The organism is Stenotrophomonas sp. SMYL89, from assembly GCF_036319985.1.
Classification (GTDB): domain Bacteria; phylum Pseudomonadota; class Gammaproteobacteria; order Xanthomonadales; family Xanthomonadaceae; genus Stenotrophomonas; species Stenotrophomonas maltophilia_Q.
The window spans coordinates 1-57,671 of the sequence record NZ_JAWIRW010000016.1 but is presented as its reverse complement, the minus strand read 5'-3'; the positions used below and the strand labels follow the sequence as shown (position 1 = coordinate 57,671).

At 66.2% G+C, this 57,671-nt stretch carries 47 protein-coding genes (1 of these 47 running past the window's edge); 23 read left to right on the top strand and 24 right to left on the bottom strand.

The window, feature by feature from the left end; translation table 11 throughout:
• Together V3B41_RS16840 and V3B41_RS16835 are read right to left on the bottom strand one after the other, a co-directional pair.
• Positions 1–553: the 5' portion of a prolyl oligopeptidase family serine peptidase gene (locus V3B41_RS16840; RefSeq protein WP_100443799.1), read on the bottom strand. 1,910 nt of this gene lie to the left of the window's left edge; the window shows 553 of its 2,463 coding nt (coding positions 1–553); its start codon is at positions 551–553; its stop codon lies beyond the left edge, outside the window.
• 156 nt (positions 554–709) lie between these two features.
• Positions 710–1,039 (bottom strand): hypothetical protein, encoded by a 330-nt coding sequence (locus tag V3B41_RS16835; protein WP_049430086.1) that lies wholly within the window; start codon positions 1,037–1,039, stop codon positions 710–712.
• 569 nt (positions 1,040–1,608) lie between these two features.
• Between V3B41_RS16835 and V3B41_RS16830 the strand changes: the two genes are divergently transcribed.
• From V3B41_RS16830 to V3B41_RS16815, 4 genes are all read left to right on the top strand, one after another.
• Positions 1,609–2,115 carry a hypothetical protein gene (locus tag V3B41_RS16830; RefSeq protein WP_238378681.1) on the top strand — a complete coding sequence of 169 codons (507 nt, stop codon included), beginning with the start codon at positions 1,609–1,611 and terminating at the stop codon, positions 2,113–2,115.
• Between the two features lie 12 nt (positions 2,116–2,127).
• Entirely contained in the window at positions 2,128–3,555 is a 1,428-nt protein-coding gene (locus V3B41_RS16825; RefSeq protein WP_329861709.1) for an XVIPCD domain-containing protein, read from the top strand.
• 70 nt (positions 3,556–3,625) lie between these two features.
• Positions 3,626–4,402, top strand: coding sequence for a HipA family kinase (locus tag V3B41_RS16820; protein ID WP_329861708.1), 777 nt, complete (start codon positions 3,626–3,628; stop codon positions 4,400–4,402).
• The gene (locus tag V3B41_RS16815) at positions 4,380–4,781 is read left to right on the top strand and encodes a DUF3037 domain-containing protein (protein ID WP_049430090.1); all 402 of its coding nucleotides are present in this window, start codon (positions 4,380–4,382) and stop codon (positions 4,779–4,781) included. The genes V3B41_RS16820 and V3B41_RS16815 overlap by 23 nt, the downstream gene beginning before the upstream one ends.
• Before the next feature lie 98 nt (positions 4,782–4,879).
• On the opposite strand, the gene V3B41_RS16810 is transcribed toward V3B41_RS16815, so the two are convergent.
• Together V3B41_RS16810 and V3B41_RS16805 are read right to left on the bottom strand one after the other, a co-directional pair.
• Positions 4,880–5,380 (bottom strand): DUF4952 domain-containing protein, encoded by a 501-nt coding sequence (locus tag V3B41_RS16810; protein WP_049430091.1) that lies wholly within the window; start codon positions 5,378–5,380, stop codon positions 4,880–4,882.
• A gap of 50 nt (positions 5,381–5,430) precedes the next feature.
• The gene (locus tag V3B41_RS16805) at positions 5,431–6,336 is read right to left on the bottom strand and encodes a LysR family transcriptional regulator (RefSeq protein WP_049430092.1); all 906 of its coding nucleotides are present in this window, start codon (positions 6,334–6,336) and stop codon (positions 5,431–5,433) included.
• A 120-nt stretch (positions 6,337–6,456) separates the two neighbouring features.
• Here V3B41_RS16805 and V3B41_RS16800 point away from each other — a divergent pair, with 120 nt between their 5' ends.
• Positions 6,457–7,446, top strand: a complete 990-nt coding sequence (locus tag V3B41_RS16800; protein ID WP_049430093.1) for a zinc-dependent alcohol dehydrogenase family protein — start codon at positions 6,457–6,459, stop codon at positions 7,444–7,446.
• Between the two features lie 325 nt (positions 7,447–7,771).
• On the opposite strand, the gene V3B41_RS16795 is transcribed toward V3B41_RS16800, so the two are convergent.
• The 8 genes from V3B41_RS16795 to ligA form a co-directional block, all read right to left on the bottom strand.
• The gene (locus tag V3B41_RS16795; protein ID WP_080355056.1) at positions 7,772–8,278 is read right to left on the bottom strand and encodes a transposase; all 507 of its coding nucleotides are present in this window, start codon (positions 8,276–8,278) and stop codon (positions 7,772–7,774) included.
• A 220-nt stretch (positions 8,279–8,498) separates the two neighbouring features.
• Entirely contained in the window at positions 8,499–11,027 is a 2,529-nt protein-coding gene (locus V3B41_RS16790) for a membrane-bound PQQ-dependent dehydrogenase, glucose/quinate/shikimate family (protein WP_329861707.1), read from the bottom strand.
• 331 nt (positions 11,028–11,358) lie between these two features.
• Complete coding sequence (gene gyrA, locus V3B41_RS16785; protein WP_049430095.1) at positions 11,359–14,073, bottom strand: DNA gyrase subunit A; 2,715 nt, start codon at positions 14,071–14,073, stop codon at positions 11,359–11,361.
• Between the two features lie 262 nt (positions 14,074–14,335).
• Positions 14,336–15,400 carry an S-methyl-5-thioribose-1-phosphate isomerase gene (gene mtnA, locus V3B41_RS16780; RefSeq protein WP_049430096.1) on the bottom strand — a complete coding sequence of 355 codons (1,065 nt, stop codon included), beginning with the start codon at positions 15,398–15,400 and terminating at the stop codon, positions 14,336–14,338.
• 46 nt (positions 15,401–15,446) lie between these two features.
• Positions 15,447–16,175, bottom strand: coding sequence for a DUF3011 domain-containing protein (locus V3B41_RS16775; RefSeq protein WP_049430097.1), 729 nt, complete (start codon positions 16,173–16,175; stop codon positions 15,447–15,449).
• Between the two features lie 138 nt (positions 16,176–16,313).
• Positions 16,314–17,270 (bottom strand): EF-P lysine aminoacylase EpmA, encoded by a 957-nt coding sequence (gene epmA / locus V3B41_RS16770; RefSeq protein ID WP_329861706.1) that lies wholly within the window; start codon positions 17,268–17,270, stop codon positions 16,314–16,316.
• The gene (locus V3B41_RS16765) at positions 17,267–17,752 is read right to left on the bottom strand and encodes a GNAT family N-acetyltransferase (RefSeq protein ID WP_024957227.1); all 486 of its coding nucleotides are present in this window, start codon (positions 17,750–17,752) and stop codon (positions 17,267–17,269) included. Before V3B41_RS16765 ends, epmA begins: the two co-directional genes overlap by 4 nt.
• 50 nt (positions 17,753–17,802) lie before the next feature.
• Complete coding sequence (gene ligA, locus V3B41_RS16760; protein WP_329861715.1) at positions 17,803–20,274, bottom strand: NAD-dependent DNA ligase LigA; 2,472 nt, start codon at positions 20,272–20,274, stop codon at positions 17,803–17,805.
• 307 nt (positions 20,275–20,581) lie between these two features.
• Between ligA and V3B41_RS16755 the strand changes: the two genes are divergently transcribed.
• Positions 20,582–21,706 (top strand): pyridoxal phosphate-dependent aminotransferase, encoded by a 1,125-nt coding sequence (locus V3B41_RS16755; RefSeq protein ID WP_295551079.1) that lies wholly within the window; start codon positions 20,582–20,584, stop codon positions 21,704–21,706.
• Between the two features lie 74 nt (positions 21,707–21,780).
• Here V3B41_RS16755 and zipA read toward each other — a convergent pair whose 3' ends face one another.
• From zipA to V3B41_RS16720, 7 genes are all read right to left on the bottom strand, one after another.
• Positions 21,781–22,521, bottom strand: coding sequence for a cell division protein ZipA (gene zipA, locus V3B41_RS16750; protein ID WP_049427506.1), 741 nt, complete (start codon positions 22,519–22,521; stop codon positions 21,781–21,783).
• A gap of 46 nt (positions 22,522–22,567) precedes the next feature.
• Positions 22,568–26,071, bottom strand: a complete 3,504-nt coding sequence (smc, locus tag V3B41_RS16745; protein ID WP_329861705.1) for a chromosome segregation protein SMC — start codon at positions 26,069–26,071, stop codon at positions 22,568–22,570.
• Positions 26,072–26,331: 260 nt separating this feature from the next.
• On the bottom strand, positions 26,332–26,781 hold the full coding sequence (gene rplI, locus V3B41_RS16740; RefSeq protein ID WP_043398478.1) for a 50S ribosomal protein L9: 450 nt from the start codon (positions 26,779–26,781) through the stop codon (positions 26,332–26,334).
• A gap of 105 nt (positions 26,782–26,886) precedes the next feature.
• Positions 26,887–27,117, bottom strand: a complete 231-nt coding sequence (gene rpsR / locus V3B41_RS16735) for a 30S ribosomal protein S18 (protein ID WP_002804494.1) — start codon at positions 27,115–27,117, stop codon at positions 26,887–26,889.
• Between the two features lie 11 nt (positions 27,118–27,128).
• Positions 27,129–27,566: a 30S ribosomal protein S6 gene (gene rpsF, locus V3B41_RS16730; RefSeq protein WP_005410228.1), complete on the bottom strand. Its 438-nt coding sequence runs from the start codon at positions 27,564–27,566 to the stop codon at positions 27,129–27,131.
• Positions 27,567–27,793: 227 nt separating this feature from the next.
• Positions 27,794–28,336, bottom strand: coding sequence for a CbrC family protein (locus V3B41_RS16725; RefSeq protein WP_329861704.1), 543 nt, complete (start codon positions 28,334–28,336; stop codon positions 27,794–27,796).
• A 94-nt stretch (positions 28,337–28,430) separates the two neighbouring features.
• Positions 28,431–28,769: an iron-sulfur cluster assembly accessory protein gene (locus V3B41_RS16720; RefSeq protein WP_049428383.1), complete on the bottom strand. Its 339-nt coding sequence runs from the start codon at positions 28,767–28,769 to the stop codon at positions 28,431–28,433.
• 128 nt (positions 28,770–28,897) lie between these two features.
• Between V3B41_RS16720 and asnS the strand changes: the two genes are divergently transcribed.
• From asnS to V3B41_RS16665, 11 genes are all read left to right on the top strand, one after another.
• Entirely contained in the window at positions 28,898–30,292 is a 1,395-nt protein-coding gene (asnS, locus tag V3B41_RS16715; protein WP_079222389.1) for an asparagine--tRNA ligase, read from the top strand.
• Positions 30,293–30,322: 30 nt separating this feature from the next.
• Entirely contained in the window at positions 30,323–30,622 is a 300-nt protein-coding gene (locus tag V3B41_RS16710) for a hypothetical protein (RefSeq protein WP_005410232.1), read from the top strand.
• 7 nt (positions 30,623–30,629) lie between these two features.
• Entirely contained in the window at positions 30,630–30,944 is a 315-nt protein-coding gene (locus tag V3B41_RS16705) for a hypothetical protein (protein WP_006453002.1), read from the top strand.
• Positions 30,945–30,951: 7 nt separating this feature from the next.
• Positions 30,952–31,590, top strand: a complete 639-nt coding sequence (locus tag V3B41_RS16700) for an FMN-binding negative transcriptional regulator (RefSeq protein ID WP_049428380.1) — start codon at positions 30,952–30,954, stop codon at positions 31,588–31,590.
• A 74-nt stretch (positions 31,591–31,664) separates the two neighbouring features.
• Entirely contained in the window at positions 31,665–32,327 is a 663-nt protein-coding gene (gene can, locus V3B41_RS16695; protein ID WP_049428379.1) for a carbonate dehydratase, read from the top strand.
• Positions 32,328–32,347: 20 nt separating this feature from the next.
• Positions 32,348–32,869, top strand: a complete 522-nt coding sequence (locus tag V3B41_RS16690; protein WP_329861703.1) for a 3-hydroxyanthranilate 3,4-dioxygenase — start codon at positions 32,348–32,350, stop codon at positions 32,867–32,869.
• A 128-nt stretch (positions 32,870–32,997) separates the two neighbouring features.
• Positions 32,998–34,272 carry a kynureninase gene (kynU, locus tag V3B41_RS16685; protein WP_329861702.1) on the top strand — a complete coding sequence of 425 codons (1,275 nt, stop codon included), beginning with the start codon at positions 32,998–33,000 and terminating at the stop codon, positions 34,270–34,272.
• 31 nt (positions 34,273–34,303) lie between these two features.
• Complete coding sequence (locus tag V3B41_RS16680; RefSeq protein WP_049428373.1) at positions 34,304–35,671, top strand: NAD(P)/FAD-dependent oxidoreductase; 1,368 nt, start codon at positions 34,304–34,306, stop codon at positions 35,669–35,671.
• A complete protein-coding gene (gene sbcB / locus V3B41_RS16675; RefSeq protein ID WP_197633587.1) occupies positions 35,671–37,110 on the top strand; it encodes an exodeoxyribonuclease I in 1,440 nt (479 codons plus the stop codon). The genes V3B41_RS16680 and sbcB overlap by 1 nt, the downstream gene beginning before the upstream one ends.
• Entirely contained in the window at positions 37,107–37,793 is a 687-nt protein-coding gene (locus V3B41_RS16670; RefSeq protein WP_197633586.1) for a TIGR02453 family protein, read from the top strand. Before sbcB ends, V3B41_RS16670 begins: the two co-directional genes overlap by 4 nt.
• Positions 37,794–37,848: 55 nt before the next feature.
• Positions 37,849–38,400 carry a DUF2939 domain-containing protein gene (locus V3B41_RS16665; protein WP_329861701.1) on the top strand — a complete coding sequence of 184 codons (552 nt, stop codon included), beginning with the start codon at positions 37,849–37,851 and terminating at the stop codon, positions 38,398–38,400.
• Positions 38,401–38,576: 176 nt separating this feature from the next.
• Here the strand turns inward: V3B41_RS16665 and V3B41_RS16660 are convergent, their stop codons facing one another.
• The 3 genes from V3B41_RS16660 to V3B41_RS16650 form a co-directional block, all read right to left on the bottom strand.
• Positions 38,577–39,521, bottom strand: a complete 945-nt coding sequence (locus V3B41_RS16660; protein WP_049428365.1) for a 5'-nucleotidase — start codon at positions 39,519–39,521, stop codon at positions 38,577–38,579.
• Positions 39,522–39,568: 47 nt separating this feature from the next.
• Positions 39,569–40,342, bottom strand: coding sequence for an NAD kinase (locus tag V3B41_RS16655; protein ID WP_049428363.1), 774 nt, complete (start codon positions 40,340–40,342; stop codon positions 39,569–39,571).
• Between the two features lie 293 nt (positions 40,343–40,635).
• Positions 40,636–45,612: an NAD-glutamate dehydrogenase domain-containing protein gene (locus V3B41_RS16650; RefSeq protein ID WP_049428359.1), complete on the bottom strand. Its 4,977-nt coding sequence runs from the start codon at positions 45,610–45,612 to the stop codon at positions 40,636–40,638.
• Positions 45,613–45,862: 250 nt separating this feature from the next.
• Between V3B41_RS16650 and V3B41_RS16645 the strand changes: the two genes are divergently transcribed.
• From V3B41_RS16645 to V3B41_RS16635, 3 genes are read left to right on the top strand one after another with little or no spacing between them, the layout of a single operon-like run.
• Entirely contained in the window at positions 45,863–46,519 is a 657-nt protein-coding gene (locus tag V3B41_RS16645) for a TetR/AcrR family transcriptional regulator (protein ID WP_295551124.1), read from the top strand.
• Positions 46,519–47,787, top strand: coding sequence for an efflux RND transporter periplasmic adaptor subunit (locus V3B41_RS16640; protein ID WP_049428355.1), 1,269 nt, complete (start codon positions 46,519–46,521; stop codon positions 47,785–47,787). The genes V3B41_RS16645 and V3B41_RS16640 overlap by 1 nt, the downstream gene beginning before the upstream one ends.
• Before the next feature lie 15 nt (positions 47,788–47,802).
• Positions 47,803–50,976 (top strand): multidrug efflux RND transporter permease subunit, encoded by a 3,174-nt coding sequence (locus V3B41_RS16635; protein ID WP_049428353.1) that lies wholly within the window; start codon positions 47,803–47,805, stop codon positions 50,974–50,976.
• Between the two features lie 188 nt (positions 50,977–51,164).
• Here V3B41_RS16635 and V3B41_RS16630 read toward each other — a convergent pair whose 3' ends face one another.
• Both V3B41_RS16630 and V3B41_RS16625 read right to left on the bottom strand, forming a co-directional pair.
• Complete coding sequence (locus tag V3B41_RS16630) at positions 51,165–51,452, bottom strand: hypothetical protein (protein WP_197633589.1); 288 nt, start codon at positions 51,450–51,452, stop codon at positions 51,165–51,167.
• Positions 51,453–51,582: 130 nt separating this feature from the next.
• Positions 51,583–52,731: an acyl-CoA dehydrogenase family protein gene (locus tag V3B41_RS16625; RefSeq protein ID WP_329861700.1), complete on the bottom strand. Its 1,149-nt coding sequence runs from the start codon at positions 52,729–52,731 to the stop codon at positions 51,583–51,585.
• Positions 52,732–52,884: 153 nt separating this feature from the next.
• Between V3B41_RS16625 and V3B41_RS16620 the strand changes: the two genes are divergently transcribed.
• The 3 genes from V3B41_RS16620 to metH are packed head-to-tail and all read left to right on the top strand — an operon-like array spanning position 52,885 to position 57,661.
• Positions 52,885–53,814, top strand: a complete 930-nt coding sequence (locus tag V3B41_RS16620) for a metalloregulator ArsR/SmtB family transcription factor (RefSeq protein ID WP_010480432.1) — start codon at positions 52,885–52,887, stop codon at positions 53,812–53,814.
• A gap of 13 nt (positions 53,815–53,827) precedes the next feature.
• Positions 53,828–54,919 (top strand): homocysteine S-methyltransferase family protein, encoded by a 1,092-nt coding sequence (locus tag V3B41_RS16615; protein ID WP_049428347.1) that lies wholly within the window; start codon positions 53,828–53,830, stop codon positions 54,917–54,919.
• A 57-nt stretch (positions 54,920–54,976) separates the two neighbouring features.
• Positions 54,977–57,661: a methionine synthase gene (gene metH / locus V3B41_RS16610; protein ID WP_100451129.1), complete on the top strand. Its 2,685-nt coding sequence runs from the start codon at positions 54,977–54,979 to the stop codon at positions 57,659–57,661.
• The last annotated feature ends 10 nt before the right edge of the window (positions 57,662–57,671 follow it).

Here is a 57,671-nt window from a genome sequence, read left to right as displayed (position 1 = left end):
GGTTCTGGCTGCCACCCAGCCACTGCACGGTGTTGCCAAAGATCGGGTTCAGCTGCACGTTCGGGATCTGCTTCACCTGCCCGGTGGCGGCATCGCCCACCCACAGCTGCACGCTGGTATCGACCGCATTCTGGAACGCGAAGTGGCTACCATCGGCCGACCACAGCGCGCCGGTGGCGCAGCCCTGCGGCAGGTTGACCTTGGTCTCCTTGCCGCTGCCGATATCGACCAGGGTGAAGTCAGCCACGCAGGCCGGAATGCCGTAGCCACCGGGGGTGTCATGGCGGCTGCGGTTCTTCGGCTCCAGGCGCACGCCGGCCAGCTTCAGGTACGGCTGGGCAACGCGGCTGATCGACGGGTAGGTCTGCGCGGTGGTCAGCAACAGGCGCTGGCCGCCCGGGGCCACGTTCGGCGCCGGCGGCGGCGGCGCCTTCAGCACCTTGAGCAGGCGTTCCGGCGGCTTTGCGTAATCGGCAAGCGCCGGGCCAGTGGCCAGCAGGCCGAAGGTGGCAACGGCAACGGCCGCCGCCAGAGAGGTACGACGGATGAGCATCCTTATCCCCTGGGGTGTGAATGGGAGCCCGGAAACGGGCAAGGGCCCGAATCTAGCACCGCAGGGGTTGTCGTGAATGGGCCGGAAGGGCTAGTGGCCGGATGGGGCAAAAGCGCTGCCGCTGGTGGGGCAGCACCTGCCGGGCAGGGCCCGGCGCTACTGTTGGGCGTGCAGGTCCCAAGTGGCCAGATAATCCGGGTCGATCACGATCATGCCACTGTTGCTCATCCGGTACTCGCCCGGCTGGGCCGGCAGGTACTGGTCGAGCATCGGCGGCAGGTAACGCTCGTGGCCATCATTCTCATCGGCCAGCACCACGCCTTCATCGGCGCTGATGCGCAGTACCGTTCCTGCGTACTGCTCCAGCCCCTGCACCTGGCCGTCGCCGCCGTAGCGGGTTACCCCGACAAGCACCAGCTTGCCGATCATTTCTTCGACCTTGGCGTCGTCCAGGGCCGGCAGCATTCTTTCGTATTGGTCGCTCATCAGTGCACCTCCAAAGCCTGCAGGATCATCATGGACACGCCAGCCTCCGCGCTGCGACCGCCGTCGGCGACGCAGAGAGCAATCTGGCGTGCATATGTGTGTGTTGCAGGGCCGGCACGAGAATGCCGGATCCGCGTCGGGTGAACGGTGGCAGGTACTGCGGGTGGCGGCCATCCGTGCCGGCAGAGTGGCCGTATCAGACCAGGATCAACACCACGCGTTGCATTGCATGCGGGATAAAGCGTGACAGCTGCGCAGTTGTTGCATGACGGCCTCCTGTTGAAGGTCACACGCGAGGTTGAAGCTCCACGGACCTGATGCTGACATCGCGCGCGGCAGGGTCAAGTGAAGAATGCGCACCCGTTCACCTTTTGTATCGTATCGGGGGCCTCGCTTGCGCTTAACCTCTGCTTCACCCAGCGCCCCCTAGGGTCAGCCTTCATCTGCAAGGAACGCTCATGCCCCGGTACGCATTCATACGACCGTGGACGCTCGCACTGACGGTGACCACGCTCAGCGCCTGCGCACATGCCGCCGACCGCATGCCGACTTCTCAAGGAACCGACACCATGGCCCCATCCGTATCCGAGACCACTTCGCCCTCCCCGCTCAATGCCGAGCAACTGTTGTCGCGCCTTCTGGACCTGATCAAGGCAACGACGTCCACGCGCGAACTGACCGCCGAACGCCTGTCCGCCGCAATGCAGGCACCGGCGCAGACCTTCGGGCCCGGCCACTTCGGCTATGGCGGCACGCTGACGCCGGAATGGGGCTATGGCCTGGAAGTGAAGCAGGATGGTGCAGCCGGCACGCGATTGGACCTGAACTTCATCGATACCAGCAGCGACCGCAAGGCGTCGGCTGCGGCGATCTGCCAGGTCGACTTCAACCACTTCGCCTCGGCACTGGATGCCGCCGGCTTCAAGCGCGAGACGGTGCGCGGCGAACACGGCCGGGTGATCTACGACCGCTTCGATCGACCGCAGCTGAGCATCAAGGTCGACACGATGCCCGAGAACCCCCACGCCCTCGGCGACGCCACGCATGCCTGCGTGCGTCTTGTCACCGTGCAGTAAGGGGAGCCATCAATGACGACCCTTTCCGCAGAAACGGAACGCCTGCTGGGCGAATTCGCCGGCAAGACCGACGTCACCAGCGACCAGGTCGACAACCTGCGCAGCGTCATCGCGGGTTCGCCTGTACTAGCAAAGCAGGTGGACGCAGCCATCGCGGCAGGCTACCTGGAACGCTTCGAACTGCTTCCCGCTGCAAGCAATGCCGGGGGCACCTACGAGACGGGCACGAAATCCATAAACCTGCCCGCCAGCAGCCTGTCGACCCCTGCGGCGCCGGACAGGTTCGACGCGGCCGAGGTTGCCTTTGTGCTCGGACACGAGATCCAGCACGGCTTCAACGATGCAGATGTCGAGCGTGCCTACGTGCAGTTCGATGCCGACGTGGAGCAGATCGCAGGCCGTACCACGAGCCATGATTACACCGAGGCGATCGGCACCCTGCTCGCGGCCAACCGCCGCGATGAGGCCTCTTCGAACATCGCAGGCTGGAATGCGCTGGTCAGCCAGGTACGCGCCAACGACCCGGACGCTACCCTGCGCGACCTGTATGAAGCCAGCCCCCGCTCAACAGACGTCATACAGTCGCGACCCGGGCCGCCGATCACCTATGCACCGCACCCGGAGCTGACCCTCAATGCGGACCTGACCATCTCCCCCACCGCAGCCAACATCGAGGGAATGGCCAAGCACTATTACGATCAGGGCGTCAGCACCGGCCTGGGCCATCATGGGAATTCGGACTACCAGAATTTCTACGGCGTCCAGGCGATCGAACTGGTCAGCGGATACGAGGCCGCGAATCCGGCGCCCGACGGTGTGAGCCGGATGGAAGTGAACATGAAGAAGCTGGGGCTGGACGAGCGCCTGCTGGAGCAGAACGGGCTCAACCTCGGCGAGGGCTCGCCCCTACGCCAGCCCTACTTCGATACCAGCACCTCGCCGTCGACGCTGCACTACTTCGACCACACCGAGGGCACACACGTCCATGTGCCCATCACCGCACAGCATGCGGCAGCGGGCGCTGGCGTGCAGATGCCGCTCATGGATGGTCGCGACCGTTCGCTGCACGAGCAGATCCGCGGCAAGGTAGCGGAGCTGGATGCTGCCAATGGACGCAGTTTCGATGCCTCCAGCGAACGCTTGAGCGCCAGCCTGCTGGTGCTGGCCCGCGAAAACGGGCTGGAACGGGTCGACCATGTGGTGCTCAGCCGCCAGACCGATGGTGCAGGCGCCGCGCAGAACATCTTCGTGGTGAAGGGGCCGCTGGACGATCCGGCCTCGCTGCGCGCGTCATCGCCCACCGCCGAGGCCGCGCAACGCCCGGTGCAGGACAGCCTGGATACGCTTGCCGTGGTCAACCAGCGACAGGCCGAGCAGGCCTCGCAGGAACAGACCCGCACCCAGGTGCAGGAACAGCAGCGCAGCGCGTTGTCGCACTGAGGGCAGATGGCAGGGAGCCGCCGCGGCGTTGCCCGGCGCTCCCGTCCCGGCAGCACGCTAGAATGCGTCCATGCGCACCGTACAGGCCCTCCGCTACATCACCCCGTTACGGGAAGGTGGCTCCCTGCCCGCCGTGGTCGAGACCGACGACGATGGCATGGCCGTGCTCAAGTTCCGTGGCGCCGGCCAGGGCCCGAAGGCGCTGATCGCCGAGCTGATCGCCGGCGAAATGGCGCGCACGCTGGGTCTGCCGATTCCAGAAATCCTGTTCGTGGAGCTGGACCGCGAGTTCGCCCGCACCGAACCGGACCCGGAGATCCAGGAGCTGATCCGCGCCAGCGAGGGCCTGAACCTGGGCCTGGACTATCTGCCCGGCGCGATCAACTATGACCCGGCAGCGATGCCGGTGGATGCCGACCTTGCCTCGCGCATCGTCTGGTTCGATGCGTTCACCAGCAATGTCGATCGCACCACGCGCAATCCCAACCTGATGGTCTGGCACCGCAAGCTGTACCTGATCGACCACGGTGCGGCGATGTACTTCCATCACGACTGGGCCAACGCCGGCGATGCCTGCGAAAAGCCCTTCGTGCTGATCCGCGACCATGTGCTGCTGTCGTTCGCCAACCGCATCGCCGAGGTCGATGCCGAGCTGGCTGCACGCCTGACCGATGCCGAGATCGAGCGCATCGTCGGCCTGGTGCCGGACAGCTGGCTGGTGGGCGAGCCGGCGTTCGACAGCCCGCAGACCTATCGGCAGGGCTACATCGACTATCTCAAGCACCGCCTGAAAGTGCGTGCGGTATTCGTGCAGGAGGCCATCCGTGCCCACGCTGCACACGTATGACTATGCGGTCATCCGCGTGGTACCGCGGGTGGAACGCGAAGAGTTCATCAATGTCGGGGTGATCGTGTCCTGTCCCGGTGCACGGCACTTGGAAGCAGCCATCGAGATCGATCCGGCACGCCTGCGCGCATTCGCGCCGGCGCTGGACCAGGAGGCATTGCAGCCGTGGCTGGATGCGATCGTGGCGATCTGCCGCGGTGACGCCACGGCCGGGCCGATTGCGCAGCTGCCGGCACGCGCGCGCTTCCATTTCCTCACCGCCAAGCGCAGCTCGGTTGTGCAGATGTCGAGCACGCATGTCGGTCGTACTGCCGATCCTGCAGGCGTGGTGGAGCATCTGATGACGAAGATGGTACGGGTGCCGGCACCGACCGGGTAACGTCGATCCGGCGTGCCCATCAGAACCGAATACGCCAGCTCAGTGCAGAGAAGCAGCTGCACGCATCCTGGACCAAGGATCCACCTACCGCATCCACGCTAGGGACTCTGCCGCAGCACCTCAACCGTTACGTCGAATGCTTCGATGCGCTTCCACTCGCTCCGCTGATGCGGCAGCGATTCAATGCCCATCCCGATCTGGTACCTCACCGTGTCTGCACCTTCGCGCCAGCTGTAGGGCCCGCCATTGCTCCAGCCACAGCAGGTGTAACGCAGCATCGGCATGCCGAATGTCGTGTGCAGATACGCTTCGACCTGCTCGGCACGGGCACCTGCAACACGGTAGTGGGCTTGCATCGGTTTGATGTAGGACGTGTCGTCCTGGCTGCAGCCTACGTATTCCAGGCCTGCAGGCTTCCGCCCCATCGCCTGCAGGAAATCCTGGCAGCGGGTGTCCGGTCGCGCCAGGCCGTCAGCACGTCCCTGCAGCTCCCACTCGGCCAGCGCCTGCGCAGGGGTTTGCTCCACGATCTCGCTGCCGCCGGACAACGCCGCCAGCAGCAGGAAGCCAACGGTAAGCTCCGGCAGCGGAAGAGACATCACAGGGCGATCCTTCGCAGACAGTGGCAGGAATGCTAACCGATGCCGCGCTATCGCCGCGCCATCGTCTGCTCGTTGAAACGTGCCACGCAGAAATCCAGGAAGCTGCGCAGCTTGGGCGTCAGCTGGCGATCACGCGGGTACAGCAGATTGATCCAGGTCGACACTGGCACGAACGCCGGCAGCACTTCCACCAGTTCACCACGCGCGAGTGCGGCGGCCAGCATCTCGTGCGGCTGCAGGATCAGCCCCAACCCACCCACCGCGGCGGTCAACAACGGCTCGGCCTGGTTGACCATGAAACGGCTGGACACGGGCACGGTCAGCACGCTGCCATCGGCATCGCGGAAACTCCAGCGTGTGCGGATGATCGAATGCGCGAAGCCCAGGCACTCGTGCCGGCTCAGGTCATTGGGATGGGTGATGGCCGGGCGCGAAGCCAGATAGCTTGGCGACGCACACAGGACCAGCGGATACGGCCCCAGCCGTCGCGCCACCAGCCCGCTGTCGGCCAGGTCACCGGTACGGAACACCAGGTCGTACCCGTCTTCAACGATGTCCACCAGGCTGTTGGACAGGTTCAGATCGACCTGCACGTCCGGGTACTGCTGCATGTAGGCCACCACCGCCGGGCCCAGTGCGTGCACGCCGAAGGTGACCGGTGCGCTGATGCGCAGGCGTCCCATCGGCCGCCCACGCGCCACTTCTGCCAATTGCTCGGCGCCCTCCACTTCCTCCAGGATCACCTGCGCACGCGCCAGATAGGCCTGGCCGAAGTCGGTCAGGCTCTGCTTGCGCGTGGTGCGGTTGAGCAGGCGCACGCCCAGGTGCTGCTCCAGCGCCTGGATATGCTTGCCGACCAGCTGCGGCGACAGGTTCAGGGCCTCGGCGGCAGCGGCGAAGGAGCCGACCTCGGCGACTTTCGCGAAGGTCCGCAGGGGAGCGATCAGGTCCATTGCAAACAATTGTTTTTCAATGAAACGCCAGATTACCCATTATTCTGGATAGTGACCACGTGCATAGTAGCGGCCACTTCCCCGCCGGCCTGATCGCCGGTCCTTCCCCGGAGTTCCCCCATGAGCCAGGTTGTCCGCATCCACGAATATGGCAACGCCGATGTACTGCGCATCGACGACATCGACGTTCCCGCCCCCGCCGCCGACGAAATCCAGATCCGGGTAAAGGCGATCGGCCTGAACCGCGCCGAGGTGATGTTCCGCAACGGCGCCTACCTGCAGGAAGCGCAGTTCCCCAGCCGGCTGGGCTATGAAGCAGCCGGTGTGGTCGAAGCGCTCGGCAATGACGTGAACGGGTTCGCCATTGGCGATGCCGTCAGTGTGGTGCCGCCGCTGGACATCGCGCGCTGGGGCACCTATGGCGAACTGGCCAATGTACCGGCGCGGCTGGTGGTGAAGCACCCACAGGCACTGGACTTCGAAACGGCCGCCGCGGTGTGGATGCAGTACGTGACTGCCTGGGGCGCACTGCTGGAGCAGGCGCATCTGGCGGCCGGCGATTTCGTCATCATCACCGCCGCCAGCAGCAGTGTCGGCCTGGCTGCGATCCAGATCGCCAATGCCGTGGGTGCCACCCCGATCGCGGTGACCCGCGGCCCGGGCAAGCGCCAGGCCCTGCTCGATGCCGGTGCCGCCCATGTCATCGCCACCCAGGAACAGGATCTGGCAGCTGAAGTGGCGCGCATCACCGGCGGCGCCGGTGCCCGCGTGGTGTTCGATCCGATCGGCGGCCCGCAGTTCAACGCGTTGACCGAAGCGATGGCGCGCGGTGGCATCCTGCTGGAGTACGGCGCGCTGAGCAGCGAACCGACCCCGTTCCCGCTGTTCAACGTTCTGGGCAAGTCGCTGACGCTGAAAGGCTACCTGTACTCGGAAATCGTCTCCGACGATGCCGTGCTGGCCCGTGCCAAGGCCTTCATCGTCGATGGCCTGGACAAGGGCTTGCTGGCACCGAAGATCGCCAGGGTGTTTCCGTTCGCGCAGATCCAGGACGCGCATCGTTATCTGGAATCGAACGAACAGATCGGCAAGGTGGTGGTGACGGTGTAACCCATCAGCAGACCGACGAGGTAGAGTCGACTGTCCAGTCGACTATCGCGCGAAGCGCGGGCTTTCCAGCGCGCGCGAGAAGTGCAGTCGACTGCAGAAGCACGCAGTCGTCTGGAATCGAGCGAACCCGCCAGTAAACCGACGAGGTAGAGTCGACTGTTAGTCGACTATCGCGCGAAGCGCGGGCTTTCCAGCGTGGGCGAGAAGAGCAGTCGACTGACAGTCGACTCTACCCAGTCGGTTCGGCCCAGTCGGCCGTAGAAGCGCGCAGTCGCGTGGAATCGCGCGAACCCTTCAGTAAACCGACGAGGTAGAGTTGGCCGTATCAGAATTCATCCTCGTGGACCGACTCCAGCTCGCTCAGCGGCCAGCGACACCACCCGTACGGATGGTCACCGATCTGCGCGGCAAGACCGGCTCGAACGGGATTTGACAGAATGTAGCAAGCGTGTCTGTGCAGCGACGCGTCACTGCGGATCGCATGATCGTGATAACCCGCCTGCCAGATTGCACCCTGGTTCCCTCGCCGCCGGTTGATCAGAAAACTGCTGCGCGCCTTGAAGCGCTGCACGCAGTAGCCCAGCGAATGGCCACGTAGTTGAGCCAGCCAGTGGATATGATCCGGCATGATGACCCAGGCAAGCGACGCAGTCAGGCCTTCCCGGTCCATCGATCCGAGGAGCTGCATGGCAAGATCGGCATTGGCAGGGCAATCGAAGACGCGATGGCGGTTCCGGCACACCATGGTGATGGCGTAGACGTTGCCGACGATGGATCGCCGGCCGGCAAGCAGTTGGGGGCTGGGCATGAGCTTGAGAATGCTCGCTCGCATGGATTTCCGGCATCGGTTCCCTGCCAACGCCAGGATCAGGGATCCTCTCGATACAGCGTCCGGGAAGGTGGAGTCGCCTGGGTAGAGTCGACTGTTAGTCGACTATCGCGCGAAGCGCGGGCTTTCCAGCGTGGGAGAGAAGAGCAGTCGACTAACAGTCGACTCTACCCGGTCGGCTCTACCCGGTCGGCTCTATCCAGCCGGTTATACCCTGTCGGCTCTATCTGGGCAGCGCAAACGCCATCACGTAATCGCCCTTCGGGGTCTCCATGAAATGGTGGCCACCGGCCATGATCACCACGTACTGGCGGCCGCCCTGTTCGTACACCATCGGGTTGGCCTGGCCACCGGCCGGCAGCTTGGCGTGCCACAGTTCCTTGCCGGTCTTCAGATCAATCGCGCGCAGCAGATCATCGGTGGCGGCGGCGATGAAGATCAGGCCACTGGCGGTAATCACCGAACCGCCGTTGTTCGGCGTACCGATTTCAATCGGCAGGCCGGAGCGGATACCGAATGGACCATTGCCGCGCGCACTGCCAAACGGGCGATCCCACAGCAGCTTGCCGGTACGCAGGTCGATGGCGCGAATGCCGCCGTAGGGCGGCTGCTTGCACAGCAGGCCGGTGAACGGCAGCCGCCAGCCGGCATTGACCTGGATGCCATACGGCGTGCCCACCTGCGGATCACCTGCACCCTCGCCACCGCCCTTGTCGGCGCGGACCTTCTCGCGCGGCAGCCAGCCCAACCGGTCGGCTTCGGCACGCGGCACCAGCCGGTTGTAGTTGGGCATGTCGTTGTAGTTGGCCACGATCACGCCACGGCGCGTATCAATGGAGACGCTACCCCAGTCCGAGCCACCGTTGTAACCCGGGTACTCGATGGAGTGGCGGTCACTGCTGGGCGGCGTGTAGAAGCCTTCGTAATAGGCCTTGCGGAACTGGATGCGGCAGACCAGCTGGTCGATCGGGGTCAGCCCCCACATGTCGCGCTCGGTCAGGTCATGCTCGCGGCGCAGCGTGTGGTACAGCGAGAACAACTGCGTAGGTGAGCGCTGCTCGGGCTCGACACCGCCCACAGGCACCTCGCGTTCCTCCGCGGCACTCAGCAGCTGGCCGTTGCGGCGGTCGAGGATGTAGAGGTCGCCCTGCTTGGTCGGCAGCAGGATGGCCGGCACCTTGCCCGCCGCGGTCGGGTAGTCGATCAGGCTGGCCTGTGAACCCAGGTCGTAATCCCATACATCCTTGCGCACGGCCTGGAAGTGCCAGGCCGGTTTGCCGGTGGCCACGTCGATCGCCACCAGCGAGGTGGAATAGCGGTTCTGGTTTTCCGTGCGCGAGCCGCTCCAGTAATCGCCGGCGGAGTTGCCCAGCGGCAGGTAGACCAGGCCCAGCGCCTCATCACCGGTGGCCGTGGTCCACATGTTGGGCGTGCCGCGCGTATAGGTCTGTTCGCGTGGCGGCAGGCCGTTGCGCTCGGGCTGGTCCATGTCCCACGCCCAGCGCAGCTTGCCGGTGACCGCGTCGTAAGCCTGGATCACCCCCGACGGTGCATCGCGGCGCTGGCCGTCCAGCACCTGGTGGCCGGTGACGATCACGCCGCGCACGATCGCCGGTGGCGAGGTGATCGACACATAGCCCGGCGGCACCTCGCCCATGCCCAGGGTGATATCGATCTGGCCGTTGTTGCCGAAGTTGGCGCACGGGCGGCCGCTGTCCGCATCCACTGCGATGATGCGGCCATCCAGCGTGCCTTCAATGATGCGCGCCCAGCAGGCCGGACGGCTGCCCGGCGCGGCGCTGCGGGTGACCGTGGGCGGCGGCTCGGGCAGGGCCAGGTCGGCGGCGACATCGGCCAGCACCGCATCGGCGATGGTCGGCGCGCTGGGTTGTTCGTAGTAGCTCACGCCACGGCAGGCAGCTGTATAGGGAATCGAAGCGTCCTTGACCTTCGGATCGAACCGCCACAGTTCCTTGCCGCTGCTGGCGTCGAGTGCGATCAAGCGGTTGCGCGCGGTACACAGGTACAGGCGGTCGCCGATCTTCAGCGGCGTGGATTCCGCGCCCCAGCGCTTCTTCGGCAGGTCGCCGGTACGGAACTGCCAGGCCAGCTGCAGCGTGGCAACGTTGGCCGGCGTGATCTGCTGCAGGGGGGAATAGCGGGTGGCAGCATTGCTGCGGCCCCAGGCAGGCCAGTCACCGTCGGCAGGCTGGTCGGCGGGCTGGAGGCCGGTGGTATCACGCGTCGGGGCCAGGCCGGCACTGACCGCCCCTTCCGGGAACGGCTGGTGCCCGTCCACTTCGCCATGCGGCGCGAACGCCAGGCCGAACGCGGCGACGAACACCAGCATCAGCAGGCCAGCCACACTACGGGAAAGGCGCTTTGACACCGGTTCGCGCAGGGTCGGTGCCAGCAGCGCCACCACGATGCCCAGCGCCGTAACCAGGCCCAGGCGCGGCACCCAACGCCAGTAGTCGCTGCCCGACTCCCACCAGGTCCACAGCAGTGTGCCGACGAACACCAGCGCGTACAGCAGCGCGCCGCTGCGACGGTTGCCGAACAGCAGGATGCCGCTGGCCAGCAGGCCGAATCCTGCGATGGCGTAGTACGCCGAACCCCCAAGGCTGAGCAGCCATGCACCGAGACCGCCGATGACCAGGCCGAGCACCACCAGCAACAGCGACAGCACGGTGACGAGGGGATGGCGGGAGGCGCGGACGAGGACAGAAGCGGACTGCGGCGTGGCGGACATCGTCGATCTCCGGGGGCAGCATGCGCCCTTATCCCACCGCACATGTGAAGCGCGCGCGTATTTTCTGGGTGGACCTGACGGGGTGATCGTCGGCTGGGTGATCGTCGGCTGGGTAGAGTCGACTGTTAGTCGACTATCGCGCGCAGCGCGGGCTTTTCATCGCCGTGCGCAGAGCAGTCGACTAACAGTCGACTCTACCGCAGCGATCGGATGGTCCGCAGCGATCAGATAGTCCGCAGCGATCGGAGAATCCACCACGACCGGAAGATCCGCAGAAATGACGACGCCGGCACAGGGCCGGCGTCGTCGGGTACGTCTCATCGCGGCGGGATCACTCCTGCGCGGCGTCCTCGCTGCTGGCCGCAGCCGGTGCGCCTTCGGCCGCGGCCGGGGCAGCAGTCGCCACCTCGTCCTCGTCCTCTTCGATGGAGGCATCCATGCGTTCCACCGCCTGCAGCTTCTCGTCCTTGGACAGGCGGATCAGGGTGACGCCCTGGGTGTTGCGGCCGACGCGGCTGATTTCCGAGCCACGGGTACGCACCAGCGTGCCGCCATCGGAGATCAGCAGCACTTCGTCATCCGAACCCATCAGCACCGCGGCGACCAGCTTGCCGTTGCGCTCGGTGGTCTGGATGCCGATCACGCCCTGGGTGCCACGACCCTTGCGCGGGTAATCCGGCAGCGGGGTGCGCTTGCCGTAGCCGTTCTCGGTCGCGGTGAGGATGTACTGCACGCTGGCGTCGTCGGCGCCGTCGATCACCGCATCGCCATTGGCGGCGGCTTCTTCGACACCGTTGTCGTCCTCGTTCTCGTCCTCGATGCCACCGGCACTTTCGGCCACGATCAGACTGACCACTTCCTCGCCGGCCGGCATCTTGATGCCACGCACGCCGGTCGCGGTACGGCCCATCGAGCGGACCTTGTCCTCGCCGAAGCGCACGGTCTTGCCGTTGGAGGCGAACAGCAGGATGTCGCGCTCACCGTCGGTCAGGCCGACGCCAACCAGCGCATCGCCCTCGTCGAGGTTGATCGCGATCTTGCCGCGGGCCAGACGGAAGGCGAACTCGCCCAGCGGGGTCTTCTTGACCGTACCGTTCTTGGTGGCGAAGAACACGAACTGGCCATCGGCGTACTCGCGCACAGGCAGCACGGCCTGCACGCGTTCGCCCGGTTCCAGCGGAATCCAGTTGATGATCGGACGGCCACGGGCGTTGGAACCCGCTTCCGGCAGCTGGTAGACCGGCAGCCAGAACACCTTGCCCGAACTGGTGAAGGTCAGCAGCGTGTCATGTGTGTTGACCAGCCACAGCTGTTCGATGAAATCCTCTTCCTTGGTCGCCGCCGCACTACGGCCACGGCCGCCACGGCGCTGCGCGCGGTACACGCTCACCGGCTGGCGCTTCACGTAACCGGCGTGCGACACGGTGACCACCACGTCTTCCGGCGCGATCAGGTCGAGGATGTCCAGGTCTTCTTCGCTGTGGCGGATCTCGGTACGACGCTCGTCGCCGAACTCGGCCTTGACGCTGACCAGTTCCTCGCGGATCACCTGCAGCAGGCGGTCGGGATCTTCCAGGATGTGGATCAGCCCGGCGATCACTTCCAGCAGCTGCTTGTACTCGTCGGTCAGGCGGTCCTGCTCCAGCCCGGTCAGGCGGTGCAGGCGCATTTCCAGGATCTGGGTGGCCTGGATCTCGGTCAGCTGGTAGCCGCCCTCGATCAGGCCCACGCCCTTGGGCAGGTCTTCCGGGCGCGAGGCTTCGGCACCGGCAGCACCCAGCATGGCACCGACCAGGCCCGGCTCCCACACGCGCGCCAGCATGCGTTCACGTGCTTCGTTCGGGTTCGGCGAGGTCTTGATCAGTTCGATCATCTCGTCGATGTTGGCCAACGCGACGGTCAGGCCTTCCAGCACGTGGGCACGGGCGCGCGCCTTGCGCAGCTCGAACACGGTGCGGCGGGTGACCACTTCGCGACGGTGGCGGACGAACGCCTCCAGCATCTGCTTGAGGTTCATCAGCTGCGGGCGGCCGTCGACCAGCGCCACCATGTTGATGCCGAACACCGATTCCATCTGCGTCTGCTGGTACAGGTTGTTCAGCACAACCTCGGCAGATTCACCGCGCTTGATCTCGATGTAGATGCGCATGCCGTCCTTGTCGGACTCATCGCGCAGCTCGCTGATGCCTTCGATCTTCTTTTCCTTGACCAGCTCGGCGATCTTCTCGATCAGACGCGCCTTGTTCACCTGGTAAGGAATTTCAGTGACGATGATCGATTCGCGGCCGTTGTCGGCCACTTCGATATCGGCCTTGGCACGGATGCGCACGCGGCCACGGCCGGTGCGGTAGCCGGCGACGATGCCGGCGGTGCCATTGATGATGCCGGCGGTCGGGAAATCCGGGCCCGGGATGTACTCCATCAGGCCGTCGACGTCGATGTCCGGGTTGTCGATCAGCGCGATGCAGGCGTTGATCGATTCGCTCAGGTTGTGCGGTGGGATGTTGGTCGCCATGCCCACCGCGATACCGGCCGAACCATTGACCAGCAGGTTCGGGAACCGGGTCGGCATGACCGTCGGCTCCAGTTCCTTTTCGTCGTAGTTGGGCTGGAAATCGACGGTTTCCTTGTCGATGTCGGCCATCAGCTCATGCGCGAGGCGCGACATGCGCGCTTCGGTGTATCGCATCGCCGCGGCGGAGTCGCCATCGATGGAGCCGAAGTTACCCTGGCCATCGACCAGCATGTAGCGCAGCGAGAACGGCTGTGCCAGGCGCACCAGCGTGTCGTACACCGACTGATCGCCATGCGGGTGGTACTTACCGATGACGTCACCGACGATACGCGCCGACTTGAAGTAGGGCTTGTTGCTGTGCGCGTTGAGCTCGTTCATCGCGAACAGCACGCGACGATGCACCGGCTTGAGGCCGTCGCGCGCATCCGGCAGCGCACGGCCCACGATCACGCTCATGGCGTAATCGAGGTAGCTCTTGCGCATCTCGTCTTCCAGGTTGACCTGGATGATTTCCTTGGCGGTTTCTGCCATTCGGGTTCCGTTGTCTGGTAGCGGTCCAGTCCGGCGCAGCCCTCTGCGGGAGGGGGTCGTGCCGGAACCTCGATTCAACCTGTGGATACTACCACAACAGGCCGTTTTCCGCCTCCCTTTACGGGGATTTTACCTGCACAAATCAGGAACTTAGGGGGTTCATCCGCCCCTGTAGAGCCGAGCCCATGCCCGGCTGCGGCGGATTCCCCGGCGGAGCCGAGCATGCGCTCGGCTCTACAGACATCCTCGACCCAGTCCCGGCTCAACCGCCAAAGGCGGCGCGCATGTTCCCGGCGGTCGGGTTCAGGATCACGCCGCGCTCGGTCACGATGGCGTCGATCAGCTCGCCCGGGGTGACGTCGAACACCGGGTTCCAGGCAGCGATGCCCTCGGCCACGGTGCGGGTGCCACCCACGCCGTACAGCTCGCCCGGATCGCGCTGCTCGATCTCGATCTGGCTGCCGTCAACGGTGTCCATGTCCACCGTCGAGGACGGCGCCACGACCATGAATTTCACCCCGTGGTGGCGCGCGGCGATGGCCAGCTGGTAGGTGCCGATCTTGTTGGCGGTATCGCCGTTGGCGCAGATGCGGTCGGCACCCACGATCACCCACTGCACGGCACCGGTCTTCATCAGGTGCGAGGCAGCCGAATCGGCGATCAGGGTGGCGTCGATACCATCCTGCTGCAGCTCCCACACGGTCAGACGCGCGCCCTGCAGCCACGGCCGGGTCTCACCGGCGAACACGCGGGCAATGCGGTGCTGGGCCATGCCGGCACGGATCACGCCCAACGCGGTGCCGAAGCCGGCGGTGGCCAGCGAGCCGGTGTTGCAATGGGTCAGCACACCGCTACCGGTCTCGATCAGGCCTGCGCCCAGCGCGCCCATATGGCGGTTGGCCGCCAGGTCTTCCTCGGCGATGGCCTGCGCCTCCGCTTCCAGCGCGGCCTTCCAGTCAGCGCCGGCAGCATTCAGGCAGCGGCGCATGCGCGCCAGCGCCCAGGCCAGGTTCACCGCGGTCGGGCGCGAGGCGTTCAGGCGCTGCAGCGCCGGCTCCAGTTGCTGCAGGGCATGTGCACCGTCGGCGGCCTGCACGTCGCGCGCCGCCAGCACCACGCCCCAGGCGGCGGCGATGCCGATGGCCGGCGCACCACGCACGGTCAACGCGTGGATGGCCGCAGCCACTTCGTCACTGTCATGGCAGACCACATGCTCGACCACGAACGGCAGCTTGCGCTGGTCCAGCAGTTGCAGGGCATCGCCGGTCCACAGGATCGGGCGGATGTGGTCGTAACGGGCGTAGTCGATGTCTGAGGCAGTGTTCATGGGCCCATTGTAGGGCCACGCCCCCGGGGTTGGAGCCCGCCCGGACTCAATTCACCGAGAATTCGGCGCGGCAGCCGCCGTCCACCCAGATGCCGTTGCGGCTCCAGCCCCAGGTACTGCCTTCCTCGCACGGCGTGCTGGACAGCTGCTCGAAGACAGCGGCACCAACCGAGATGCTGGCACCGCAGAAACGGCGCTTCTTCGACTTCGATTCACAGGTCAGCCGGCGTGGTACGTCAACGAATCGGCCGTCCTCGTCAGCCACTTCGAAGTCCCCCTGGCAACCGCGACTGGTCCAGACTTCATTGCGCTTGTAGCCCCAGCCCTGCCCTTCGCGGCATGGCAGCGCCGACAGCTGGCGCAGCAGGCGCACTGGCGCCCCATCCAGGCGCACCGGGCAACTCTGCGGGCGGCCATTGGATTCACAACGCACCACGCGACGGACCAGGCGCTTGCCCTCGCTGGCTACCGGCGCGACACCTGCAGCGCGGCGCGCGCGGAACTCGGCGCGGCAGCCCAGCGTGACCCACACGCCACTGCGGTCGGTGCCCCATTCGCTGCCACGGATGCAGCTGCTGTTGGAGAGCTGGCGCACCAGGTCGATGCCGTTGCTGACATCGATATCGCAATGCACCCAGCCCATGTCGCGTGATTCACAGGTCACCACTTCACCGTCGTAGCCGGCCTGCTGGGCAGATGCCGATGACGGCAGCCAGGCACCCCATAGCGCGATGGAGTACACCGGTGCAGCGACAACCGCAAACCACTTGACCAAAGCCTTCCCCAACAGGAATGGATGAACTGCGTGCCAGTGTCCGGCATCTGCCGTGATAAGAGCATCATCCTGCTTACCGAAGCAAGCGCGGAAACGCGGTATTCCGTTCAGTCTTCGAAGTTCAGGAACGCGCGTCGCTCATGCGTGGGCAAAGTCGCAGGCCAGCACATCGGCGATGCGCGGCGTGCGGTTCATCGCCATCAGCAGGCGATCGACGCCCACCGCTACGCCAGCGCACGCCGGCATCGATGGCAGCGCAGCCAGCAGCGCCTCGTCCAGCGCCGGCTGCACCTGGCCACGTTCATGGCGCCGCTGCAGGTCACGCTGGAAGCGCGCGCGCTGCTCGTGGGCGTCGTTCAGTTCGTGATAGCCGTTGGCCAGCTCCACCGCGCCCAGGTACAACTCGAAACGCTCGGCCAACGGTGGCGTGCCGGGCCGGATACGCGCCAGTGCAGCCTGGCTGGACGGCCAGTCATGGACCACGGTCATCACCGTGTCATCAAACTGCGGCTGGATGCGATGGGTCATCAACAGGTCCAGCCAGTCGTCGCGGGTCAAACCGACCGGATCGATGTGCACATCACCCAGCGCGGCCCGCAATGCACCCTCATCGGCCTTGAACGGGTCCACGCCCACATGCTGCTGGAACAGCTCGCGGTAGCTCAGCACGCGCAGCGTCGCACTGCGTCCGACCAGCGCCAGCGCCTGGCCGACCAGCTCGGCGGTCTCCTCCACCAGGCGATGATGATCCCAGCCAACCCGGTACCACTCCAGCATTGTGAATTCCGGATTGTGGCGGCCACCGGCCTCGCCGTTGCGGAACACCCGACCCAGTTCGTAGCAGTCGCCGACGCCGGCGGCCAGCAGGCGCTTGAGCGGATACTCCGGCGAGGTACGCAGCCAGCGGCGACGGCCACCTGCATCGACATGGCCGGTGAAATCGGTATGGAAGCTGTCGATGTTCGGCTCGGTGTTGCCCGCCACCGACAGGATCGGCGTTTCCACCTCCAGCACATCGCGCTCGGCGAAGAAACGGCGCACCAGCGCGTTGAGCGCGGCACGCTGCTGCAGCGCCCGCAGCAGGGCCTCGCTCACAGGATGCCCTCCGGGCGCGGATGGTCCAGCGGCAGGGTCAGCAGATCGCGGGTGTCGTCGATGTAGCCGCTGGCCAGGTAAAGGCGACGGGCCAGCTCGTTGTGGTGGTTCACTTCCAGGCGCAGGCGGCTGACGCCACGGCCGCGCGCACGCTGTTCGCAGATCGCCAGCGCCTGCTTGCCGCGGCCACGACCACGTGCACGGTGGGCCAGGTACAGCTCGTCCAGCAGCATGAAGTGGCCGCCCTGTTCCAGGCTGAAGCCCATCGCGATCACCGCATAGCCGACCACCTCGCCGGCCTCGTCCAGCCACAGCAGCACTTCGCCATTACGCGGATCGGCCAGCAACGCATCCACGCCGCGACGCACGCGCGCGTCGTCGAAGTCGATCCTGTCTTCGGCGTAGAACTCGCGCATCAACGCGATCAGCAGCTCCTCGTCAGCTCGGGTGGCCAGGCGGAAATCCAGCGGGGCGGTCTGCATCGGTGTTCCTTTGTGTTTCATGCCGGGCGCAGGGGCACCCGGCGGGGTCATCATTCGTGTTCAGCAAGATAGGCCAGCAGGCGGTCCTCGTCCCACACCGGCACACCCAGCGACTGTGCCTTGTCCAGCTTGGAGCCTGCCTCGGTGCCGGCCACCACGAAACTGGTCTTTTTCGACACGCTGCCGGACACCTTGGCACCAAGCGCCTCCAGGCGCTCCTTGGCGGCATCGCGGGTAAGCTGGGCCAAGGTGCCGGTCAGTACCACGGTCTGCCCATCCAGCGGACCGGCCACGATCTCGGCCAGCGCCGGCGCCTTGGCCAGGATCTGCCGCATCGCGTTCTCGGCGGCCAACAGCATCGCACCGTGGCCATCGGCGTCCAGCCACTCGGCCAGACCACGCGCCGTGTCATCCGGCAGCCCGGCGTTGACGAACTGGCCATGCTCGGCGTCGAGCACCGCCTGTGCACCGGGCAACGCGGCGACCAGTTTTTCCGCGCGCAGGCGGGTAATGCCAGGGATCTCCGATTCGACCAGCAGCTGCGCCAGGTCCAGCCCCTCGCGCAACTTGGCGCTGGGCGCGTGCACATCGCTGATGCGGACCTGTCCGACCTGCAGAAGGTCATCGATGGCCTGCTGGTTGCCCTGCTGCTCGAAGAAGTGGCCGAGCGACCGCGCCACTTCGCCACCGATGTCCGGCACGCGCTTGAACAGCGGCCACGGCAGATGGCGGATCAGTTCCAGGTCACCGAACCACTGCGCCAGCGCCTTGGCAGTGCTCTCGCCCACATGCTCGATGCCGAGTGCGAACAGCAGGCGTTCCAGCGTGGCGGCCCGGCTGGCGTCGATCGCTGCGATCAGGTTGTCGGCCCACTTGGTGGCGATCTTCTTCGTGTTCCATTCGAAGCTGGCCGGCTGCGCCAGCGCCTGCGCGCGCCAGCCCGGATCGTTGCCGTCCAGCTTGAGCACCGCATTGAGCACGGCACCACTGCCCTCGGTGGGAAGGTGCAGCTTCAGCGCCGCTGCCAGCGCCGACGGATCCTCCGCATCCAGCACCAGCTTCAGGTGCAGCAGCGTATCGCGGCTGAGCCGGTACAGGTCGGCCACGCTCTTGACGATGCCGGCATCGACCAGGGTTTCGATGTACTTGTCGCCGAGGCCGTCGATGTCCATGGCGCGGCGCGAGGCGAAATGGGCAATGGCTTCCTTGCGCTGCGCCGGGCAGGACAGTTCGCCCGAACAACGCCACGCCGCCGCCCCCTCCTCACGCACGATCTCCGAGCCGCACACCGGGCAGCGCGTCGGCATCTGCCACGGCGTGGTGCCCTGCGGGCGGCGGTCGAGAATGACGCTGACCACCTCGGGAATGACATCGCCCGCACGACGCACGATCACGCTGTCGCCGACGCGCACATCGAGGCGCGCGATCTGGTCGGCGTTGTGCAGCGTGGCGTTGGACACGATCACGCCGGCCACGGCCACCGGCGCCAGGCGCGCAACAGGCGTGGCAGCACCTGTGCGGCCGATCTGGATCTCGATCGCCTCCACCGTGGTGCTCTGTTCCTGCGCCGGGAACTTGTGCGCGATGGCCCAGCGCGGTGCGCGCGAGACGAAGCCCATCGCCTGCTGGCCGGCGCGGTCATCCAGCTTGTAGACCACGCCATCGATATCGAACGGCAGGCCGTCGCGGCGCTCACCGATATCGCGGTAGTACCCCAGCAGGCCGTCGGTCCCTTCCACCACCTTGCACAGTGCGCTGACCGGGAAACCCCAGGCGCCGAGCTGGGCCAGCGTGCCCGAATGCGTGTCTGGCAGCTCGCCACCCTGCACCTCGCCGGTGCCGTAGGCGAAGAAGCTCAGCCTGCGCTGCGCACTGATCTTCGGATCGAGCTGGCGCAGCGAGCCGGCCGCGGCGTTGCGCGGATTGGCCAGCACCTTGCCACCGTGCTGACGGGCACGTTCGTTGTAGGCCTCGAAATCGGCACGCGCCATATAGACCTCGCCGCGTACCTCCAGCACGTCCGGCCAGTCCTTGCCGTGCAGGCGCTTGGGAATGTCACCGATCTCGCGCAGGTTGGCGGTCACGTCCTCGCCGGTACTGCCATCGCCACGGGTCGCGCCGAGCACGAAGTGACCCTCCTCGTAGCGCAGGCTGATCGCCAGGCCGTCCATCTTCGGCTCGGCCGAGAACCGCAGGCTGCGACGCCCCAGGCGCTCGTCGATGCGGCGCACGAAATCGGCCACTTCTTCATCGCTGAAGGCATTGGACAGCGACAGCATCGGTACCGCGTGGCGCACTTCCGGGAAACGGCCGGAGGGCCGCGCACCGACCTGCTGGGTCGGACTGTCGGCACGGGCCAGTTCCGGATGCTCGCGCTCCAGCGCTTCCAGCTCGCGCACCATCCGGTCGTAGTCAACGTCGGGGATCTCCGGCGCGTCCAGCTCGTGGTAGGCGCGGTTGGCCTGGGCGATCTGCCTGCGAAGGTCTGCGGCGCGTTCGGCGGGGCTGGGGCTCATCGGGATCCGGTGGTTCTGGGATGGCCGGGAATTCTACCGCGCCCGGCCGTCAGGCCCGGTAACGCCTCCGCCTTTGCAGCGTCGAGCCATGCTCGGCTCCCGCCCCCGCTCTGGTAGCTGCCAACCATCGCCCCCGCTCCGGTAGCTGCCAACCTTCGCCCCGCTCCGGTAGGTGCCAACCTTCGCCCCGTTCCGGTAGGTGCCAACCTTGGTTGGCACGTCTGCAGTCGAGCACGGCTCGACGCTACAGAATCAGCTTGCCGCCCGCCCCCTCCAGCGCTAGCGTGCGTCGCCTCTCATCGGAATTCCGCCCATGACCCCGCCCGCCTCCCGCCGTCACTTCCTGCAGCTGGCCGGTGCCGGCCTCGCCATGGCCGGCACCGGCCTTCCCCGCCCTGCCCAGGCCCAACCGGCCTCGGCCGCTGCGCCCGCACCTCGCGAAGGTGCCGTACTGCTGAATTTCAACGAATGCCCCCACGGCCCCTCGCCCGCTGCCCAGCAGGCCGCGCGCGACAGCATCGCCGGTTGCGGCCGCTACCGTTTCGCACTGGCCGGACAGGTACGCGACGTCTTCATCGAACAGGCAGGACTGCCGGCCGACCATGTGCGCCTCTATCCCGGCTCCAGTGAACCGTTGAATCGCGCCGCCACCGTGTGGACGGGCCCGCAGGCGGGCCTGGTGGTAGCCGACCCGACCTTCGAGACGCTGGGCGAGGTCGCCGCCGCACACGGTGCCGACGTGCAGAAAGTGCCGCTGCGCGACGACGGCGCACATGACCTTCGTGCAATGGTCGCCGCCGCACATGCACGGCCGACCGGGCTGCTGTATGTGTGTAACCCGAACAACCCGACCGGCTCGGTCAGCCCTGCCGATGAGCTTGCCTGGCTGCTGGCCCACAAGCCTGCCGCCACCCGCGTGCTGGTCGACGAGGCCTACCTGCAGTACAGCGAGCAGCCGAGCCTGATCGCGCAGGTGACGCAGCGCGATGACCTGATCGTGCTGCGCACGTTCTCCAAGCTGTACGGCATGGCCGGCCTGCGCCTGGGCGTGGCGGCTGCACATCCCGACCGCCTGCGCGAACTGGCCCGCCTGGGCGACAACCCGCTACCGGTGCCGGCCCTGGCCGCGGCACTGGCCAGCCTGCGCGACCCGCAGCTGATCCCGCAGCGGCGCCTGCAGAATGCCAAGGCGCGCCAGGCCACCATCGCGTGGTTGGGCAAGCGTGGTTTCAGCTGCGTTCCGTCGGAAGCAAACTGCTTCGTGGTGGATGTGCAGCGCGACGGCAGTGCGTTCGCCAAGGCGATGGCGGACAACGGCGTGGTGATCGGACGCAGCTGGCCGATCTGGCCGCAGCGCGTGCGGGTAACGGTGGGTACCGAGGAAGAAATGGCCGCGTTCCGCCGCGCGTTCGCCAAGGTGGCCGGCGTACCGGCGTAGACCGCATCCACGCATGGCGTGGATCTACCGGGGGTGGGTGCCGACCGTTGTCGGCACACCATGGCAAACCGCGCTTACCAGCGCGGGGTCTTGGTCAGCGGCGGTGCCTGGTGCTGGCGATCATAGGCGCGCAGCTCGTCGCGGATATGCGCGATGCGCTGGCGGCCCAGGGGGTTGCGGCTGTCATCCAGCACCAGGCCGTCCAGCAGCTCGGCCATGCGCTGCACCGTCGGCAGCATCTTCTCCCACGCGTCCAGCGCGGTCAGCGGCGCCGGCAGGGTCAGGAAGAAGGCGATGGCCGGGGTTTCCATCGCACGGATGTTGGCCATGTCGAAGCTGCCCGGCTTCATGATGCTGGCCATCGAGAAGATCGGGCCGCGCTCCGGGTGGCCTTCCACCAGGCGGTGGAACACGTTCATGTGGCCGAACACCAAGCCGGTCTTCTCCGCCGCCACCACGATGTCTTCGCCGCGCAGCTGCTCGCCGGCGCGAGCGGCCACGAACAGCGAGACGATCTTGTCGAAGTCCTGGGTGGCGCGCTTGCCAAGGTCGCTGGCCGCGCCTGCGTCGGTGTCGGCCAGGCCAAGCTCGGCCTGCTCGCCTTCCGGGCCCAGGCCCGGCTCCACGCGGCCATCGGCCACGGTGACGCCATCATCGCCCAGCACCGGCTCGCGACGCTCGCCGCTGGTCGGTTCCGCGCTTTCCACGCGGCGCCCCTGGGGCTTCTTCTTCGGACGGCCAAACAGGAAGATCGCGGCGATCAACAGCAGGCCGGCGGCCAGGATGCCGATGCGCAACAGTGCCGTGTCGGACATTCGATAGGTTCTCCGGCTAGTTCATTCAGGTAATTAGGATGGCACGTCAGGCCGCGCCCGCCAATCGTGCGGCTTCTTCCAGGTCCACGCTGACAAGGCGGCTGACGCCTGGTTCGCGCATGGTCACGCCCGACAGCTGGTGCGCAGCCTCCATCGTCGCCTTGTTATGGCTGACGAACAGGAACTGCACCTTCTCGCTCATTTCCTTGACCATGTTGGCCAGGCGGCCGACGTTGGCTTCGTCCAGCGGTGCGTCCACCTCGTCCAGCAGGCAGAACGGTGCCGGGTTCAGCTGGAAGATGGCGAACACCAGCGCCACTGCGGTCATCGCCTTCTCGCCACCGGACAGCAGCGAGATGCTGGACACCCGCTTGCCCGGCGGACGCGCCATGATGGTCACGCCGGTGTCGAGCAGGTCTTCACCGGTCAGCTCCAGGTAGGCGTGCCCGCCACCGAACAGGCGCGGGTACAGGGCCTGCACGCCGGCGTTGACGCGGTCGAAAGTGTCCTTGAAGCGGCCGCGGGTCTCGCGGTCGATCTTGCGGATGGCATCTTCCAGGGTTTCCAGCGCGGTGGTCAGGTCGGTGTGCTGCGAATCCAGGTAGTCCGAGCGCTGCGACGCCTCACCGTACTCGTGGATGGCCGCCAGATTGACCGGCTCCAGCCGGCGCATGCGGCCATCGATCTGGTGCACGGCCTGCTCCCAGTCGCCCAAGCGAGCATCTTCGGGCAGCGCATTGAGCACGTCCTGCAGTACGAAACCGGCCTTCTCCACCGCACCCTGCAGGGTGTCCGCGCTGAGCACCAGCGCTTGCTGATCCAGCTTGCGCTGCGAGATGCGCTCACGCTGGGCCAATGCCTGTTCGTCGCGCTGGTGGCGGGTCTGTTCGTAATTGCGCAGCTCGGCGTCGATGCCGTCCAGCAGCGTGCGCGCCTCGGTCAGCACGCGATCGGCGCGCACGCGCTCTTCCAGCGCGTTCTGATGCTCGGCCTGCAGAGATTCGACCGGCGAATCACCCTCGTCCAGCTGCGAATGCAGCTCGCCCAGGCGCGAATCCAGCTGCCCGCGCTGGGTGCCCATGCGCTCCAGTGCCTGGCTCAACGAAGCCAGCTGCGCCCGCTGCGATTCCAGGGTCAGCGCCAGCGAGTGCGAACGCTCGCGCACCGCACGTGCGGCGTCGCGGGCCAGGTCGCGGGCCTCGGTCAGCTGGCGGCGCTCGCCCTCGAGTCGCTGCCGGGTCGATTCCAGGTCGCCCATGCTGCTGACCGCGTTCTCCAATCGCGAACGCGCTTCACGCGCCTGTTCGTTGTTGGCCTCCAGCGTTTCCTGCAACTGCTTCAGCTCACCTTCGATGCGATCGATGCGCGTGCGTGCGGCTTCCACCTTGCCCTGCTGGCCCTGCAGCTGGCCTGCCAGTTCGGATACCGCACGATGGGCCTGGTACAGCGCACGCTGCGCGTCTTCGCGCTGCTGTTCGGCGGCCTGCAACTGCTCGCGGAAGCCTGCCAGCTGTTCTTCCAGCTCGGCTTCGCGGTCCTGAAGCTGCTCGATCTGCTCGCGCAGCTCATTGATCTCGCGTTCGCGCAGCAGCGCGCCCTGCTGGGCCGCGCCGGAACGCGACACACGCAGCCAGCCCTCGCCCAGGCGCTCACCGCCCTGGGTGATGATCGAATCGCCTTCCGGCAGGCTGGCCTGCAGCGCCTTCGCTTCGGCCAGATTCCCGGCACCGTGCAGGTGCACGAGCAGGCGACGGATCGCTGCCGGACCACGCACGCGTGCAGCCAGCGAGGTCGGTGCAGCCTTGAAGTCGGCACCGGCGTTGGCAACCAGCGCGATGTGGCCATCGCCCAGTTCGCCCAGCGCGTCGACCAGGCTGGCCGGGTCATCCACCAGCACGCCTTCGATCAACTGGCCGAGCGCGCTTTCCACCGCGTTTTCCCAGCCGGCATCAACGTCCAGGCGTTCGCCGACACGCGCCGCCGAATCCAGCCCACGCGCCTTCAGCCAGGCCACAGCCGCGCCCTGCTCCTGGCCCAGTGCGGCCTGTTGCAGGGTTTCCAGCGAGGCCAGGCGGCCACGCAGGCCGTTGACCTGCTTGCGCAGTTCCGCCAGTTCGCTCTGGCCCTTGCGCTGCTGCTCCTGCACGGCGGTCACGCCCTGCTTGCGCAGCTCGACGTCTTCGCTCAGTTCATCCAGCGCGGTTTTCTGCGTGTCGTGCTGCAGGTGCAGCTGCTCGAAGGCTTCTTCCAGCGCGTCCACGTCCAGCCCGGCGCGCTCGGCGGCCAGGGCTTCACGACGCCGGTCGGCATCGAGGATCTGCTTGTCCAGGTAGTCCACGCGCGTGCGTTCGACATCGCCGGCGCGCGAGGCTTCCGAACTCTGCGAGCTGTGCTGTTCCCAGCGCTGCTGCCAGCTGGCCAGCCGGTCTTCCGCCTCACGCAGGCTCTCCTGCTTGATCTCGTTTTCTTCCTGCAGTTCTTCCAGCTGCGGGGTGGCGGCCTCGACCGCCTCACGCAGCACCATCAGCTTGGCCTCGTCGCCACTGATGTGCTGCCCCAGCTCGGCCAGGGCCTGCTGGGTTTCATCGCGTGCCTTGTGCAGGCGCTGCGACAACTCGCGCTGGTGCTGGATCTGCTGCTCCAGGCGGGCCAGCGTGCTGCCGACCTGGTAGACCGCGGCCTGCGCGGTGTTCAGCGCATCGGCCGCCTCTTCGCGGCGCACGCGCGAGGTCTCGATGCGGGCCTCGGCGTCACGCTGGTCGGCGATCAGCTGCTGCAGCCTGGTTTCTTCCTGCGACAGGCCTTCGCGCAGCTTCGACAGCCGCCCGTCGAGGCCACGGAATTCCAGTGCCTTCCACTCGGCATCCTTGACCCGGCGCTCTTCCTGCAGCGCCTGGTACTGCTCGGCCTGCTTGGCCTGGCGCTTGAGATGCTCGAGCTGCTTGCTGATCTCATCACGCAGATCACCCAGGCGGTCCAGGTTTTCGCGGGTGTGGCGGATGCGGGTCTCGGTTTCCTTGCGGCGCTCCTTGTACTTGGAGATGCCGGCCGCCTCTTCCAGGTACACGCGCAGGTCTTCCGGGCGCGCCTCGATGATCTGGCTGATCATGCCCTGCTCGATGATCGAGTAACTGCGCGGCCCCAGGCCGGTGCCGAGGAACAGGTCGGTGATGTCACGGCGGCGGCACTTGGTGCCGTTGAGGTAGTAATTGCTGGTGCCGTCGCGGCTGACCGTGCGCTTGACCGAGATTTCGTTGAACGAGGCGTACTCGCCCGAGATCGTGTGGTCGGAGTTGTCGAAGATCAGCTCGACGGTGGCCTGCGAGACCGGCTTGCGGGCGTTGGAACCGGAGAAGATCACGTCGGTCAGCGAGTCGCCGCGCAGGCGGCTGGCCGAACTCTCGCCCATCACCCAGCGCACGGCGTCGATGATGTTCGACTTGCCGCAGCCATTGGGCCCCACCACGCCGGTCATGTTGGTCGGCAGGTGCAGGGTGGTCGGATCGACGAACGACTTGAAGCCGGACAGCTTGATCGTGGAAAGACGCATAGGGGTTCCGGACTGGGGCCGGCAAGCGGCCTGCGTTTACCCTCCAAGTCATTGATCCTGTTGGGATCGATGACCGTGGAACGGGTGTGACGCCCTGAGTATACCGATGTGGCCGTGTTCTACGAATGGGCGTGGAACATTGTCCGGCCCTGCCCCGTCGGCCCGGCCGGCCTCGACACCCTGGAGCGGGAGCCATAAAACAAAACGGGCACCCTTGCGGGCGCCCGTTCTGCGGTGATGCCAGGCCTTGCGGCGTGGGATCAGGCTTCGGCGACGACGACAACCTTGACGGTGGTCTCGACGTCGGCGTGCAGGTGGATCAGCACGTCGTACTCGCCGATGTTGCGGAAGGCGCCTTCGCCCAGGATGACTTCGCTCTTGCTGACCGGCAGGCCGGCAGCGGTGAAGGCATCGGCGATTTCGCGGGCGCCGACCGAGCCGTACAGCTTGCCTTCGGTCGAAGCGTTGGCCGGGATGGTCACGCTCGCGCCGTCCAGCTTGGCCTTGCGGGCGTCAGCTTCGGCGTGGATGGCCTGGGCCTTGGCTTCGTATTCGGCGCGCTTGGCTTCGAACTCGGCCTTGTTGCTCTCGGTGGCCGGCACGGCCTTGCCCTGCGGCACGAGGAAGTTACGGCCGTAGCCCGGCTTCACGTCGACCAGGTCGCCCAGGTTGCCGAGGTTGGTGACTTTCTGCAGGAGGATCAGCTGCATGGTATTGCTCCAGATAAGTTATTCGTTAGCGAGGCGATGCCCCGCAACAAAGGCTGTCCGAATAGCTGGCACAGCGGGGGCGGCACCGGGCCGCCCCGCCGGGCATCAGACGTCGTGGTTGTCGGTGTACGGGATCAGGGCCAGGAAGCGAGCGCGCTTGACGGCGGTCGCCAGCTGGCGCTGGTACTTCGACTTGGTACCGGTGACGCGGCTCGGCACGATCTTGCCGTTCTCGGTCAGGTACTGGCGCAGGGTGTTGAGATCCTTGTAGTCGATCTCCTTCACACCTTCAGCCGTGAACTTGCAGAACTTGCGGCGACGGAAGAACTTGGACATGGGAAGGCTCCTTAGGCGGCGGAAGCGGCGTCGTCGCCGGCTTCGTTGTCAGCGGTGTTGTTGGACTCGCCTTCTTCGTCGTCACGACGACGGCGCTCACCGCGCTCCGGCTTGTCACCCTTCTCGTCCTTGCTCTTCATGATCAGCGACTGCTCGGTGTCAGCCTCGTCACGCTTGATGACCAGGTTGCGCAGCACGGCGTCGTTGAAGCGGAAGCTCTCGGTCAGCTCGTTCAGAACGGCCTGGTCGGCTTCGATGTTCATCAGCACGTAGTGGGCCTTCACCAGGTTCTGGATCGGGTACGCCAGCTGGCGGCGGCCCCAGTCTTCCAGACGGTGGATGGTGCCGTTGCCGTTCTCGACCAGCGACTTGTAGCGCTCGATCATGGCCGGGACCTGCTCGCTCTGGTCCGGGTGGACCATGAACACGATTTCGTAATGACGACTCATGTTTTTCTACCTTTCGGATGTGGCCTTGCGGCCGGACAGCCCCCCGCCGTTGATACCGCGGTGGGGCAAGGATTCCCGCCGGGCAGGCAGGAAGCCGCGCATTATGGCGCAGATGGGGTGGCCGGGCAACCAGCGGGCCACGGGGAAACCTGAACCGGGGGGAGTACCCCGTGCCAACCAAGGTTGGCTGCTACAGGGCCCCGGGCGATCCATGATTCCGCCGGGAGCTATCCCAGATCGACGTGAAGGCGATACTGGCCGCATTCCAGGCACTGGAACAGGCAGCCGACCATCATCCCGTCCCGGCTCAGGTGTTCCAGCACCCAGTCGGCATCGCGCGGATTGACCGCCGCCAGGTCCGGCCGGACCTGGTCCAGGAGCGGCAGCAGGTCTTCGCTGCCGGCAAAACCGAGGAAGGCGCAGGGCCGCTCACAGTGGCTCAGCCAGACCGACTGCTGCCACGACGAGTAGCCCGGGGTGCGCTCGCAGATCTCCAGCAGCAACTCACGGGGGATGGTCGGCGGCGGGTCGGCCGGATCCGGCGAAACCCCTTCAATATCGCTCCAGCCGGTGAATTCAACCTCGAAACTGGCCGCCGCCCTGCCATCGGCAATACACCACGGGCACAGGTAATCCGGGCGCAGGCAGGTGTAGAACGGCCCGCGGTAGCGCAGTGTGCGCGGTTGCCCGCAGCAGTCGCAGACTCCCTCGACCTCTTCGAAGGAGAGGTCGTAGGCGTTGGGGTGATAGGTAAAAGCCGGTCGTTCCATCCGTGGGATCCCTGCCGAGCCCAGCGTGCCGACCAAGGCTGGCATCTACCAGAGCACGCCTTGCCAGCGCAGGGCCATGCCCGGCGGCCGGCCCTCAGGCCTTGTCGGCGTCGGTGGTGAAGCTCTCGCCGCAGCCACACTCGGCGGTGGCATTGGGGTTGCTGAACGTGAACGTCTCGCTCAGGCCATGCTTGCCGAAGTCGATCACGGTGCCGTCCACCAGCGCCAGGCTCTTGGCGTCGACATAGATCTTCACGCCGTCCTGCTCGAACACGGTATCGCCCTCGCGCTCATCGCGGGCCAGGTCGGTCACGTGGCCCCAGCCGGAACAGCCGGTCTTGGTCACGCCGAAACGCAGGCCCAGCGCGCCGGGGGTCTGGGCGACGAAGCGCTGCACGCGCTCGAAGGCAATGGGGGTCAGGCTGACAGCCATGAGGCTACTCCAGAGGTACGGGGACATTATAAGGAGCCGTTGCCATGAAAAATGCCTCGCAAGCGGAACACTGCAACCGGTAAACTCCCGTGTTCACAGATCGAGTCGATCAGCAGAGGATTCAAGTCATGACGGTGGTCAGCGTTGAACATGCGCTTGCCGGGAAGATCCCGGAAGGCGGCGAAGTCACGGTACGCGGATGGGTGCGCACGGTGCGCGGTTCAGCGAATCTGGCCTTCGTGAATGTGAGCGACGGCTCCTGCTTCGCCCCGATCCAGGTCGTGGCCAATGACACCCTGGCCAACTTCGACGAGATCAAGCGCCTGACCAGCGGCTGCTCGGTCATCGCCACCGGCACGCTGGTGAAGTCGCAGGGCAAGGGCCAGTCGTTCGAGATCCAGGCCAGCGCGCTGGAGGTGGTCGGCTGGGTCGAAGACCCGCTCACCTACCCGATCCAGCCCAAGCCGATGTCGCCGGAGTTCCTGCGCGAAGTGGCGCACCTGCGTCCGCGCACCAACCTGTTCGGCGCGGTCACCCGCATCCGCAACTGCCTGGCCCAGGCCGTGCACCGCTTCTTCCACGAGAACGGCTTCAACTGGATCAGCACCCCGATCATCACCACCTCCGACGCCGAAGGCGCCGGCCAGATGTTCCGCGTGTCCACCCTGGACATGGTGAACCTGCCGCGCGATGAGAAGGGCGCGATCGATTTCAGCCGCGACTTCTTCGGCAAGGAAACCTTCCTGACCGTGTCCGGCCAGCTGAACGTCGAGGCCTACTGCCTGGCGCTGAGCAAGGTCTACACTTTCGGCCCGACCTTCCGCGCCGAGAACAGCCACACCACCCGCCACCTGGCGGAATTCTGGATGATCGAACCGGAAATCGCCTTCGCCGACCTGGCCGAAGACGCGCGCCTGGCCGAGGAGTTCCTGAAGTACCTGTTCCGCGCGGTGCTGAACGAGCGTGGCGACGACCTGGCCTTCATTGCCGAGCGCGTGGACAAGAACGCGATCACCAAGCTGGAAGACTTCATCAATGCCCCGTTCGAGCGCATCGACTACACCGATGCGGTCAGCCTGCTGCAGAAGTCCGGCAAGAAGTTCGACTTCCCGGTCGAATGGGGCCTGGACCTGCAGACCGAGCACGAGCGCTGGCTGACCGAGGAGCACGTCGGCCGCCCGGTGGTGGTGACCAACTATCCGGAGCACATCAAGGCCTTCTACATGCGCCTGAACGACGACGGCAAGACCGTTGCCGCGATGGACGTGCTGGCCCCGGGCATCGGCGAGATCATCGGCGGCAGCCAGCGCGAAGAGCGCCTGGACGTGCTGGACGCGCGCATGGCCCAGTTCGGCCTGGATCGCGAGCACTACAGCTGGTACCGCGATTTCCGCCGCTATGGTTCGGTGCCGCACGCAGGCTTCGGCCTGGGCTTCGAGCGCCTGGTGGTGTACGTCTGCGGGCTGTCCAACATCCGCGATGCGATCCCCTACCCGCGCGCCCCGGGCAGCGCGGACTTCTAAGTCCCATACGACCACGGAGGTACTTCCCCCATGACCCTGTTCTTCGCCCTCTGTTTCGTCGGCGTCGCAGTGGCCGGGTTCAGTGCCTTCGTGATCTTCTGGCCGCTGACCCTGGTGCACGTGCGCGACCGCCATCCGGCGCTCGCCGCGCGCTTCGGCAGCGGCGCCTTCCTCAAGCCCGATGCCCTGGCCTGGCTGCTGCGACGCGACTATCGGCAGCAACCGGACCGCTCCTTGTCCGGGCTGGCGACACCGGCCTGGGTATCGCTGCTGACCCTGCTGGCCGGACTGGGCATGGCTGCCCTGCTCTGGCTGGCCTCGCTCTGGTAATACGCTCATGAATGACATCACCGCCTCGCGCGACAGCTGGTGGCTGGCCAGCCTCGGCAACACCTTGATCTGGGCGCGCCTGCGCGTTCGCCCTGCCGGCACCGCCGAAGTGCTCGACAGCGATGGCAACACGCTGAGCTATGACAGCGAGGACACCGCGCGTTCGCAGCTGTTCGACGCCGAATTCGTCGAGTACGACGGCCTGGACGAGGAAGATGCGCTAGTGCGAGGGTTCAGCCTGCACGAAGTGCAGCCGCCGCAGGCCGACAGCGACGAGGGCCTGCGTGGCCGCATGATCCAGTCGCTGGGCGGGCGCGCCTGACCTCAGCATGTTCACCCCGCGCGCCTTCGCCGAGACCGACCTGCTCTGGCTGGACCGCCTGCTGGCGCGTGACCCGTTCGTCACCGTGCTCACGACCGGCAGCGACGGCCTGCCGGAACTGACCCGGATGCCGGTGCTGTACCACCGTGACGGACAGCAGATCGAGCTGCGCGGCCACTGGGCCCGCGCCAACCCGCAGTCGCGCCACAACGGTGCGGCCAAGGTGCTGGTCGACGGCCCGCATGGCTACGTCTCGGCCAGCTGGTATCCGGACAAGGAGCCTGCCGCGCGGGTGCCGACCTGGAACTACGCCGCCGCCGAGCTGCGTGGCCAGCTGCAGACCTTCGACGACACCGATGCGCTGGCCGGACTGGTCGGCGCGATCAGCGACCGTTTCGAAGCCAGTGTCGGGCAGGCGTGGCAGTTCGATGCCACGCGCGCCGAGCATGGCCCGGAGCTCCGCGCCATCGTCGGCTTCCGCTTCCAGGTTGAACAGGTGCAGCTGAAGCTGAAACTCAGCCAGAACCATCCCGACGCCAACCAGCAGGCGGTGATCACCGCGCTGGACGCACTGGGCACCCCTTCTTCCCATGAGCTAGCGCAGTGGATGCGCTGGCACCGTGAACAGGCCGCTACCGACGGCTGATCACCTCAGATTCCCGCGAAAGCGCGATCAGAACGGCCGCGCCTTGCCCCCACCCGACGCCAGGGATACCGCACATGAAAGACATCCACCGCCTGCTGCAGAACAACCGCGACTGGGCCGATCGCATCGCCAAGGAAGACCCTGACTTCTTCCAGCAGCTGTCCAAGCAGCAGCATCCGGAGTACCTGTGGATCGGCTGCTCAGACTCGCGCGTACCTGCCAACCAGATCATCGGCATGGCCCCGGGCGAAGTCTTCGTGCATCGCAACGTCGCCAACGTGGTGGCACACAGCGACCTGAACTGCCTGAGCGTGGTGCAGTACGCAGTGGACCAGCTGAAGGTGAAGCACATCCTGATCGTCGGCCACTACGGATGCGGCGGCGTGCATGCCTGCCTGCACAACACCCGCGTCGGCCTGGCCGACAACTGGCTGCGCCATGTCGGCGATGTCGTGCAGAAGCACCAGGGCATCCTCGATGCGATCGAGGATGACGAGCTGAAGCACGCGCGCCTGTGCGAACTGAACGTGATCGAGCAGGTCGCCAACCTGTGCCGTTCGACCATCGTCGAGGACGCCTGGGCGCGCGGCCAGAAGCTGATGGTGCACGGCTGGGTCTACAGCCTGAAGAACGGCCGCGTCAGCGAAATGGGCATCGACGTCGGTGCGCCGGAAGAGCTGAAGCCGGCCTATGAAAAGGCGCTGTCCTATGTTCCGCGCCAGGGCCGGCGCGACTGACCTCCCTACGGACCACGACCATGCTCGCCTCGCCGATCAACCTGCACGCCTGGATCGAAGAACATCGCCACCTGCTGAAGCCGCCGGTGGGCAACAAGATGATCGACAACGGCGACTTCATCGTGATGGTGGTGGGCGGGCCGAACTCGCGCACCGACTACCACTACGACGAAGGCCCGGAGTGGTTCTACCAGCTTGAGGGCGAGATGGTGCTGAAGGTCCAGGAAGACGGCGCGGTGCGCGACATTCCGATCCGCGCCGGCGAGATCTTCCTGCTGCCGGCCCGGGTGCCGCACTCGCCGCGGCGCCCGCCCGGCGGCATCGGCCTGGTGGTCGAGCGTAAGCGTCTGCCGCACGAGAAGGACGGCGTGATCTGGCACTGTGAACGCTGCAACCACAAGCTGCACGAAGAGTTCTTCGCGCTGCAGAACATCGAGACCGACCTGCCCAAGGTGTTTGCGCGCTATCACGCCAGCCTGGAGCTGCGCACCTGCAGCCAGTGCGGGCACGTGGATCCGCTGCCGGCGCCTGCAGCGGGCTGAGCACCTGCCCCTGTAGAGCCGAGCACGGGCTCGGCTCTACAGCAAGAGCGGCACGCAGGCATTCCGGGCGTCGGTCCCACCATCCCAGGCGCTACACTGGCAGCCCCGTTGCAGCCTGTTGCCCGACCATGTCCGACCTGCTCAGCCGCACCCACGCCATTGCCCTGGACGCCGCCGATCCGCTGCGTCCGCTGCGTAACGAATTCCTGATTCCGCGCCATGGCGGCGGCGAGCAGACCTACTTCGTCGGCAACTCGCTGGGCCTGCAGCCGCGTGGGGCCCAGGCCGCGGTGCAGGAAGTGATGAAGCAGTGGGGCGAGCTGGCGGTGGAAGGCCACTTCACCGGGCCCACCCAGTGGCTGTCCTACCACCGCCTGGTGAGTGCGCAGCTGGCCCGCGTGGTCGGTGCACTGCCCAGCGAAGTGGTGGCGATGAACACGCTGAGCGTGAACCTGCACCTGATGATGGTCAGCTTCTACCGGCCGACCGCGCAGCGCCCGGTGATCCTGATGGAAGCCGGTGCGTTCCCGACCGACCGCCACGCGGTGGAAGCGCAGATCCGTTTCCACGGGTTCGACCCGGCCGAGTGCCTGGTGGAAGTGCAGCCGGACGAAGCCAATGGCACGATCTCGCTGGCCGCGATCGAACGTGCCATCGCCGAACACGGCCCGCGCCTTGCGCTGGTGCTGTGGCCCGGCGTGCAGTACCGCACCGGCCAGGCCTTCGACCTGGATGCCATCACCCGTGCTGCCCGCCTGCAGGGCGCGCGCATCGGCTTCGACCTGGCGCACTCGGTCGGCAACCTGCCGCTGCGCCTGCATGACATCGCACCCGACTTCGCAGTGTGGTGCCACTACAAATACCTCAACAGCGGCCCGGGTGCGGTGGCCGGCGCGTTCGTGCACGAGCGCCATCACCGCGACACCACGCTGCCGCGCTTTGCCGGCTGGTGGGGCCATGAGGAATCCACCCGCTTCCAGATGGCACCGCAGTTCACCCCGGCCATCGGTGCCGAAGGCTGGCAGCTGAGCAATCCGCCGATTCTCGGCCTGGCGCCGCTGCGCGCCTCGCTGGACCTGTTCGAGCGTGCCAGAATGGACGCGCTGCGCGGCAAATCACTGGCACTGACCGGCATGCTCGAAGCGCTTGTACGCGCACGCCTGTCCGGCGTGCTCGACATCATCACTCCGGCCGAGCCGCAGCGTCGCGGCTGCCAGCTGTCATTGCGCGTGATCGGTGGGCGCGAGCGCGGACGCGCACTGTTTGAACACCTGCGCAGCATCGGCGTGCTCGGCGACTGGCGCGAGCCGGACGTGATCCGCATCTCGCCTACCCCGCTCTACAACCGCTACCTGGACGTGCACCACTTCGTCGAGGAAGTGGAAGCCTGGGCCGGCCTCTGAGCCGGCCCCTCCCCTACTGCTGGACAGTTCGTTGATCGCACACGCTTCCCGCTCGTTGAGCATTATCGGTGCCGGCCTCGCCGGGTCCCTGCTGGCCATCCTGCTGTCACGGCAGGGCTGGCGCATCACCCTGTACGAACGCCGCGGCGATCCGCGCATTGCCGACTACGAGAGTGGTCGTTCGATCAACCTGGCGCTGGCCGAACGCGGGCGCAACGCCCTGCGCCAGGCGGGAGTGGAAGACGAGGTGATGGCGCGCGCGGTAATGATGCGCGGGCGCATGGTGCATCCGCGCGAAGGCGAACCGCAGCTGCAACGCTACGGCCGCGACGACAGCGAAGTAATCTGGTCGATCCATCGCAGCGACCTGAACACGACGCTGCTGGAACTCGCCGAACAGGCTGGCGCGACCGTGCACTTCCACCGCCGCCTGCATACCGTCGATTTCGATGCCGGCTACGCGCGTTTCATCGACGACCGCGATGACAGCCCGCACGACATCCGCTTCGACACCCTGATCGGTGCCGATGGTGCAGGCTCGGCGCTGCGCGCGGCGATGAACCGGCGGGCGCCGCTGGGCGAGGACATCGCCTTCCTCGACCACTCCTACAAGGAGCTGGAAATTCCGCCGGCCGCCGACGGCAGCTTCCGCATCGAGCGCAACGCGCTGCATATCTGGCCGCGTGGCCATTACATGTGCATCGCCCTGCCCAACCACGAAGGCACCTTCACCGTCACCCTGTTCCTGCCCAACCAGGGTGATCCCAGCTTCGCCACGGTCAACACCGGCGCGCAGGCCGAAGCACTGTTCGCGCGTGAGTTCGCCGATACCCTGCCGCTGATCCCGAACCTGCGCGCGGACTGGGAACAGCACCCACCCGGCCTGCTTGGCACGCTGACGCTTGATCGCTGGCACCAGCAGGGCCGCGCGGTCCTGATTGGCGACGCCGCACATGCGATGGTGCCGTTCCACGGGCAAGGCATGAACTGCGCATTCGAGGATTGCGTGGCTCTGGCCCGCCATCTGATGGAAGCGGACGACCTGGAAGGCGCGTTCCAAGCCTTCGAAGCCGAGCGCAAGCCGAACGCACGCGCAATCCAGCAGATGGCGCTGGAAAACTATCTGGAAATGCGCGACCGCGTGGCTGATCCTGCGTTCCTGCTGCAACGCGAACTGGAACAGGAACTGCAGCGGCGCTGGCCGACCCGGTTCGTACCGCATTACACGATGGTCACCTTCCTGCACACGCCGTACGCGGAAGCCATGCGCCGCACCGAGCTTCAGCGCGACATGCTGGTGGCGGCCACGGCCGGCCACGATTCGCTGGACAACATCGACTGGGCCGCACTGGAAGCACAGGTCCATGCGCAGCTGCCGGTCCTGGAGGGCGCGCACTGATGGCTGACAGCTTCCTGTTCTACGACCTGGAAACCTTCGGCCAGGACCCGCGGCGCACGCGCATCTCGCAGTACGCCGCGATCCGTACCGACGCCGATCTGAACGAGATCGACACCCCGGTCAGCTTCTTCGTGCGCCCGGCCGACGATCTGCTGCCCTCGCCGATGGCCACCCTGGTCACCGGCATCACCCCGCAGCAGGCCCTGGCCGAGGGCATCAGCGAGGCCGAAGCCTTCGACCGCATCAACGAGCAGCTATCGCGTCCCGGCACCTGCGCACTGGGCTACAACACGCTGCGCTTCGACGATGAATTCGTCCGCTACGGCCTGTTCCGCAACTTCCATGACCCGTACGAGCGCGAGTGGCGCAACGGCAATTCGCGCTGGGACCTGCTGGACATGCTGCGGCTGATGCGCGCGATGCGTCCGGACGGCATCCAGTGGCCGCTGCGCGAGGACGGTGCCACCTCGTTCAAGCTCGAGCACCTGGCCGAAGCCAACAACGTGCGCGAGGGTGATGCGCACGAAGCGCTGTCCGACGTGCGCGCCACGATCGGCATGGCACGGCTGTTCAAGCAGTCGCAGCCGCGCCTGTGGGACTACGCCCTGAAGCTGCGCGACAAGCGTTTCGTAGGCAGCCTGCTGGATGTAACCGCGATGAAGCCGGTGCTGCACATTTCCATGCGCTACCCGGCCAGCCGCCTGTGCGCGGCGCCGGTGCTGCCGCTGGCGGTGCACCCGACCATCAACAACCGGGTGATCGTGTTCGACCTCGACGGCGACATCGACGACCTGCTGGCACTACCAGCCGATGTGATCGCACAGCGCCTGTACATGCGCGCCAGCGAGCTGCCCGAGGGCGTTGCACGGGTGCCGCTGAAGGAGGTGCACCTGAACAAGGTGCCGGCGCTGATCGCCTGGAACCACCTGCGTGCCGACGACCACCAGCGCCTGGGCCTGGACGTGGCGGCCATCGACGCCAAGATCGAGCGCCTGCGCGAATTCGCCCCACAGCTGGCGGAGAAGGCGCGCCAGGTCTACAACCAGCCGCGCGTGGCCACCGTGGCCGATGTCGATGCATCGCTGTACGACGGATTCCTGGGCAACGGTGACAAACCGCTGCTGGCCCTGGCCCGTACCACCGCGCCGGATCAGCTGGCCGCGCTGGAAGGCCGCTTCCGTGACCCGCGCCTGCCCGAGCTGCTGTTCCGCTACCGCGCGCGCAACCATCCCGACAGCCTCGCGCCGGCTGAACGCCAGCGCTGGCAGGATTACCGCCGCCAGCGCCTGCTCGGAGACGGCGGCCTGGGCGAACTCACCCTGCCCCAGTACCAGCAGCAGCTGGATGCACTGGCCGCCGAAGCGCCCGATGACACCCGGCGCCAGGCGCTGCTGCAATCGCTGCGCGATTGGGGCCAGCACCTGCAGGAGACGCTGTGAGCACTTATTTCTCTGACGCCAGCTTCAAGTTCCTGCGCGGCCTTGCGCGGCACAACGACAAGGCCTGGTTCAACGATCACCGCCAGCAGTACGAAGACCACGTGCGGCAGCCATTCCTGCGCCTGCTGGGCGACCTGCAGCCGGCCCTGGCCGAGGTCAGCGAGCACTTCCGCGCCGATACCCGCGGCGTCGGTGGCTCGCTGTTCCGCATCCATCGCGACGCGCGTTTTTCCAACGACAAGTCGCCGTACAAGACCTGGCAGGGTGCCCGCCTGTTCCATGAGCGCCGCCGTGAAGTGGCCGCGCCCTCCTTCTACGTGCACCTGCAGCCCGGCGAGAGCTTCGTCGGCGCTGGCCTGTGGCATCCAGAACCCGAGACGCAGCGCCGCGTGCGCCACTTCATTCTCGACAACCCGGGCAGCTGGAAGGCCGCCGCGCATGCCCCGGCGCTGCGCAAGCGCTTCGATTTCGAGGAGAGCGAGAAGCTGGTGCGCCCGCCACGTGGCTTCCCGGCCGATTTCGAGTTCATTGACGACCTCAAGCACCGCAACTGGGTGATGTGGCGCTCGCTGGACGATGCCACCATGACCGGCCCGCGCCTGCTGTCCACGCTGGGCAAGGACCTGGCTGGGCTCGGCCCGTTCGTCGACTACCTGTGCGCGGCACTGGACCTGGAGTTCTGAGCCGCATCACCTGCCGTTCACCACTGGCTGCCTCACTTGCGGCAGTCTGGACAGCATGAAGAAACTCACTGCACTGGCTGTGCTGCTGGTCCTGGCCTTGGCCGCGTGGTGGTTCGGCGGCCCCTACATGACCGTGCACGGCCTGTCCCAGGCCATTGAAGAACGTGACACGGTGCGACTGGAGCGCTACGTCGATTTCCCGCGCGTGCGCGGCAGCCTGCGCGCACAGCTCAACGACTATCTGGTGCGCCAGGCAGGCCCGGATATAGCAGCCAGCCCGTTCGGTGCCCTGCTCTACGGCCTGGGCGACCAGCTCGGCGGTGCAGCGGTGGAGACCATGGTGACCCCGACGGGCATCGGCGCGATGCTGCAGGGCCACGTGCTGTGGAAGCGCGGCCGCAATGAACTGCAGGGCGGCGATGCGTTCGGCGCGACCGAACCGGCACGGCCGTTGAAGAACGCCGAGCATCACTTTGAAGCGCTGGACCGCTTCGTGATCGACGTCGATCGCGGCGCCGGCCAGCCGCCGTTGAAGGTGGTGCTGGAACCGCAGGGCCTGCGCTGGAAGGTGGTGGATCTGCAGTTGGGGATGTCGGCCACACCGTGAGCGTGTCGGTAGAGTCGACTGTTAGTCGACTGCTCTTCAGCCCCCCCCAAAAAACACGCGCTGGCGCGCCAGTCGACTAACAGTCGACTCTACCCCGTCGGATTTCCCGTCGGATTTCCCGTCGGATTTCCCGTCGGATTTCCCGCCGGATTTCCCCGCCGGATTTCCCCGTTGGGTCAACCCTCGTTGGCGACGCCATGCGGCACATGGCCAGCGGCCACGTGTTCGCGCGCACTGTCGATGTTGTGCTGCGAATCGTCGAAGAAGATGTCGGCTCCGAATGCGTGCAGGAACGGTCCCTTGTGGCGACCACCGAGGAACAGCGCTTCGTCCAGGCGCACGCCCCACTCACGCAGGGTGCGGATCACCCGCTCGTGCGCCGGTGCCGAGCGCGCGGTCACCAATGCGGTGCGGATCGGTGCGCTTTCGCCGGCCGGGAATACCTCCTGCAACGTATGCAGGGCCGACAGGAAGCCGCGGAACGGTCCACCACTGAGTGGCTCGCGGGCGCGTTCGCGCTCGTGCCGGCCAAACGCCTCCACGCCCTGCTCGCGCGAGATGCGCTCGCTTTCGTCACCGAAGATCACCGCGTCACCGTCGAAGGCGATGCGCAGCTGCCCGGCCGGGCGACCGGTATCGATCTGGTCAGCCGCCGCAGCAGCGGTTTCACCCGGCGGCTTGGGCAGGATGGTCGCCGCCGCGATCCCGTGGCGCAGCGCACTGCGTACCGACTCCGGATTGGCCGACAGGAACAGATCGGTGCCGAACGGCTTCACGTACGGCCAGGTCGGCTCGCCAGCGGTGAACGTAGCCCGGATGATGCCCAGGCCGTAGTGCTGGATCGAATTGAAGATGCGCAGGCCGGTATCGGCCGAGTTGCGCGACAGCAGGATCACCTCGACCCGCGGATTCTCCGGGCTGGCGCCCTGGTTCAATGCCAGCAGCTTGCGTACCACCGGAAACGCCACGCCGGGGCCGAGGATGTCGTCCTCGTGCTGGCGCTGGAATTCGGCATACGCCGCCACGCCATCGCTCTCGAACAGCGCGTGGCTTTCTTCCAGATCGAACAGCGCGCGCGAGGTCACCGCGACGGTCAGCAAACGGGGGGAGTTGTCGCCCATCGGTGGGGGTCCTTCAAGCGTTCGGCACGGCCGGCCGCCCATTGTCCTCAAAAAACGAACTGTTCGCTCAGGATCCGGTCTTCCAGGTTGTGCTCCGGGTCGAACAGCAGGGTCACGCGGCGGTCTTTCGACTCGCGGATGGTCACTTCGACCACATCGCGGGTCTCGTGCGAATCGGCGGTCACGCTGACCGGGCGCTTGTACGGATCGAGCACCCGGAAGCGCACTTCGGTGTCGGCCTTGAGGATGGCCCCGCGCCAGCGCCTTGGCCGGTAAGGGGCCAACGGCGTCAGCGCGATGGTGTGCGAACCCAGCGGCAGCACCGGGCCATGCGCGGAATAGTTGTAGGCGGTGCTGCCGGCCGGGGTGGCCACCAGCACGCCGTCACCGATCAGTTCGGCCACGCGCTCCTGGCCGTTCAGGTCGATGCCGATATGCGCGGCCTGCCGGGTCTGGCGCAGCAGCGAAACATCGTTGTAGGCCAGCGAACCGGTACTGGTACCGGACTCGGTCAGCGCCACCATTTCCAGCGGGCGCAGATGGGCCGGCTCGGCGCGGGCGATGCGGGCATGCACGTCTTCGTCGCCGCGGTACTGGTTCATCAGGAAACCGACCGTGCCCAGCTTCATGCCGAACACCGGCTTGCCCAGGTGCCCATGCCGATGCAGGGTCTGCAGCATGAAGCCATCACCGCCCAGCGGGCACAGCACGTCGGCCTGCTCGGGCGCGTAGTCGCCATAGCGCGAGACCATGGCCGCGCGGGCCATCTGCGCGGGCTCGGTGGTGCTGGCCAGGAAAGCGATGCGGGGGGTGTCGCTCATCGGTGGATCCGGGGAGGTTTGATGGAGAGCATAACCGAGCGCCGGGAGTTGGAGCCCGTGGGGCGGATGACCGGCATATCCGCCGGGACACGCCGTAAACCCATCCCTGGGGGCTCGATCGCGCCATCCATGGCGCTCACGGTCCCAGCGGATATGCGGGTCATCCACCTGGCAGGTTCACGGCGGGCGTCGGGTCAGCTGGTCGCAAAGGTCAAGGGCTGAAACAGAACGGCCCCGCTCTCGCGGGGCCGCTCTGTTCTACTCATGCCAGGCGTGGCCTGGCACTACTTCACTTACGCGCCGTGTGCCGCCAGCTGGCCCAGACGCTGCACCGCGACCGAGACGGTCGGGTAGTCCAGGGTCTTCTGCTCTGCCAGTTCGGCCAGCATCGCCAGGGTGAAGCGCAGGCTGTTGTCGTCACGGCCCATCCAGGCTGCGACCTTGGCCTCCGCGCTGCCGCCCTTGGTGCCGAGCACCTGGCCGGCCAGGTTGCGGTGATTGGCCGCCAGTTCGTCACGCAACACGCCACGTGCCACGGCATGCCAACGGCCGTTGACCTCCAGCGCGTCGACCTGCTCGAACAGCCACGGCAGCTGCAGGGCATCGCCCAGGCGGAAGTGGACCTTGGACACGTCCACCGGCTTCAGCTTGCGGGTGCGGGCCAGTTCGATGATGTCGAATGCCGGCTCCAGGAAGTGCAGTTCGGCCAGCTGCTGCGCCAGCGCGGACGGCAGGCCCTTTTCCTTCCACTCCGCCACCAGGGCTTCGTAGGTCGGACGCTGCGAATCCGGCAGCACGCCCGAAGCAACGCGGATGTCGTTGAACGGGCCCTGGTAGCGGTTGACCGCTTCGGTGATGCCCGGCATCGCGCCCGGGCGCGACAGCAGCCAGCGCACGAACGAACGCTGCAGCTTCCAGATCACTTCCAGTGCGTCGATCTGCACCGACTCCGGCACCTTGCCGTCGAGGGCATCGATCTGCGCCCACAGCGCGCGTGCATCCAGCGTTTCGCGGCTGATGGTGTAGGCCTTGGCGACCTCGGCGATGGAGCGGCCGGTGTCTTCCTGCATGCGCATCAGGAAGGTGGCGCCCATGCGGTTGATGGTCTGGTTGGTCACGGCCGTGGCGATGATTTCGCGCTTCAGGCGGTGACGCTCCATCGCGTCGGCGTACTTCTTCTGCAGCGGGGTCGGGAAGTAACGCTGCAGTTCCTTGGACAGGTACGGATCTTCCGGGATGTCCGAATCCAGCAGCTGAGCGAACGCCACCAGCTTGGAGTAGGACAGCAGCACCGACAGCTCCGGACGGGTCAGGCCCTGGCCGCGTGCCTTGCGCTGCGACAGCTCGGCGTCGGACGGCAGGAACTCGATCTGGCGATCCAGCAGGCCCTGCTGTTCCAGGGTACGGATGAAGTGCTGCTTGGAACCCAGGCGCTTGACCGCCATCCGCTCCATCAGGCTCAGCGCCTGGTTCTGGCGGTAGTTGTCGTTCAGCACCAGCTCGGCGACTTCATCGGTCATCGAGGCCAGCAGCTTGTTGCGCTGCTCGACGGTCAGCTTCTTGGCCCGCACCACATCGTTGAGCAGGATCTTGATGTTGACTTCGTGGTCGGAGGTGTCCACGCCGGCCGAGTTGTCGATGAAGTCGGTGTTGAGCAGCACGCCGGCCTGGGCGGCTTCGATGCGGCCCAGCTGGGTCATGCCCAGGTTGCCGCCCTCGCCCACCACCTTGCAGCGCAGCTCGCCACCGTTCACGCGCAGCGCGTTGTTGGCGCGGTCGCCGACATCGCTGTGCTGCTCGCTGGCGGCCTTGACGTAGGTACCGATGCCGCCGTTCCACAGCAGGTCGACCGGCGCCTTCAGGATCGCGCTCATCAGATCGTTCGGCGACAGCGCCTTGACGTTTTCGTCCAGGCCCAGCGCTTCGCGCACCTGCGGGGTGATCTCGATCGACTTCAGGCTGCGCGGATAGACGCCGCCGCCCTTGCTGATCAGCTTGGCGTCGTAGTCCGCCCAGCTCGAACGCGGCACGGTGAACAGGCGCTCACGTTCGACGAACGTGGTGGCCGCATCCGGGTTCGGGTCCAGGAAGATGTGGCGGTGATCGAAGGCAGCGACCAGGCGGATGTGGCGCGACAACAGCATGCCGTTGCCGAACACGTCGCCGGACATGTCGCCGACACCGACCGCGGTGAAGTCCTGGGTCTGGCTGTCACGGCCCAGCGCACGGAAGTGGCGCTTGACCGACTCCCACGCACCGCGTGCGGTGATGCCCATGCCCTTGTGGTCGTAGCCGACCGAACCGCCGGAAGCGAACGCATCGCCCATCCAGAAGCCGTGCGCGATGGCCAGGCCGTTGGCGATGTCGGAGAAGGTCGCGGTGCCCTTGTCGGCCGCCACCACCAGGTACGGATCGTCCATGTCGTGGCGCACGACATCCACCGGCGGCACGATCTTGTTGTTGACGATGTTGTCGGTGATGTCCAGCAGGCCCTGGATGAACAGCTTGTAGCAGGCCACGCCGTTGGCGAACACCGCATCACGGTCGCCGTTCACCGGCGGGGTCTTGGCGAAGAAGCCGCCCTTGGCGCCGACCGGGACGATGACGGTGTTCTTGACCATCTGCGCCTTGACCAGGCCCAGCACCTCGGTGCGGAAGTCTTCGCGACGATCCGACCAGCGCAGGCCGCCACGGGCCACGGCGCCGAAGCGCAGGTGGGTACCTTCCACGCGCGGGCCGTAGACGAAGATTTCGCGGTACGGACGCGGCTTCGGCAGGTCCGGCACCAGCGCCGAATCGAACTTGAAGCTGATGACATGGCCGTGCTGGCCGTTGGCATCGGTCTGGTAGTAGCTGGTGCGCAGGGTCGCGTCGATCACGCCCATGAACGAGCGCAGGATGCGGTCCTCGTCCAGGCTGGACACGCGGTCCATCAGCTTCAGCAGCGCATCGCGCGCGGCCTGCATCTGCGCATCGCGGTCACCCTTGCGGGCGTCGACCACGGTCTTGAGCACCTTCAGGGTGGCCTCGTCGCCGGCAGCCAGCACATCGAGGTGGGCCTTCAGCTGGGCCTGGCCAGCGGCGATGTCTTCCTTGCTTTCATGACCGGTGGCCGGATCGAAGCGCGCTTCGAACAGTTCGACCAGAAGGCGGGCCAGCAGCGGGTAGCGCGCGAAGGTGCCTTCCACGTAGGCCTGCGAGAACGGCACGCCGGTCTGCAGCAGGTACTTGCAGTAGCCACGCAGCATCGCGACCTGGCGCCAGTGCAGGCCAGCGGCCAGCACCAGGCGGTTGAAGCCGTCGTTCTCGGCATCGCCGTGCCAGACGCGGGCGAAGGTCTCGCCGAAGGCTTCATCGACGCTGGCGGCATCGATCGCACCGGCGGTCGATTCGACCTCGAAGTCCTGCACATACACCGGCGCGTTGTCGACCGACAGGCGGTACGGACGCTCGGCGATCACCCGCAGGCCCATGTTTTCCATCATCGGCAGCGCGTCCGACAGCGGAATGTCGTCGAGCTGGCGATACAGCTTCAGGCGCAGGCCATCGCCGCTTTCGCGCGGCACGGCCTGCAGGCTGAGGCGCAGGTCGTCCGGGCCGGTCAGGGCGTCGAGCTGGCTGACATCGTTGGCGGCAACCGCGGTGCTGTTGTCTTCGATGTAGCCGGCCGGCAGCGCCTTGCCGATGCGGGCGGCGATGCGCAGGCCTTCGGTCTCGCCGTGGCGGCTCACCAGCGCTTCGCGCAGGTCGTCCTGCCAGTTGCGCAGCACCTGGGCCAGCTTCTGCTCCAGTTCGGCGGTATCGACGTCGAGCATTTCACCCGGCTTCGGGCGCACGATCAGGTGCACCTGCGCCAGCGGCGATTCGCCCAGCACCACCGAGCTGTCGACGAACTCGCCGTGCAGCGCGTCCTTCAGCATCGCTTCGATGCGCAGGCGCACGTCGGTGTTGAAGCGCTCGCGCGGCAGGTAGACCAGCGCGGAGATGAAACGGCTGTATTTGTCGCGCCGCAGGAACAGGCGGCTGCGCACGCGTTCCTGCAGGCCCAGCACGCCCATCGCGGTGCGGAACAGTTCGTCCTCGCTGGACTGGAACAGTTCTTCGCGCGGCAGGGTTTCCAGGATATGGCGCAGGGCCTTGCCACTGTGGCTGGCCGGGGCCAGCCCGGACTGCTTCATCACGTGCTCGTGGCGCTGGCGCACCAGCGGGATTTCCCACGGGCGGCGGTTGTAGGCGCTGGAGGTGAACAGGCCGAGGAAACGCTGCTCGCCGATGATCTTGCCCTTGGCGTCGAACTCCAGCACGCCGATGTAGTCCATGTAGCCGGCGCGGTGCACGCGCGAACGGGCATTGGTCTTGGTCAGGATCAGCGCATCCTTCAAACCGGACGTGGTGTTCAGGCCCTGCGCGGCCAGCGTCTTGACCGGACGGGCGGCGGACTTGTCCTTGCCGCGCATCAGGCCCAGGCCGGTGTCGTTCAGCGGCGCCAGCACCTCTTCCTTGCCCTGCTTCTCGACGCGGTACTCGCGGTAGCCGAAGAAGGTGAAGTGGTTGTCGGCGGCCCAGCGCAGGAATTCCTGTGCTTCCTTGCGCGAGGCATCGTCGACCGGCAGCTGGCGCTTGCCCAGGTCGTCGGCCAGTGCCAGCGCCTTGTCCTTCATCGGCTGCCAGTCGCGCACGATCGCGCGCACTTCGTCCAGCGCCTTGTTGATGGCCTGTTCGATGGCGGCCATGGCTTCGGCCGGCTGGCGGTCGATCTCCAGCAGCATCACCGACTCGGCATCACCCTCGCCGACCTTGACCAGCTTGCCGGCCTTGTCGCGGGTGAAACGCAGCACCGGGTGGCCCAGCACGTGGACGCCCACGCCCTGTTCGGCCAGCGACATGGTGACGGTATCGACGAGGAACGGCATGTCGTCGTTGACGATCTGCAGCACGGTGTGCGGCGATTCCCAACCATTGGCCTTCGCGGTCGGATTGAACACGCGGACGTTGGCCTTGCCGGCCTTGCGGGCACGGGCGAATTCCAGCGTCTCAGCCGCGAGAGCGGCCCACTCTTCAGCGCTGTGGTGCGGGAACTCGTCCGACTCCATGCGCTTGTAGAAGTCAGTGGCGAAGGCCACTGCTTCGGCCTGTGCGGCCGCGGGGTAGCGCTTGCGCAATGCCGTGTACACCGGCTCCAGGGAGAAACCAGCGGTCACTGCGACCTCCGACTCTGCTGGTTTGGTCTTGTTTTTCACGGTCTTGGCTGCGGTTTTTTGCGGTTTCATGGCAGAGCGATGCGCTTGCTCAGTTGGGAAAATGAAATTGTAGCTCTACCGCACGAAAAGGCCTTGCTGCAGGACGGAATAAGCAGATTCGGGTTTGCTGCGGTTTAGACGCCTATTCAGTTCGCACCGGTACGGTGCTGGCACCTGTTTCAGCACTGCCGACAGGATCGGCAAAACGTGTTACCGGAAGACACACGCGGCGACGCCGATGCGATTCCACAATCCTGAACTGGACGGTATAGTCCACCGCGTGAACCCGGCTTACCTACCCGTTGCCCTCGATGCACGCGATGAGCGTGTGTTCGACGCCGTACGCGAACTGCTGGCCCAGCAGGGCATGCAGATGAGCATGGAGGCGGTGGCCCAGCACGCCGGCTGCTCCAAGCAGACCCTGTACTCGCGCTATGGCAGCAAGCAGGATCTGTTGCGCCGGGTGATGCAGCGCCATGTCGGCCACGCCACTGGCGCCATGGTCCGTGCACTCCGCACTGACGACCTGCGTGCCAGCCTGCTCCAGTTCGCCACCGACTTCCTGGAGCATTTCAACCAACCGCACGTAGGACAGGCCTGCCGGCTGATCGCTGCCGACGCGGCCCAGTTTCCCGAAGAGGCGCGTACGCTGTACCGGCATGGCGCCGGCGCGCTGATGCTTCATCTTGCTGAATGGATTGAAACCGTTTGCATGCGTGGCCAGCTCCGGCATGACGACCCGCACTTCATGGCCGAACTGCTGCTGAGCATGATCGCCGGTCAGGATTTCGACAAACAGCGCTTCCATACCCCCCATCGTGATGACGCGCTACTGCGTCGGCGCTGGGCAGAGTTCTCCGTCGACAGCTTCCTGCGCGCATTCGCGCCACAGCCGTTGCCGGCCCCTCCTACAAACCAACCCCGGAGTTCCTCCTGATGACCGCCCCACTCCGCACCCTTGCCTTGACGTGCGCCGTTGCTGTCGCGCTGGCTGCCTGCAAGAAGCCGGAACAGCAGATGCCCCCGCCGCCGGAGGTGGGCGTGATCGACGCCAAGCCGCAGACCCTGCCGCTGCAGCGCGAGCTGGTCGGCCGCCTGTCGCCGTTCCGCAGCGCCGACGTCCGCGCGCGCGTGCCGGGCGTGCTGCTCAAGCGCGTCTACCAGGAAGGCTCGCAGGTGAAGCAGGGCCAGACCCTGTTCCTGATCGACCCGGCGCCGCTGCGCGCCTCGCTCAACGCCTCCGAAGCACAGCTGGCCTCGGCCCGCGCCACCTACGCCAATGCCAAGGTGGCCGCTGATCGCGCCCGCTCCCTGGCGCCGCAGCAGTTCGTCTCCAAGTCCGACCTGGACAACGCCGAATCGGCCGAACGTACCGCGCTGGCTGCGGTCAAGCAGGCCGAAGCGGCAGTGACCTCCTCGCGGATCAACCTGGGCTACGCCGAGGTGACTGCGCCGATCAGTGGCGTGGCCAACAAGCAGCAGGTCACCGAGGGCGCGCTGGTCGGCCAGGGCGATGTGACCCTGCTGACCACCGTCGACCAGCTCGACCCGCTGTATGTGAACTTCTCGCTCAGCGTGGATGAGCTGACCCAGCTGCGTGCGCAGCAGGCCAAGGGCGCGCTGGCGCTGTCCGGCGACGGCAAGGCCACGGTGGCCGTGAAGCTGGCCGATGGCAGCACCTACAGCGAGCCGGGCACGCTGGACTTCTCTTCGACCACGGTCGATCCGGCCACCGGCGCGGTGTCGCTGCGTGCGCTGCTGCCGAACCCGCAGCAGATCCTGCTGCCCGGTGCCTTCGTCAGCTTCCAGGCCAACCTGGGCGAGCGCAACAACGCCTTCCTGGTGCCGCAGCAGGCCCTGCTGCGAGACACCACCGGCGGCTACGTGATGGTGGTCGGCGCCGACGGCAAGGTCGTGCGCAAGAATGTGAAGACCGATGGCGCACAGAACGGCAACTGGCTGGTCAGCGACGGCCTGGCCGCCGGTGACAAGGTGATCGTGGCCGGCGTGCAGAAAGTCAAGGAAGGTGCACCGGCGGTGGCCAAGCCGTGGACCCCGGGGCAGGACGCCAACGGCAAGCCTGCCGCGGGCGGCGCCGCTCCGGCGGGCGCGGCACCGGCCGCAGGCAAGGCACCGGCCGACGCAGCCAAGCCCGAGCAGGCCGATGCGGCCAAGCCCGCCGTCACCGATTCGAACAAGCAGTAACGGGAACCTTCCGTCATGCCTAAATTTTTCATCGAACATCCAGTCTTCGCCTGGGTGGTTGCGATCCTGATCTCGCTCAGTGGCGTGATCGCGATCCTCAACCTGGGCGTGGAGTCCTATCCCAACATCGCCCCGCCACAGGTGACCGTCTCGGCCACTTACCCGGGCGCCAGTGCGGACACCACTGAAAAATCGGTCACCCAGGTGATCGAGCAGCAGCTGACCGGTATCGATCACCTGCTGTATTTCAGTTCCTCGTCCGCCTCCAACGGCCGTGCGCAGATCACGCTGACCTTCGAGACCGGTACCGATCCGGACATCGCCCAGGTGCAGGTGCAGAACAAGGTCTCGCTGGCCACGCCCCGACTGCCATCGGAAGTGACCCAGCAGGGCGTGGTGGTGGCCAAGGCCAACGCCGGCTTCCTGATGGTGATCGCGCTGCAGTCCGATACGCCGGCCATCAACCGTGATGCCCTGAACGACATCGTCGGTTCGCGCGTGCTCGACCAGGTCTCGCGTATCCCCGGCGTCGGCAGCACCCAGCAGTTCGGTTCCGAGTACGCCATGAACATCTGGCTGAACCCGGAAAAGATGCAGGGCTACGGCCTGTCGGCCAGCCAGGTGCTGGCAGCGGTGCGTGCGCAGAACGTGCAGTTCGCTGCCGGTGCGCTGGGTTCGGACCCGTCGCCGGAAGGCCAGCACTTCACCGCCACGGTCTCGGCCGAAGGCCGCTTCAGCTCGCCGCAGGAGTTCGAGAACATCATCCTGCGCGCCAATGCTGATGGCTCGCGCGTGCTGCTGAAGGACATCGCCCGCGTTGCCTTCGGTGCCAACAACTACGGCTTCGATACCCAGTACAACGGCAAGCCGACCGGTGCCTTCGCCATCCAGCTGCTGCCGGGCGCCAACGCCCTGAACGTGGCCGATGCGGTGCGCGCCAAGATGGACGAACTGCAGCCCAGCTTCCCGGCCGGCGTCACCTGGTTCTCGCCGTACGACAGCACCACCTTCGTCAAGATCTCGATCCAGGAAGTGGTCAAGACCCTGTTCGAGGCGGTGTTCCTCGTGTTCCTGGTGATGCTGATCTTCCTGCAGAACTTCCGCGCCACCCTGATCCCGACCCTGGTCATTCCGGTGGCCCTGCTCGGTACCTTCCTGGGCATGTGGATGATCGGCTTCACGATCAACCAGCTGACCCTGTTCGCGATGGTGCTGGCGATCGGCATCGTGGTCGATGACGCGATCGTAGTGATCGAGAACGTCGAACGCATCATGACCGAGGAAGGCCTGGCGCCGAAGCCGGCCACGCAGAAGGCGATGACCCAGATCACCGGCGCGGTGGTGGCGATCACCGTCGTGCTGGCCGCGGTGTTCATTCCGTCCGCCCTGCAGGGCGGCGCGGCCGGTGAGATCTACAAGCAGTTCGCGCTGACCATCGCCATTTCGATGGCATTCTCGGCGTTCCTGGCGCTGGGCTTCACCCCGGCGCTGTGCGCGACCTTCCTGAAGCCGACGCACAACGACAACCCGAACATCGTCTACCGCACCTTCAACAAGTACTACGACAAGATCAGCCACACCTATGTGGGCCACATCACCTCGGCGGTGCGCCATGCGCCGCGTTGGATGATCCTGTTCGTGGTGCTGACCGCACTGTGCGGCTTCCTGTTCACCCGCATGCCGGGCAGCTTCCTGCCGGAAGAAGACCAGGGCTATGCGCTGGCGATCGTGCAGCTGCCGCCGGGCTCGACCAAGGGCCAGACCAACGAAGTGTTCGCGCAGATGCGTGGCATCCTGGAAAAGCAGGATGGTTATGAAGGCATGCTGCAGGTCGCCGGTTTCAGCTTCGTCGGTTCCGGCGAGAACGTGGGCATGGGCTTCATCCGCCTGAAGCCGTGGGAGGAACGCAAGTTCACCGCGCCGGAGTTCATCCAGAACATGAACGGCGCGTTCTACGGCATCAAGGAAGCGCAGATCTTCGTGGTCAACCTGCCCACCGTGCAGGGCCTTGGCCAGTTCGGTGGTTTCGACATGTGGCTGCAGGACCGTAGCGGTGCCGGTTACGAGCAGCTGACCCAGGCCCGCAACATCCTGCTCGGCCAGGCCGCGCAGAAGCCGGACCACCTGGTCGGCGTACGCCCGAACGGCCTGGAAAACGCACCGCAGCTCCAGCTGCACGTGGACCGCGTGCAGGCGCAGTCGATGGGCATGTCGGTGTCGGATGTGTACAGCACCATCCAGCTGATGCTGGCCCCGGTGTACGTCAACGACTTCTTCTACGAAGGCCGCATCAAGCGCGTGACCATGCAGGCCGATGGTCCCTACCGCACCGGCCAGGAGTCGCTGAAGAGCTTCTACAGCCCGTCCAGCCTGACCACCAATGCCGACGGCACCAACGCGATGATCCCGCTCAACACGGTGGTCAAGTCCGAATGGGTGTCGGCGCCGCCGTCGCTGAGCCGTTACAACGGCTACTCGGCGATCAACATCGTCGGTTCGCAGGCGCCGGGCACCAGCTCGGGTGAAGCGATGCAGACCATGGAAGGCATCGTCAACGACGACCTGCCGGCCGGCTTCGGCTACGACTGGTCCGGCATGTCCTACCAGGAAATCCTGGCCGGCAACGCCGCGACCCTGCTGCTGGTGCTGTCCATCGTGGTGGTGTTCCTGTGCCTGGCCGCGCTGTATGAAAGCTGGTCGATCCCGGTGGCTGTGCTGCTGGTGGTGCCGCTGGGCGTGCTGGGTGCACTGGGCCTGTCGATGCTGCGTGGCCTGCCCAACGATCTGTTCTTCAAGATCGGCCTGATCACCGTGATCGGCCTGGCGGCGAAGAACGCGATCCTGATCGTGGAGTTCGCGGTGGAGCAGCGTGCAGCCGGCAAGAACCTGCGCGATGCCACGATCGAGGCGGCCCGCCTGCGTTTCCGCCCGATCCTGATGACCTCGTTTGCGTTCATCATGGGCGTGATCCCGATGGCGATCTCCACCGGCGCCGGCGCCAACTCCCGCCACGCCATCGGTACCGGCGTGATCGGCGGCATGCTGTTCGCCACCCTGCTCGGCCTGCTGATGATCCCGGTGTTCTTCGTGGTCGTGCGCCGCATGCTGGGCGACAAGCTGGATGAACCGTCGAAGGAGTTCATGGAACGCCAGCGGGACGCGGATGCTGCACACCGTCCGGATCGTTGATCTGGTGGTGAGCTGAAACGAGAAAGGCCCCGGAGCGATCCGGGGCCTTTTTTCTTGCCGCTTTTGAATCCATGCCAACCAAGGTTGGCATCTACCAGAGCAAGGACATGCCCGAAGGTTGGCATCCACCAGAGCAACGGCATGCCCGGTAGCCGCCAACCTCGGTTGGCGCTCTCCAGGGCAACGTCTCAGCGCAGCAGCGCAACCACTATGCACACTGCCACCAGAACCAGCGCGGCCCACTGCATCGGCACGAAGAAGAAATGATGGGGCGCGACTTCACCCTTCTGCCGGGGTGCACGGTTGAGCCACAGGCCCAGCAGCACGTTCACCGCCGCGCCAATTCCGGCACCCAGCAACACCTGCGAGAGCGGGATGTTGCCCCTGGGGCCTGCGTGCGGGAAGAAATACGCCAGCAGCAGGATCGCTGCGATCGGCGTGACCAGTGTCAGGATTCCCCAACCACGATAGATCATCTGTGCAGACCGTATGGAAACGGCCTGCATTGGAACAGATCCGGCATCGTTCGGCCAAGAGCACGGCGCATCCACGCGTGGCGCAGATCTACTGGCCGCGCCACCGTTGCAGTGGCGCGGCCCTTGCCACTCAGCGCAGCCCGGTCTCGTTGCGGGCGATCACCAGGCGCTGGATTTCCGAGGTGCCTTCATAGATCTCGGTGATCTTGGCATCACGGAAGTAGCGCTCCAGCGGCATTTCCTTTGAATAGCCCATGCCACCATGGATCTGCACCGCCTGGTGGGTGATCCACATCGCGGCTTCAGAAGCGGTCAGCTTGGCCACCGCCGCTTCGGTGCTGAAGCGCTTGCCCTGGCCTTTCACCCACGCCGCGCGCAGGGTCAGCAGCAACGCCGCATCCAGCTTGCACTTCATGTCGGCAATCTTGGCCTGGGTCATCTGGAAGGTACCGATGGCCGCACCGAACGCCTTGCGCTCCTTCACGTACTCCAGGGTCGCTTCATAGGCCGCACGGGCGATGCCAATGGCCTGCGAGGCGATGCCGATACGGCCAGCATCAAGCACGCTCATGGCGATCTTGAAGCCCTCGCCTTCCTGGCCCAGCACATCCTCAGGCTGCGCTACGTAGTCGTTGAACTCGATCTCGCAGGTGGCCGAGGCACGGATGCCCAGCTTCGGCTCGGTCTTGCCGCGACCGAAACCCGCCTTGTCGGTGTCGATGATGAAGGCGGTGATGCCGCGCGCGCCCTTGTCCGGCTCGCTCATCGCGAACAGCACGATGTACCTGGCCACCGGGCCGGAGGTGATCCAGCTCTTCTTGCCGTTGATCACAAAGGTGCCATCGGCCTGCTTCACCGCGCGGCAGCGCATGGCGGTAGCGTCCGAACCCGACTGCGGCTCGGTCAGCGCGAACGCGCCAATGGCCTCGCCCTCGGCGATCGCACGCACGTAGGTCTGCTTCTGCGCTTCGGTACCGTGGGTGAGGATGCCGTTGCAGAACAGCGAATTGTTGACCGACATGATGGTCGAATGGGCTGCGTCGGCGGCGGCGACCTCCACCATCGCTAGCACGTACGCAACCGGGTCCATGCCCGCACCACCGTATTCGGTGGGCACTTCGATACCCATCAGGCCGTTCTCGCCCAGCAGGCGGATGTTGTCCAGCGGGAACTCGCCGGTACGGTCATGGTGCTCTGCGCTGGGGGCGATCTTTTCCTGCGCGATGCGCCGCGCCACGTCCTGCAACATCAACTGCTCTTCAGTAAAGCTGAAATCCACAACACCCTCCCGGGTACATGATGTTATGGGCCGCGCACGGCGTGCCCAGGTGCACCGATTGTACCGGGGCCCGGCAGCTTCCGTACGCCAGCGACTTGACCGCGGCAGGCCTTCTCAGCGAATATATCTCTATATCGCGATAGGTAGATATTTATGGATCTTGAAGACTGGTCGACCCGCCTGAAGGTGTTCGCCGATGCCACCCGCGTGCGCCTGCTGGCGCTGCTGGAGCAGGAGGAACTGACCGTGGCCGAACTGTCGGCGATCACCCGGCTGGCCCAGCCGCGCGTGTCCACCCATCTGGCGCGACTGAAGGAAGCCGGCCTGGTTCGCGACCGCCGCGCCGGCGTGTCGGCCTATTACCGCTTCGACGAGGCCCAGCTGGACCCGGCGCAGCGTGCATTGTGGCATGCCTTGAGCAACGGAAGCGACGACCCCCTGCTGCGCCAGGATGCCGAGCGCGTGGCCGCGGTTCTGGCCCACCGTGCTTCCGACCAGAACTGGGCCGACAGCGTGGCCGGCGACATGGAACGCCACTACTCTCCCGGACGGACCTGGGAGGCACTGGCGCGTACCGCGCTGCCGCTGCTGGAAACCGGCGACGTGCTGGACATCGCCTCCGGCGACGGCGTGCTGGCCGAACTGGTGGCCCCGCATGCCAAGCGCTACATCTGCATCGACACCAGCGCGCGAGTGGTCGCCGCGGCCAGCGAGCGGCTGCGTCGCCTGCCCAACGTCGAAGTCCGCGAAGGTGACATGCATGCCCTGCCGTTCAAGGACGGCAGCTTCGACCTGGTGGTGCTGATGCACGCGCTGACCTATGCCAGCAAGCCGGCGCAGGCCGTGACCGAAGCCGCGCGCGTGCTGCGCCCGGGAGGCCGCCTCCTACTGTGCAGCCTGGCCCGTCATGAGCACAAGGCGGCGGTGGAGGCCTATGGCCACGTCAACCTTGGCTTCAGCGACAAGGAACTGCGCAGGTTCGTCGACAAGGCCGGCCTGCAGGTCTCGAGCCTGGAAACGGTCACCCGCGAAAAGCGCCCGCCGCACTTCGAAGTGATTTCGCTGATCGCCAACAAGCCCTGAGCCGGAAACCGCCATGTCTGCCCTGCCCTGGTTGCATCCTGATCGTGCCAACGCCCTGCTCGACGCCCTGCGCGAGCGGATCCTGATCATCGACGGTGCGATGGGTACGATGATCCAGCGCCACGGCCTGCAGGAAGACGACTACCGCGGCGAGCGCTTCGCCGGTGGCTACGACCACGCGCACGGCCCGGGCTGTGACCATGCGGCGCCGGAAGGGCATGACCTGAAGGGCAACAACGATCTGCTGCTGCTGACCCGGCCGCAGATCGTCGCCGACATCCACACCGCCTACCTGGAAGCGGGCGCGGATCTGGTCGAGACCAACACCTTCAACGCCACTTCGGTCAGCCAGGCCGACTACCACCTCGAACACCTGGTGTACGAGTTGAACAAGGCCGGTGCCGCTGTCGCGCGAACCTGCTGTGATGCAGTGGCTGCGGCCACGCCGGGCAAGCCGCGCTTCGTGATCGGGGTGATCGGGCCGACCAGCCGCACCGCCTCGATCAGCCCCGATGTCAACGATCCGGGCTTCCGCAATACCAGCTTCGACGAGCTGCGCGACACCTACCGCGAAGCCATCGACGGCCTCATCGATGGCGGCGCCGACACCATCATGGTCGAGACCATCTTCGACACGCTCAACGCCAAGGCTGCACTGTATGCGCTGGAGGAAGCGTTCGATGCGCGCGGCGCGCGCTTGCCGGTGATGATCTCCGGCACCATCACCGACGCGTCCGGACGTACCCTGTCCGGGCAGACAGCAGAAGCCTTCCATGCCTCACTCGCCCATGCACGGCCGTTGTCGATCGGACTGAACTGCGCGCTGGGCGCCGATGCGATGCGCCCGCACGTGGAAACCCTTGCACAGGTCGCCGACTGTTACGTCAGCGCACACCCCAATGCCGGCCTGCCCAATGCCTTCGGCGAGTACGACGAAACGCCGGAGGACATGGCCAGCACCCTGCGGGGCTTCGCCGCAGATGGACTGTTGAACCTGGTTGGCGGCTGCTGCGGCTCCACCCCCGACCATATCCGCGCGATTGCCAATGCCGTGGCCGGGCTGTCGCCGCGCGCGCTGCCCGGCACCCGGGAGCAGGCCGCATGAACGTCGCCGCCACCGTCCCGCACTTCCCGCCCTACTGCTGTTGAGCCGACGCCTGCCATGACGCCTGTCCGCCCTACCCGCCTGTCCGGCCTGGAACCCCTGGTCATCACCCCGGACCTGCTTTTCATCAATGTCGGCGAACGCACCAACGTCACCGGCAGCGCGCAGTTCCGCAAGCTGATCAAGGAAGGCCGCTACGAGGAGGCGGTGGACGTGGCCCGCCAGCAGGTGGCCAGCGGCGCGCAGATCCTCGACGTCAACATGGACGAGGGCCTGATCGATTCAGAGGCAGCGATGACCCGCTACCTCAACCTGATCATGTCCGAGCCGGACATCGCCCGCATTCCAGTGATGGTCGACTCGTCCAAGTGGAGCGTGATCGAGGCCGGCCTGAAATGCCTGCAGGGCAAGAGCGTGGTCAACTCGATATCGCTGAAGGAAGGCGAGGCGCTGTTCCGCGAGCATGCGCGCAAGGTGCTGCGCTATGGCGCCGCTGCGGTGGTGATGGCCTTCGATGAAAGTGGCCAGGCCGATACCTGCGCGCGCAAGGTCGAGATCTGCACCCGCGCCTATCGCATCCTGGTCGACGAGATCGGCTTCCCGCCGCAGGACATCATCTTCGATCCGAACATCTTCGCCGTCGCCACCGGCATCGAAGAGCACGACAACTATGCGGTGGACTTCATCGAAGCCACCCGCATCATCAAGCAGACGCTGCCGCACTGCCACGTGTCCGGCGGCGTCTCCAACGTATCCTTCTCGTTCCGCGGCAACGAGACCGTGCGCCAGGCCATCCATTCGGTGTTCCTGTACCACGCGATCGCCGCCGGCATGGACATGGGCATCGTCAACGCCGGTGCCATGCCGATCTACGATGAGCTGGAGCCGGAGCTGCGCGAGCGCGTGGAGGATGTGATCCTCAATCGCCGCAGCGACGCCACCGAGCGCCTGCTGGAGATCGCCGAGCGCTACAAGGGCAAGAAGGGCGCCGCGAAGACCGAGGACCTGGCCTGGCGCGAAAAGCCGGTGGCACAGCGACTGGCGCATGCCCTGGTACACGGCCTGGATGCCTTCGTCGAGGAAGACACCGAACTGGCCCGGCAGGCCTCCAGCCGCCCACTGGATGTGATCGAAGGCCCGCTGATGGACGGCATGAACATCGTCGGCGACCTGTTCGGCGCCGGCAAGATGTTCCTGCCACAGGTGGTGAAATCCGCGCGCGTGATGAAGAAGGCCGTGGCCTACCTGCTGCCTTACATCGAAGCGGAAAAGGCGCGCAGCGGTGACACCGCCAAGAGCAACGGCAAGATCATCATGGCTACGGTGAAGGGCGATGTGCATGACATCGGCAAGAACATCGTCGGCGTGGTCCTGGCCTGCAACAACTTCGACGTGGTCGACCTCGGCGTGATGGTGCCGGCGCAGAAGATCCTCGATGCCGCGCGCGAACACAACGCCGACCTGATCGGCCTGTCCGGCCTGATCACCCCATCACTGGAGGAGATGAGCCACGTGGCCCGCGAGATGCAGCGCCAGGGCTTCGACCTGCCGTTGCTGATCGGCGGTGCCACCACCTCGCGCGCGCATACCGCCCTGAAGATCGACCCGCATTACCACGCACCGACGGTCTGGGTGAAGGATGCCTCGCGCGCGGTCGGCGTGGCCCAGTCGCTGATCTCGCGCGACCTGCGCGACGCCTTCGTTGCCGCCAACGAGGCCGACTATGCAGAGATCCGTGCGCGTCACCGCAACCGTGGTGATGCCAAGCGCCTGGTCTCGCTGGAGCACGCGCGTGAGCAGAAGTTCCAGGGCGGCTGGGACAGCTACACGCCGCCCGCACCGAAACAGCCGGGCCTGCACGTATTCGATGACTATCCGCTGGCCGAGCTGGTCGAGTACATCGACTGGACGCCGTTCTTCCAGGCCTGGGAACTGGCCGGCAAGTTCCCGGCCATCCTCACCGACGAGATCGTCGGCACCCAGGCCAGCGATCTGTACAAGGACGCCCGCGCGATGCTCGACCGCATCGTGGGCGAGAAGTGGCTGACCGCCAAGGCGGTGTTCGGCCTGTGGCCGGCCAACAGCATCGGCGACGATGTGCGCGTGCAGCACCCGCAGGGCGAAACCACGCTGCGCTTTCTGCGCCAGCAGGTGGACAAGCCGGCCGAGCGCCCGGATTTCTGCCTGGCCGATTTCATTGCACCAGCCGACAGCGGAAAACAGGATTGGATCGGCGCGTTCGCAGTCACCGCCGGTATCGGCATCGACGCGCATGTCGCACGCTTCGAAGCCGAGCATGACGACTACAACGCGATCCTGCTGAAGGCCCTGGCCGACCGCTTCGCCGAAGCGCTGGCCGAGCGTCTGCACCAGCGCGTGCGCACCGAATTCTGGGGCTTCGACCAGGCCGAAAACCTGGACAACGAGGCCCTGATCGACGAGCAGTACCGTGGCATCCGCCCGGCCCCCGGCTACCCGGCCTGCCCCGAGCACAGCGAGAAACGCCGGTTGTTCGATCTGCTGCAGGCCGAAACCAACGCCAGCATGGAACTGACCGAGAGCTTCGCGATGCTGCCGACCGCCGCAGTGTCGGGCTACTACTTCAGCCATCCGCAAAGCCAGTACTTCGTGGTCGGACGCCTCAGCCGCGAGCAGGTCAGCGACTACGCCCGGCGCAAGGGCGTGGACCGCGCCCAGGCCGAACGCTGGCTGGCCTCCAACCTCGACTACGATCCCGAATGAGGCGGTAGCG

Coding starts and splice junctions, on each gene's coding strand:
- gyrA (WP_049430095.1), bottom strand. CDS start 14,073: ATGGCAGAAACCGCCAAGGAAATCATCCAGGTCAACCTGGAAGACGAG.
- V3B41_RS16620 (WP_010480432.1), top strand. CDS start 52,885: ATGGATCTTGAAGACTGGTCGACCCGCCTGAAGGTGTTCGCCGATGCC.
- V3B41_RS16710 (WP_005410232.1), top strand. CDS start 30,323: ATGACCCTGTTCTTCGCCCTCTGTTTCGTCGGCGTCGCAGTGGCCGGG.
- V3B41_RS16720 (WP_049428383.1), bottom strand. CDS start 28,769: ATGGCTGTCAGCCTGACCCCCATTGCCTTCGAGCGCGTGCAGCGCTTC.
- V3B41_RS16640 (WP_049428355.1), top strand. CDS start 46,519: ATGACCGCCCCACTCCGCACCCTTGCCTTGACGTGCGCCGTTGCTGTC.
- V3B41_RS16705 (WP_006453002.1), top strand. CDS start 30,630: ATGAATGACATCACCGCCTCGCGCGACAGCTGGTGGCTGGCCAGCCTC.
- V3B41_RS16655 (WP_049428363.1), bottom strand. CDS start 40,342: ATGAGCGACACCCCCCGCATCGCTTTCCTGGCCAGCACCACCGAGCCC.
- V3B41_RS16805 (WP_049430092.1), bottom strand. CDS start 6,336: ATGGACCTGATCGCTCCCCTGCGGACCTTCGCGAAAGTCGCCGAGGTC.
- V3B41_RS16700 (WP_049428380.1), top strand. CDS start 30,952: ATGTTCACCCCGCGCGCCTTCGCCGAGACCGACCTGCTCTGGCTGGAC.
- can (WP_049428379.1), top strand. CDS start 31,665: ATGAAAGACATCCACCGCCTGCTGCAGAACAACCGCGACTGGGCCGAT.
- V3B41_RS16725 (WP_329861704.1), bottom strand. CDS start 28,336: ATGGAACGACCGGCTTTTACCTATCACCCCAACGCCTACGACCTCTCC.
- sbcB (WP_197633587.1), top strand. CDS start 35,671: ATGGCTGACAGCTTCCTGTTCTACGACCTGGAAACCTTCGGCCAGGAC.
- V3B41_RS16830 (WP_238378681.1), top strand. CDS start 1,609: ATGGCCCCATCCGTATCCGAGACCACTTCGCCCTCCCCGCTCAATGCC.
- smc (WP_329861705.1), bottom strand. CDS start 26,071: ATGCGTCTTTCCACGATCAAGCTGTCCGGCTTCAAGTCGTTCGTCGAT.
- V3B41_RS16660 (WP_049428365.1), bottom strand. CDS start 39,521: ATGGGCGACAACTCCCCCCGTTTGCTGACCGTCGCGGTGACCTCGCGC.
- rplI (WP_043398478.1), bottom strand. CDS start 26,781: ATGCAGCTGATCCTCCTGCAGAAAGTCACCAACCTCGGCAACCTGGGC.
- V3B41_RS16755 (WP_295551079.1), top strand. CDS start 20,582: ATGACCCCGCCCGCCTCCCGCCGTCACTTCCTGCAGCTGGCCGGTGCC.
- rpsR (WP_002804494.1), bottom strand. CDS start 27,117: ATGTCCAAGTTCTTCCGTCGCCGCAAGTTCTGCAAGTTCACGGCTGAA.
- kynU (WP_329861702.1), top strand. CDS start 32,998: ATGTCCGACCTGCTCAGCCGCACCCACGCCATTGCCCTGGACGCCGCC.
- V3B41_RS16665 (WP_329861701.1), top strand. CDS start 37,849: ATGAAGAAACTCACTGCACTGGCTGTGCTGCTGGTCCTGGCCTTGGCC.
- V3B41_RS16795 (WP_080355056.1), bottom strand. CDS start 8,278: ATGCGAGCGAGCATTCTCAAGCTCATGCCCAGCCCCCAACTGCTTGCC.
- V3B41_RS16765 (WP_024957227.1), bottom strand. CDS start 17,752: ATGCAGACCGCCCCGCTGGATTTCCGCCTGGCCACCCGAGCTGACGAG.
- V3B41_RS16810 (WP_049430091.1), bottom strand. CDS start 5,380: ATGTCTCTTCCGCTGCCGGAGCTTACCGTTGGCTTCCTGCTGCTGGCG.
- V3B41_RS16635 (WP_049428353.1), top strand. CDS start 47,803: ATGCCTAAATTTTTCATCGAACATCCAGTCTTCGCCTGGGTGGTTGCG.
- mtnA (WP_049430096.1), bottom strand. CDS start 15,400: ATGAACACTGCCTCAGACATCGACTACGCCCGTTACGACCACATCCGC.
- V3B41_RS16825 (WP_329861709.1), top strand. CDS start 2,128: ATGACGACCCTTTCCGCAGAAACGGAACGCCTGCTGGGCGAATTCGCC.
- V3B41_RS16790 (WP_329861707.1), bottom strand. CDS start 11,027: ATGTCCGCCACGCCGCAGTCCGCTTCTGTCCTCGTCCGCGCCTCCCGC.
- V3B41_RS16835 (WP_049430086.1), bottom strand. CDS start 1,039: ATGAGCGACCAATACGAAAGAATGCTGCCGGCCCTGGACGACGCCAAG.
- rpsF (WP_005410228.1), bottom strand. CDS start 27,566: ATGAGTCGTCATTACGAAATCGTGTTCATGGTCCACCCGGACCAGAGC.
- zipA (WP_049427506.1), bottom strand. CDS start 22,521: ATGTCCGACACGGCACTGTTGCGCATCGGCATCCTGGCCGCCGGCCTG.
- V3B41_RS16630 (WP_197633589.1), bottom strand. CDS start 51,452: ATGATCTATCGTGGTTGGGGAATCCTGACACTGGTCACGCCGATCGCA.
- V3B41_RS16690 (WP_329861703.1), top strand. CDS start 32,348: ATGCTCGCCTCGCCGATCAACCTGCACGCCTGGATCGAAGAACATCGC.
- V3B41_RS16820 (WP_329861708.1), top strand. CDS start 3,626: ATGCGCACCGTACAGGCCCTCCGCTACATCACCCCGTTACGGGAAGGT.
- V3B41_RS16615 (WP_049428347.1), top strand. CDS start 53,828: ATGTCTGCCCTGCCCTGGTTGCATCCTGATCGTGCCAACGCCCTGCTC.
- V3B41_RS16800 (WP_049430093.1), top strand. CDS start 6,457: ATGAGCCAGGTTGTCCGCATCCACGAATATGGCAACGCCGATGTACTG.
- asnS (WP_079222389.1), top strand. CDS start 28,898: ATGACGGTGGTCAGCGTTGAACATGCGCTTGCCGGGAAGATCCCGGAA.
- V3B41_RS16650 (WP_049428359.1), bottom strand. CDS start 45,612: ATGAAACCGCAAAAAACCGCAGCCAAGACCGTGAAAAACAAGACCAAA.
- metH (WP_100451129.1), top strand. CDS start 54,977: ATGACGCCTGTCCGCCCTACCCGCCTGTCCGGCCTGGAACCCCTGGTC.